Below are 57,671 nucleotides of genomic sequence, written 5' to 3'. Positions count from 1 at the left end.
CGGACGGCGGGGGAGGAGGACCTGATCCGGTTCTGCCGCGAGCTGATGGCGATCAGCAAGCCGATGCTGATTGTCGGGAACAAGGCCGACCAGGCGCCGAAGGAATGCCTGGATCGGCTCGCGAAGCACGACGTCGTCTTTGCAAGCGCCGCAGGCGAACTTGCGCTCCGGATGGCCGCAGAGGGGAAGTTCGTCCGCTACCTTCCCGGCGACCGGAGTTTCGAGATCAGCCCGGAAGCGAGCATCAACGCCGCGCAGCGTGCCGGGCTCGTGAAGGTCGCGGACTTCATGCAGACATTCGGCGGCACCGGGGTTCAGAAGGCACTGGATGCCGCGGTCTTCAGCCTCCTCGACCGGATCGTCGTCTTCCCGGTCGAGGACGAGCACAAACTCACCGACGGTAAGGGCAGGGTTCTCCCCGACGCGTTCCTCATGAAGCGCGGGTCGACGCCCCGCGATCTCGCCTACCAGGTTCACACCGATATCGGCGAGGGATTCCTGTATGCCATCGACGCAAAGACCGGGATGCGGGTCAAGGACACCCACGAACTGAAAAACGGCGACATCATCAAGATCGTCAGCGTCCGGAAATGAATTCCCGGCACGGGGAGAGATCGTCTCTCCTCCGTGTCCCGGGTAGCGAACCGGCACCTCCGGTGCGCCGATATAAACCGGCAGACATTTATATGGATTTGAGAAATATTCGATCATCATGAGCGGCGAGGTCTACCAGGCGCAGGTCCTCCGGAACTTCTTCGACACCATCACCGGAACGGACAGGAACCTGACCCGGATCTACATGTGCGTGATGAGCCTCGCCAAGCTCCGCATGGAATCCCCCGAGAGGATGACGTTCCTCGTGGACCAGCTCCGCAAGTCCAAACAGAAGCGGGAACTCTCGGTCGATATCATCGATTATATGTGCGATGTTGCGCGTGATCTCGAGCTCGTCACCGTCCAGACCGCGTTCGGCGTGAAAGACATCAACGCAGTCTCCGACGAGTTCAGCGGAATCAGCCTCGACTCGCTCTGACTTTTTTCGGCGGGAGAGGGGGCGGGCAGCTTAAGGTTTTTCAGGGAGTTGTGGTTCTCTTTTGTAGATCTCGGGTGCGCGTTGTGCTTTGGGGCGATTGTCTGAATGGACATGAGCGTGGCAAGATCCCGTGTAGTGGACCGTGGGGATGTCGCCATTGGGGGGAGGGGCTGACGGGGAGTGCGAGCGAAGCGAGCTTGAGCACCGTTAGGTGCGAGGGGGGCATGCCCTCCTCCCCTGTCTCCACCTCTAGGGCATATCTGTAAACCCCACTCGAAGACCTTCGGTCTTCTCAAGCTCTGGACGTCCCGTCCGTCGCACCCCACCCGGCCTTCGGCCTCCTCATTCGCACCTTCGGTGCTCAAACTCCTGCTGTTCCGGCAGTCGTTCCCCGCACCTTCGGTGCTCATGCTCCGGCTCTACGACCCGCCGCAACTCACACCTGACGGTGCTCAAACTCCTGCTGTTCCAGCAGTCGTTCCCCTCCCCAGGGGGCGGGGGCAGTGCGTGGCGATATCCCCTCGAAATTCGTGCATCGGGATACGTGATGTTTAGAGGGGTGACGCTCTACGGCAGCTGAAGTCAAGCACCGAAGGTACGACTGACAGGACGTCCGGAGTTTGAGCATCCCTAGGTGCGAGCTACGTAGACATGAAACTCCTCTGCCCTGCAGAGCTCCAGTGGACCCCCGCGCCCCCCTCATATCGCCGTCGATTTCCAGCCCCCGTGCCGGTACATGGTAAAGAGTATGCCCGTCTGCAGGATGACTCCGCAGATCACCGCGAGCCAGACCCCGGCAATCCCGATCCCCAAGAGACCCGGGAGGATGCAGGCGAGCGGCACCTGGAAGAGAACCATGGAGAAGAACGTGGCGTACATGGGTTTCTTTGTGTCCCCCGCTCCGTTGAGCGCGAACCCGAGGATGATCGCGACGGCGAGGAAGACGTAGAACGGTGCGACCGTCTGCAGGTACGAGACGCCGATATCCGTGCTCGCACCGCTCGGGTCGAAGATCTCGACGATCGCGGGCGCGGCAAGGTAGAAGACCGCTCCCATGACCGCCATGAATCCGCCGTTCATGAGCGCGGAGAGCCTTACGCCCGCCTCCGCCCGTTCGGGTTTCTTCGCGCCGAGGTTCTGGCCGACGATCACGGCGGTTGCGGTCGCAATCCCGAACCCCGGCATGAGCGCGACCAGCTCGAGCCTCCCCACGATGCCGTAAGCGGAGAGGGCCGCGGTCCCGAAGACCGCCACGATCGCCATCATCGCAAGGAACGTTACGCTCCGAAGCCCGGACTGAACGGAATTCGGGACGGCAACCCGGATCAGCCTCCACGCGAGCGAGAACTCGAACTTCGTCCGGAACGAGAAGGGGATCGGCGTTTTCCCCGAGAGGAGCAGGGCAAACGCTATGGCGAACGCCACGCTCCGGGATATGATGGTGGCGTATGCCGCCCCGGCGACGCCGCAGGCGGGGACTACCCCGTAGCCGAATATCAGGAGCGGGTCGAGGGCGATGTTCGTGATGTTCGCGAGAACCACGAGGAGCATCGGCGTCGTGGCGTCGCCGCAACTCTGAAACGAGGAGTTGATCACCCAGAGCTCGACCAGCGTCACGCTGCCGGTAAAGAGGACCGTCAGGTAGGAAGCCCCGAGCAATGCAACGTTCGGTTCGGCGCCGAGGAGAAGGAGCATATCCTCGGCGTAGAGGATGCCCACGACACTGAGGAGAATCGAGAATATGAGCCCGAGGATAAGGGTGTGCGAGACGCCCTTCGCCACCATATCGTAATTCTTCGCCCCGTAGTAGCGCGAGACGAAGGCGGTGTTCGCGGTGACGATGCCGATGATGATCGTCATGAGCACCATGACGATAGAGGTGCTCATGGCGACACCCGCGATAGCCTCCGCTCCCAGCCGGCCGACGAAGAAGAGGTCGACCAGCTCGAGGCCGCTCTGCAGCACGTTCCCGGCGACGATCGGCGCCGCTATCGTTATGAGACCCCGGAAGAGGTCGCCCTCGGTCAGTTCGCTCATGCAGTCAGTTTTTCTTTATACGATTCCAGGATCTGGACGATGAACCGCTGGTGTTCCTCCAGCGCCTGCTCGTCCTCGGGGGAGGTCTCGATCCCGACGGCATAGAGCAGGATCAGTGCGTTGTCGAGGTCGAGCACGGTCGGGTCTTCGATCTGGTCCTTTGCGAGACGGATGGCGAGATTGTCGTAGTCCCCCTCCTTGAAGACATGCTCCGGGTTCGTCGTCACCCGGGACTCGGCGAAGCCGCCGGCACGCTCCCGGAGGATCAGGAGCGCGCGCTCCAGGGTTTGGGGGCGCGGGGTGATCGCATCGAGCCGGGCAAGCGCCTCCGTGCTCTTCTCCATTGCGTTCGCATAAAGCCCGAACTTATACGTCAGCAGGGACTGTGCGACCAGATGGCCGGCCTCCTCGTCGATAACGGCGAGGAGCGGCTCAATCCTGCCGATATATTCGTTTAACATCTGCTTCATTGTCTTCTCCTGTAGTTTCGGCGCGTTAAACACTTTTTCTACCCGGATTGCAAGGAAGGTGATCGTTGCCGCGAAGATCGTCTGCACGATTACGCCGCCCGAACTGATCTCATTTGGTATGACCAGGATGAGAAACGCGAAGAGCGGCGTGAAGAGCGAGACGAGATCCCGCCGGGGTTTTTGGTAGGCCTGGTAGCAGAGGATGCACGAGGCGATCACGCATCCTGCGACGCCTGCCCAGATGGCATAGGGAAAGCCGGTTGATGCGAGCAGCAGCTCGATCCCGATTCCCAGAAACGAGACCGCAGGAACCGCTATCCAGAGGCGTGACTCTGTTCCGGGTGTTGTGGTGGTATTCGTCATCGACCGTCCTTGTAACATAATTATCTGCAGAGGGTAAACAGGGTTTCCCTTCGGGCCCTCCGGGTTATGAGGGCGGAGGCACAAGATCGGGTATGTCTACCTCCGCATCCCGGCCGGCGAGAGCAGCCGTGCGCGACCGGAGATCCTCGCTTTCGGCAGCATACGAAACCTGCAGCATCTCCCGCTGGCTCTCCGCCCGGGCCTTCGCGGCGGCCTTTGCCTCGGCCTCCCGGCGCAGCCCCGGGAGCGCGGTCGCAAGACGCTGCTCCTCGACAACCACCGGGAGCGCGGCCAGGGTCTGCTGCTCTGCCGCCCGCTTCACCCGGACGTCCCGCTGCTTCTCCAGCGCCTGCTTCATCGCGGCAGGCAGGGTTTCGGCGTCGGAGAAGAGGCGGACTTCGTCCTGGTTCTTGAGAGGGAGTTCCTCCCGCCGGATCATGGCGAGAACGGCCGGCATCGCCTCTTCAGTAGGGCCGACGGGGTCTTTTCCGTCATCCGTATACGCGTCGAGCGCACGGTCGATTGACGCGGCAGCCGTACTATCCCCCGTCTTTTCGGCCACCTTCCCGGCCTTCCGCAAGACATGGACGGCGGTGGTCCGGAGAGTCGCCATCTCCCGTCCGGCCTCCTCGTCCGTGGCATCGAATGCCCGGATCTTCTCCTCGAGCTCCAGCTTGCGGGCATAGTCCGGGCGCTGTTTGAGGGCGGCAAGTTCCTCTTCCGCCCTGTGGATCGCGCTCTCCGCCTCCGCGAGCGCAGCCCCGTATTCCCGCACCTGACCGTCGGCGGCGGCATACTCCTCGCGGATCCGGGAAAGGGTTGCATGCGACTCCCGCACGTCCTCCACCTGCCGGCGGCCGTCACGCGCCCGGGCGAGGGGCTCGTTCATCGTATTGACCTCCCGCCCCAGATCTTTGACGGCTGCCCGCACCTCCTTCATCTCGTCCGGATAGACGGAGGAGAGGTACTTCCCCTGTCCTTTCAGCGCCTTGAGCGATCCCTTCAGGATCTCGGCGGCGGTCGCGTAGAACGTCTCGGGGTCACCGGTTGGCTCGCGGGAAAGGATCTGCGCTGTAGACTTCGTGAATCCCGGAAGCGCTTTTCTCGAGATGTCGCGGAGCCGGGGGTGAACCTCCCCGTCGCCTTCGGCCGTCTCCATCCGGGCGACCGCCTCGCGGAGGCGCTCGAGGGTGCCGCGGATCGCCTCACGCGATGGAGCCGTCGCACCGGAAAGTTCGTGCCCGATCTCCTCTTCACGGGCGTCGAGCCACGCAGGAAGGCCGTCGAACGAGAATTTCAGGCTCTCTTCCTCCGGTTCGGCTCGCCGGAAGAGGTCTCGCAGTTGCTTGAACATGATTCATCTGATTAGGGCGGGCGTACCCATCAGGGTTCCGCCCGTCAGTCGCTCCCCGCGATCCGCTGCAGCCGTTCCACGCCGTGGATCTCGCGGATGACGTCCACCACGGCAGGAGGAACCAGGTGCTCCCAGGGTTCGCCGTCGAGCATCCGCTCCCGGATGACGGTCCCGGAGTGCGTCAATCGTTCGTACATATCAGGGGACTGGACTTCCATCCCCGCCTCGGCGAAGAGCTGCATGACGAGGGGGTTCGATGAGTAGACCGTATCGAACGGCGGTGTCATCGAACGGACGTGGGCGACCCAGAGGGCATTGCGCTGGACGTCCTCGATCGGGATGACGTAGAACGGACAGTCGAGGTCGGCGAGCGACCGGGTGAGCATCAGCACCCGTTCTCCCGCCGTGAAGGGGTTCTCCACGGTATGCGAGACCTGGGCGCTCCCCACCCCGATGACGATCTCGTCGGCGGAGCAGGCTATCCGCTCCAGCACCGACTGGTGCCCGTTGTGGTAGGGCTGGAACCGCCCGATGTAGAACCCGCGGCTCATTCCCGGCTACCCCCGTGCGCGACCTGCGCGGCAAACGCGCCTGCCGTGAACCCGGCGTCGATGTTCACCACCGCAAGCACCGAGCACGACTGGAGCATGCTCGCAAGCGCCGCCTCGCCGCCGCCCATGTAGCCGTAGCCGGTGCTGACGGGGACGCCGATCACCGGGCGGTCGACGAGCCCCGCGACGATCGCGGGGAGCGTCCCCTCCCGTCCGGCGGCCACCACAAAGACGTCTGCCGGGATCAGGTCCTTGAGCGCCGAGAAAAGGCGGTGGATCCCCGCCACCCCGACGTCGTAGGCCGTCCTGACCTCGCACCCCATCTCCTCGGCGATCAGTCTCGCCTCCTCGGCGACGGGGATGTCGGACGTCCCCGCCGTGAGGATGGCGACGGTTCCCCGCCGGGGAGCGGGATTGTTCCCCGTCGAGAGGATGACCGCCCGTGCCGCCTCCCGGTGCTCCATCCGAACCTCCAGCGGCAGCCGGGCCCGCAGGGCGTCGAGATGCTCCGGCGAGACCCGTGTTCCGACGCACCTTCCGGCAGCCTTCACCTGCGCGAGCATGATCCCGGCAAACGCCTCCGGCTCCTTACCTTCGGCGAGCACCACCTCGGGCATCCCGCAGCGCACGCTCCTCCCGGCATCGATCCGGGCCATGCCGTCGAGAACCTCGATGCGGAGCCCTTCGAGGGCACCGGCAGCCTCGTCCTCAGATACCTCGCCGTTACGATACATCCGGAGGATGTCCCTGATGGTGGCATTCGGCAGCATAGTTCGATAACAAAAATAGGGGTGGAAGTATAATATTACTTCATCTCATGTCCTATCTTGCCTACGTCGCAGGCTTCGGCGTTGCCGTCACCGCTTTCCTCTGGCTCCGGGACCTGCGGATATTCTCCCGTACAGGTCTCTCCGGATACCGGAAGGCGGCGTACCTCGGGGTTCCCTTCACGGCGCTCGCCCTGCTGGGCTTCTTCGTGACCGCATACGCCGAAGCGTGGGAGTACCTCGGCCTCGGGCTGGTTCTCCTGGCTCTCTACCTCCAGGGACGGGTCGAGAGGGAGAACGTCTGGCACGGCGAGGGCGCCCGCGAGCGGTTCTTCGGCAGTGCGGAGCGCACAAAAGATAAGGGTTCGCGCAAGAGACTTTAATTCAGGAGAATACCGAATGCTTCAGAAACCACGGGGAACACGGGACTTTTTACCCGACGAGATGGAACGGCGGCGGCTGATCGAGCGGCGGATGCGGGAGGCGGCCCGCCGGTGGGGATACCGGGAGGTCTGCACCCCCGACTTCGAACACCTCGAACTCTTCACGATGAAGTCCGGCGAAGGGATCATCCAGGAGATGTACGTCTTCGAGGACAAGGGCGGGAGAAAGATGACGCTCCGGCCGGAGGTGACCGCGGCGGTGCTCCGGATGTACGTCAACGAGGGCAAGGTGCTCCCGAAACCCCTCCGCTGGTGCTACTTTGCCGACTGTTTCCGCTACGAACGCCCCCAGAAAGGCCGTTACCGGCAGTTCTGGCAGTTCGGCGTCGAGCTGATCGGCGCGGACACGGCGAGCGCCGACGCCGAGGTGATCATGCTCGCTGACGATACCCTCCGGTCGACCGGCGTCACCTTCGATCTCCACGTCGGCCACCTCGCGCCGATGAAGCATCTCCTCTCCGCCCTCGAGCCCGGCGACCAGCGGGCGATCATGGCGTACCTCGACAAGCACGACCCTAACGGGCTCGAAGCGGCGCTGGTCGAGAAGAACCTCACCCATCTTGCCGAACCCCTCGCGGCGCTCGGTGAGTGCCGCACCGTCTCCGAGGTCTTCGAGGTCGCCGGCGACGTCCCGGAGCGCGCGCGGATCGAGGAGACGTTTGCGCTTCTTGATTCTCTGAATATCGACTACCGGCCCGACTTCGGGATCGCCCGGGGGCTCGACTACTACACCGGGATGGTCTTTGAGGGGTTCGCGAAGAACCTCGGCGCGGAGAACCAGATCCTCGGCGGCGGCACCTACCGGCTCGCCCACCTCTTCGGCGGCGACGACGTCGCATCCTGCGGGTTTGCCATCGGCTTTGATCGAGTCGCGGTCTCGATCGGGGAGTTCGAACTCGCGCACGAACCCGTCGTCGGCGTCGTCAGCACGCCGGAAGGACGGGCGCGGGCGCTCGAGGTCGCCCGGGCGTTCCGGGCGGCGGGGATCCGGGCCGAGGCCGACCTGATGCAGCGGGGGATGGGCGCCCAGCTCTCCCACGCCGCAAAGACCGCTGACTTCGCCGCGGTTCTCGGGAAACGCGAGGTCGAGGCAGGCACGGTGACCCTCAAGAACCTCCACTCCGGCGAGCAGCAGGAGAGGAGCCTCGAGGAGGCCATCGCCGAGGTGGCGCGGCATGGTGCTTGCTGAAGACCTGGCGAAGCAGCAGCGGAGCATCAGCGTCGCGGAGTTCTTCGAGAAGAACAAGCATCTGCTCGGTTTCGATTCTCCGACGCGAGGCATCATCACCACCATCAAGGAAGCGGTGGACAACGCGCTCGACGCCTGCGAGGAAGCGGAGGTGCTCCCCGACATCTTCGTCGGCATCAAAAAGGTCGACGCCGAGGTCTACCGGATAACGGTCGAGGACAACGGCCCCGGCATCGTGCCGGAGAACGTCCCGCTGGTCTTCGGGAAACTCCTCTACGGCTCCCGGTTCCACCAGATCCGGCAGAGCCGCGGGCAGCAGGGTATCGGGATATCGGCGGCGGTGCTGTACGCGCAGCTCACCACCGGCATCCCGACGCAGGTCGTCTCCCGGACGGGGGCGAAGGCGAGAGCCCATCGGTTCGAGCTGCTGATCCGGACCGAGACCAACGAGCCGGAGATCGTCAGCCACGAGGAGATCGACTGGGATCGGACGCACGGGACACGGATCGAGATCCAGTTCAAGAGCAGCCTTGCCGCGAAGAAGCGGCTGGTGGACTACCTCCGCCTGACGGCGATCGTCAACCCGCACGCCCGGATAACGGCCGATATCGACGGCGAGATGACTGTCTTCGAGCGGGTGTCGGGCGAGGTTCCGCCGTGCCCGAAACCCATCCTCCCCCACCCGCACGGGATCGAGTTCGGGGCGTTGAAGAGAATCGCCGCCGCGAACACCGGAACCGTCGAGGAGTTCCTCATCGGCAGTTTCTCCAAGGTCGGGAAGAAGACCGCGGACGAGATGATCGCGCTTGCCAACCTCAAACCTACCCGGAAGGTGAACAAACTCGAGTCGGAAGAACTCAAACGGCTCCTCGACGCCATGCAGGCCGTGAAGGTCCCGGCCCCGCCGGCGCAGCAGTGCCTCTCCCCCATCGGGGAAGACCTGATCTGCAAGGGGCTCGAGAAGGAGATCCAGCTCGACTTCATCAAGGCCCGCACCCGCCCGAGCACCGTCTACGGCGGGCACTCGTTCATCATCGAGGCGGCGATCGGCTACGGCGGCAAGGTCCCCCCCGAGGGCACCGCCCAGCTCTTCCGGTTCGCAAACCGCGTCCCGCTCCTCTACCAGCAGGGGGCCTGCGCGATCACGAGCTGTGCCTCCCAGGTGAACTGGAAGAGTTACGGCCTCTCGCAGCAGGGCCTTCCCATGGGGCCGGTGCTGATCATGGTTCACGTGGCGTCCACGAACGTTCCCTTCACGAGCGAGAGCAAGGACGCGGTCGCGTCCATCCCGGAGATCGAGCGGGAGGTCGTCCTCGTCCTCCAGGAACTCGGCCGGGAGCTCAAGACCTATCTCTACCGGCGGGACAAAAAGAAGCAGCAGGACGATCGTGCCCGGGCGATATGCTCGGTCATCCCCGAGATCGCCGCAAAGGTGAGCGAGATCGTGGAACTCCCCCTCGTCGACACCTCCCCGATCGAGGGGAAGATCATGAGGAAAGTCGTCGCGAAGAAGCGGACGGTCGACGGGAAGGTCCGTATCGACGTGAACAACTACACCGCGAAGGAAGTCACCCTCGTCCTCTACAACCTCTCCCGCGATGCGGCGGAGGACGCGGTGCCCCGGCCGGACTTCGTGGACAACATGGACGGAGAATACAACAAGGTCTGGCGGCGCACGCTCGACGCCGGTGAGGCCTGGCATATCGCCTACACGGGTTCTGGCGACGGTTCGGTCGATCTGCGCGGCGTGGAGGACGGCGTGAAAGTGGTGGTGGATCTCGATGTCTAGGGAAGAGATGGATGCGCTGGCAAAAGAGCGGCTCGTCGGTATCGCCCATGCCTGGTACGACCAGATGCGGGACGGCATCGTGCCGTTCATCCGGCTGCCGACGCGGACGAAGCGGAACATCGCGTACGACGACGAAAGCGAAGTCTGGAAGTACGGCGAGAGGGAGAGCACCCGGGCGGCGTCGACCGAGAAAGGCGCGGTCCATCTCCTGAAGATGGCTTACCTCATCGGGTTTTTGAAGCAGCAGCTTGTGGAGAACCGGTCGTCGACCTTGAGAGAGTTGTATTACATCTCCGAAGGCTGGAAGAAGGCGAAGTTCGCCGCCCAGGACGAGAGCAACCTCCTGATCGAGGACCTCGAGATCATCGCCGAGGTGCAGCGTGAGGCCTTCCACCTCCGGCCGGAGGAGGACGGCGCCTCGATCTTCGGCCCCCTGCGGCTCCGGGAGACCACCCGGCGCGGCGTCAAGGAGATGCACTGCCAGGAGGATGTCGGGGAGGCGGGCTACCCCATCCCGAACAACGTCGACAACCTCGAATTCATCGACCACGACGCGAAGTTCGTCATCGCCATCGAGACCGGCGGTATGTACGCCCGTCTGATGGAAAACGGGTTCGACGAGGAGTACGGGGCGATCCTGGTTCACCTCAAGGGGCAGCCGGCGCGGTCGACACGGCGGGTTCTGCGGAGGCTCAACGACTCGCTCGGCCTCCCGGTGGTCGTCTTCACCGACGGCGACCCCTGGTCGTACCGGATCTTCGCGAGCGTCGCCTACGGCTCGATCAAGAGCGCGCATATGTCGGAACTTCTCGCGACCCCCCAGGCGCAGTTCATCGGGGTGCAGCCCTCCGACATCTCCGACTACAACCTCCCGGCCGACCACCTCACCGAGCAGGACGTCAGTGCTTTAAAGGCGGAGCTGACCGATCCGAGGTTTGCAACCGACTACTGGAGGAACCAGATCAACCTGCAGCTCGAGATGAAGCTGAAGTCGGAACAGCAGGCGTTCGCGAGCCGGGGGCTCGACTTCGTGACGAAGGAGTACCTGCCGACGAGGTTGTCGGAGATGGGGATTATCTGATCCGGGAGTTGGAGATTTACTGCCAGGGGACAAGGGGTTTGGGCCACTGGGGGTAACACACTCATTTCCAGTCGTGTTACAGGCCCTTAACGGGCTCGGGCGCCGGGTAGGACAACCCGGCACCCTGTTCCGATGAATTCGCGAAGAGCGGCGTCACGTCTGGCGTCCGCAATGTTACGATCACGAAAGAGGGATTCACTCCCCATCGGAGTTCGTCACCGTTGTTTCGGGCCAGACCAGCGTCATGAACACGGCCCTGAAACTAGAAGACCTGAACGATGACGCCTGCGGACAGCTTCGAAAACAGGTGCCGTGACAAGGTTCGACCCCCTCGACAGCGCCGATTCCGACCCGCCGGCGCCTGCCGCCAGCGGAGATATCGATTTCGCCAAGATTGGGCGTGCTATCGTTCTCGTTGTAATCTTCGGGGAGACCGGGCTACCTGACGGGTTGTGTTACCGGCTGGTCGGGGAGGAGACCACCTCCGCACCCTACTACATGGTCGGCTCCGAGGTATTCGGTGCCTACTCGCACCATGCCATGTCCTCGGTTACAGAACGAAGAGATCATGGCATTTCTGCAGGAGAGCCTCAAATCCTGGATCGATCAGACAATCTTTAGAGCTTACCGGAGTTTAAGACGGTTTCCGAATGGAAATTAACAATATATATTATCTTTCATCCTGAGATTATGTGAAGAAGGGCGTTCTCGTTATTCCAGGGGCTCATCCATGAGGTGGCAACCAGAGTATAGCCAAATCGCGATTGGATTTGCATTTGAAGGTTATTCGGTAGAACGGCAGACACTCTGTTCAAATCGAGGTAAATCCTTGGCTTTCGAATAATTTTGAAATGATTTCAGCCAAGAGATTCTATATTTCAGAACCAGGGCATGGTTATAATGAACTATGAAGGCAACATACTGACAAAAACGAAAAGCGTCATTGCAAAATCTTGGAATGATTATACGGTGTTTATCGCCGTATGTATCGCCTTATACTTACTTCGTCTTCTCATTGCCGTCGTATCAGGGCATCACGGCAGCGACATTACCGACCACCTGGTTGGTGCTCACGGCCTTATCGAAGGAAAATTGTTGTATGTAGATGCGGACTTTTTTTATCCGCCATTACACGCCTATTTTCAGGCATTTCTCCTGAAGACCCTTGGAGACACAATCCTTGTAGCAAAACTCCCTGCCATTATCGGTGATGCAGCGCTGACGTGGGCGTTATATCACATGGGAAAGCGATCAAGCGAAGTTGTCGGAAGGCAGATGGCCTTAGCATATCTCTTGCTGCCCCTCTCCGTTCTCACGTCTGATGTCCTGGGCCTTTTCGATTCGGTTGCCATCTTCCTCATGATACTCGGAATACATTACTTCCTCTATGACTCACTTGTTGCCTCATCGTTCTTCATCGGCTTTGGAGCGATGTATAAATTCTTCCCCTTTTTGGCGGCAATCCCTATGCTGGCTTTCCTTGGAGTAAGAAAAGCCTGGAAGAATACCTTCGTATATGGTGTCATCCTTCTAGGCACCTGTGCCGCCATCATAGCACCCTACCTGTACTTCGATGTCCAGGCAACACTGCAGGATCTTGTATTGACCGGCTCAAAATATCCGGATTCTTTCTCCATTTATAACGTTCTCCCGCTAGAATCCACTACGTTGCCATTCGCTCTTCAAGCAGTTCTGCTCATAGCAGCATATCTAATCATTAAAAAATACGGTCTTTTCGCAGATTGTACTTTTGAAAGCATCGCATTGTTTGTGGCTTTGTTTGTAATGCTCAATAAAAACATTTATCCTCACTACTTTCTATGGGCCTTTCCATTCTTCGCTTACTGGTTCATCTCTAACGAAGAACTTGGAAAACTTACCCTCCTCATGATCGTCGATACCGCTTTGCTCAGTTTATTCTGGCTTAACTACGGTGAACTGGTAAACTCAAACATACTGCTGCCGCTGACATTCCAGGCACTGAACTGGGCTGCAATCGTGTACATTATTTACAGACAACGACAAAAAGTGCAGTTATCCCTACGATCAGAAAAATCAGAAGTAGCAGATTAGTTTACAAAAATTAATCCTCTTTTCAGATCTTTGCGAAGACAACTCCACTCCAGGCATCAAGAGGGGGTAGAAGGTATCCATGCGCCCAAAGGCCGCGAATGCACTGATGTATGCAGGATCGCTACATATCCCTCAAATGGAGTTACTCTGCAGGCGTCATAGATCATCAGTATCTTTCGGCCGGCCGCTGACTACGTTTATGGGGCCTCACTCACCCTCAATAAGATATCGAGCGCCCGGCTTGAGTATTGTTAAGTTACAGAGTCGTACAGGATTAGCCAAACTCCGCGAGCGCCACCGCCGGCACCCCCTCCAGGTCATCGAAGACCGTCGGATAGACTCGCAACGTCCAGGGCTCCTCAAGCAGCCTGCCGTACGAGAGGTCCACGTCCTCGAGCAGGAAGATGTGCGGGGAACCACAGAGAAACGCGCAGTGGGCCTCCGCACCCTCCTCCGGCTCTGCAGGGACGGCGATGGATATGGTGTCTATCCCGAACAGTCTGAGAGCCGGGTTCTCCATGCGGAGGAAGCCCGGAACCTCGTGGTGTACCCAGGGATGCTCCCTCGCGTAGGCATCCGGGTCGCTCTCCCGGAGCCGGCCGCTCCCGGTCCTGATGAAGAGCGCGCGCGATGTCCGGATCGCATCGAGGTGGGGAAGGAGGTCGTAGATCCGGATCGGTTCCGCCCCCGTCTTCGGGAGCGCGATGCACCGCGCGGGCTCAAAGACCGCCTCCGGGGCGAGAAGAGACCTGACCGAACCTCCGCCCGGGCAGAAATGCCGGGGGAGGTCGATATGCGTCCCGGCGTGGCTGGAAAAAGAGATCCGGCTCTTCTCCTCTGCGTCGCCTCCTTCAAAGGAACTCGTGCGGGTGATCGTGAGCGGTTCCGTTCCGGGGTAGAGCGGCGCGGCCCGGTTCAGGGGGTACGAGATCGGGATGAGCATACACTCCCCCGTAGATACTCCCGGAGTTCATGAAGGTTCTCCACGATCCCTTCCACCCCCGGCCGACCGATAAACCGGTTCGGATCGCCGGGCGGGATCCTCGCCACGAACCGAACGCCGGTCGCGCGGGCTGCATCCCAATCGTTCGGGGCGTCGCCGACGAAGAGGGCCTCATCTGGCGCGGCACCGGTCTCTTCGAGGATCTCCCTGATGCACTCGGCCTTCGTCTTCGGCGAGCCGTAGATCCGGACGAAGTACTTCGTGAGATCCCGGCGGCGGGCGATCTCCTGCATCTCGCCCTCCGGGGTCGCGGAGACGATGTAGAGCGGGAGTCGCCGGGAGCAGTCCCGGAGGAGAACCTCTGCGCCACGGACGCACGGCACGGTGAGCATGGATTCAAAGATCAGTCCGACGTACTCGTCCGCGAGCCGCCCCTCCTGTTCGCGAGTCAGTTCTTCGTGGAGGATGTTTGCGTAGATGTGGCGGAATTTGTCGTACCGGGACATCCCGCCGTTCTCGAGGTGGAAGGCGATGATCTCGTCGAGGTGTTTTGGAGGCGCAAAGGAGAAGATCTTACGGAACGCGGCGGTCTTTAAGGGGAGGGATTCGACGACGACGCCGTCGAAGTCGAGAATGAGGGTGGTGAGGGGACTGCCCGGTATTCTGCTGCATCTTTTCATGGTATCGGTTCCCGTTAGATCTTATGGAGTATGGTTATTTCCCGGAGATCGCGATATGCATTGTGGTAACCCTCGAGGAACTGCGCACCCAAAACCCGTCGGAAAAGGGTACTCATCTTCACGCTGTGGAGTTTGATGTGATAAGCGGTGGCGACCTTCAAGAGGTCCAACCATCCTTGCAATGTTCTGTGCCGGCAATTTATCCTGGATTGTCGGATGCCTGGATATCTGGAATTCCCAGATGAACGACCGCAGACGTCTCTCAGTAAGTCGAGAAATAATGTCGGAGGCTAAACTCAACCAGATATCTGTTTTTCACGGGCTAAACTCCCTGAACGGCAGGAATAGTGTTATGTAGGATCTCCCATAAGTCTGTACTGGAGTTTTACGATGAAGATACTCATGGTGGCCGGCGACAACCCTCATGCAATTAAAATCGGAGGGAAACATATCCATCTGCTACTGCTTGAGAAGGGGCTCACCTCCCTGGGTATCGAGGTGGATACGGTTTATCCCCGATTTCCGGATAGTCGGGTTGCACGATACCTCGAATACATCAAATGGGGACTGTTATCAGGCGATCCAGCTCAATTTATCCCTCCGGACAAACTCCAGGTCACTTCCATTGTAAACCAACTGCAAGCAGCCCTGTCCTCCGTCGATCTCAATGCCTATTCAGCGGTTCATTGTCACGACGTCGTCTCAGCATACGCGTTTCACCAGGCGTTTCCCCACGCGGCATTGCCAAAAATACTAACGCTTCACGGTTATTTTGCACGCGAAGCCGTTGATTACTCCAAAATCCGGACGGAAAAGGCAAGGAGGATGTTCTTCGACTTTTGCGCCGCTGTTGAAGAGGACGGTGTTCACTGGAGCGATCGAATAATCTGCGTGGATACCAGGCTCAGGGACTATGTGAGCGGCGCCTCCTTCGGGTACCCCTCTGTACGCACATCGGTCATCCCGAACGCCACGGACACCGATCGATTCTGTCCTGTTCCGGCGGGCGAGCTGATTCGAATACGCAAGGAGGCCGGTTACCGGGAGGACCAGTTTATCATCATCGTACCCCGGCGCCTCGTCCCAAAGAACGGTGTGCGGTTTGCCATCCAGGCAATGAAGCACATCCCGGACAAAGACGTGAGACTGCTGATCCTCGGGGACGGACCTCAGTATCCTGAACTGGCCGCACTGGCGCAGGGAGATGCAAGGGTGGAGTTCCTTGGCGCTGTGCCTCACGATTCCATCGGCAGGTATTACAGCATTGCGAGCGTCGTCCTGATCCCTTCGATCACGTCGCACGGTGTCCAGGAAGCCACTTCGCTCTCCATGCTGGAGGGAATGGCCTGTGAAAAGATCGTCATATGTTCGCGCATCGGCGGCATGCAGGAGGTCCTCCAGGATGGCGTGACCGGGTTCCTCGTATCCGAGCAGAGCCCGGAAGAGATCGCCGGCAGGATAAACAGCATCCTCAAAGGCGATGTTGATACCGGGTTGATGGGCCGAAGGGCGCGGCAATACGTCGTTGAGCATCACTCCTATGTCCCGCACGCGGTGACGGTCAGGAACGTTTATGAGGCCGCCCGTTCCATCCGGCAGGAGTGAGGAGGATGTCAAATCCCCTTGTTTCCATCCTGATGCCCACGTACAACGATGCTGAGTATATTACAAGCGCCATTGATTCTGTTTTCGCTCAGACCCACAGAGACTGGGAGTTGCTCATCATTAACGATGGTTCATCTGATGACACCGGTGAGAAGATCATCCCGTATCTAAACGATCCCCGAATCCGCTATCACAAGCAGAAGCAGAATTCCGGCCAACTCAATGCTCTCTATACCGGCAGTCAGTCGGTTAAAGGTGATTTTGTCACCCTGCTCCACTCTGACGATGCATTCAAATCGAAAGACTCTCTGGAACGCCTCGTGCAGTATATGGAACGTCATACCTGCGACGGTGTCTTCGCGGATATCGCCGTGATGGACGGTGAAGGCGAGAACCGCAACACCCTGAAGACGATCTCAACCGTAGAGCAGGAGACCGTAGCTACGCTTCTTGCGTTGCGTGGCTCCAACTGTGTGTCAGACGTCTTCTTCGTCAGATCTGATGTTTTCTTCTCAAACGTGGTTGAGAGATACATTCAGTGGAACATGCCCTACTGGCTCCTCAACGGTCAACAGGGGATGGGTGTCTTGGATTTGCACAAGGTTGAGCCATGGTATCTCTATCGGGTATATAAGGGCAACTACATCCATTCCGATGCCGGAAAATTTGAGGCAAGCAATGGTTGTCTGAGATCCGTCCTTGAAATCGCAGAACATTACGACATCACCGGGTACTCGATCTCAAGAGCCCTGGCTTTCCTTTCAATAAGATTATTCCACCGTCCGTTCGTGCTCTATAGCACTCGGCCCTATTCGCGGCCCTATGACGGACTGGTCCGTTCTGTCCTTCAGTGCTACTATGGGGACGACGAGCTGGAGACAGACCCCTATCTCTCATCGGTGCTTGCGTTCTATTCGCACTTCCCTTCAAAGCGGAAGATATACTTGCCCCCGGAGGTGCTCGATAAATGCAAGACCTGGTATACAGGAAAGGACGCGAGATTGTTTCACGCTGCAATGCGCAGAGGTGCTCTGGACCCTCTCTACGATCACCTTCTCAGGGAGGCACGACTTGGGTTCGGCAATATCGTGGTATCCGATGAACACCATCAAGAGTTGCTCCATGCTGCTCTGAAGTTCCTGAATCTCCGGGCAACAATCTCCCTCACGGAATAAATGCCTCGACTTCATCCATTACGGATGAAATCGAGAGTATGCTGCGCAGCACGCCCGTCTCCGAAGGGATTCGTCCAGTTTGCCTCTCCCTCAAGCATGATCTCGACTGCCTGCAGGATCTCCTTAGGAGTTATACCTGTAAGGATATTTGATCCAACCTCGATCGTCTCCGGTCTCTCGGTATTCTCACGCAGGGTGACACAGGGTACCTTTAAGATGCAGGTCTCTTCCTGCACGCCTCCGGAATCGGTCAGGACCAGACGTGCATTCGCTTCTAGGACTAAAAACTCCAGAAAGCCGGTGGGGGGGATGATGGTAACGTTGTGCGGTACTTCGAGTTGGTACTCCTGCATTCTCCTCTTTGTTCTCGGGTGTACGGGGAAAACGATCGGCATCAAGTATTCCTCGTGAAGCGCCTCCAGCGCTTTGAGAAGGTTGCGCAGCCGGAATCTGTCGTCAACATTCTCCTGCCGATGGGCGGTTACCAGAAAATACTTCCCCCGCTCGAGGCAATACCTGTCAAGTATGCCCCGGTTATCTTCTGCAATCTGAAGATTTTGTTGCACGGAGTCGACGATGGTGTTCCCGGTGACGTATACCTTGTCGGCGGGGATCCCTTCCTGGACGGCGTTATCCCTCGACTCCCGGGTCGGCGCGAACAGGTATTCGGACATATGATCGGTGAGGATCCTGTTAATTTCTTCAGGCATCCTCCGGTCATGGCTCCTGAGTCCGGCCTCCACATGCCCGACATCGATATGCAGTTTCACCGCCGCCAGAGCTCCTGCAAGGACTGTATTCGTATCTCCCTGGACCAGCACCGTGTCCGGTTTCTCTTGCAAGAAAACACTCTCCGTTCCGGTGAGGATTTTTGCGGTCTGCTCACCATGGCTCCCCGAACCCACGTCCAGATGAAACTCCGGCACGGGCAACCTCAACTCTTCGAAAAATATTTTGTCCATATCATAGGAATAGTGCTGTCCGGAATGAACGATGAAGTAGTCTGCCCGCCTCTCCCTTAACAGCCGGATTATCGGGCTCATCTTGATAATCTCCGGCCGGGTCCCCAGAACAACGGCAATCATATTCTTATCTCCGGTTATGGATGTCACAGGGTAGCTATGTGCATATCTCAACCTATCAGATACGTTCTCGGACAGCTCGCACCGTCGAGGTTACTCAACAGGGGATTGGGCCCCGTTACCCCGAATAAGTGGCCCAGGGATGAATCCATACCAGGCGGGAATGGATCCATCTACACGATACAAGGATTTTCGTGCCCCTCTTCCTGCATCTGTCCCTGTTGAAAGATATCATCTCCCAGGCATAAAGAGCCCTCTCATCCGGCGCAGTGCATGCGAGTACTACCAACAGGACGCTTGATGCCAATCCACTGACTGGGTAAATAAAGAGATGTCGAGACGGCCCTTCTAAAATAGAGGTCGTCCTAAACATATAAGATCCCCCATATAATAATAGGTACAATGCCTTCCGGGCAATCGGTGATGATATCTCGGAGATCTCCACTACAGCCACCAACAAAGCCGCGCATCGGCCGACCCGGATGCGACCCCTGCAGACAGTTCAACGGCATGCTCCGATCCGGATATGAGACCCGAAAGACACGGAAAAATCAGAGATTTCCCCGATAGGAGCCTGATCTGAAGTTTGCGTGTCGATCTCTTGCATTGTGTGACGAATACGAAGGACGTCCCGGCAGAAAAGGGGATCGACCGGGTATGAGGCTATAAGCAGGCAGAGGGAAATAAACTGAACACTCTGGTCGATCGAAACGGGCTCGCGCTTGCCTGTATGGTTGCACAGGAAAATGTCCGTGATTTCCGGCTCTACGAGCCAACCCTTGAAAAATTTGAGCTCCCACGAGGGATCAAGAGCAATATCCCGGTCAACAGGAGATCGAGGAAATATCCGATGCGGGGGAGGTCAGTCTGGTTCTATCGGGAACTCTCAAGAAGCGCAGTGCCGTCGAACGGTTCTTCAGCTGGATTGCGGCGTTCAAGAAGATTAATCCTCGATACGCATACTATGAACACTCATTCTTGGGATTGATTCACCCGGCATGTAGCGTCATGATCGGGAGAATGTCGGGAGGACCTTTCTCAGCAATCTCCCTGTGAGTTCACGGGAGAGGACATGTGGCGATGGAGAAGTAACGATCGGTAAAAAGGTGGGTGCGATGATCTCCCCTTATATAAGGCTGCTATATATCCAAGAGATCTCTCTTCCTACGCTTTCCCATGAATAGGGCCTGACTTCGTCCGCAATTGCATCGGCATCCCACGGCATGTCGAGTGCTCTGACGATACTCTCCGCGAGGCCCCGCGGATCTGCAGCATCACAGAGCAGGCCTGTCTTACCAGGTATTACGATCTCTTCGCTTCCACCATTTTTTGTGGCAACGACCGGTTTCCCGCAGGCCATTGCCTCTACCTGCACGATTCCGAAACTTTCCCTCAGGCTTGGCAGGACAAAGAGGTCGGAGGCGTTCATCCACAACGGAATCTCGCCATGTGGTTTGCCTCCGATAAATCGCACGTATTGTTCAAGTCCTAATGATGACACCTTTTTTTCTAACCTGTGCTTTAACTCTCCTCTACCGACAATAAGACAAAGGACATCCGTTCTCTCTCGAACAACTTCGGAGATCGCATCAATCAGGTGCGTGTAACCCTTGACTTCCACCAGATTTCCAACGCTAAGAAGAATCTTCCGATTGATGGGGAGGTTAAGAGCTTTTCTGCAGGTCTCCGTTCGCACCGGGTAGAAGAGGTCGTGTCTGAATCCATTCGGCACGACATTTACCGGAGTGGTCACATCCAGTCTCTTCATGCATTCGCGGTTGCTGTTACTAACGGTTATAATTACATCGGCGGCGTTGAGAATGGCCTCAATTCGCCTCTTCCACTCCGCATCTCGGAACGGCAGATCGTAGATATCGTACCCATGCGCAGTGACGACAAACGGGATCCCGTATTCCTTCTTCAATATCGCACCCACGAAACCATTGGGCCAGATAAAATGTGCATGAATAAGATCGGGATATGCTCTGGACCTCTGGAGTCTGTCACCGACAATGTTGTAATAACGCTCTCCAATCCTTTTAAACAGGTAGTCGAAGGGCAGGTAGAAGAGGGATATGGGGTGAATAGATATATTCTCCGGCAGAGCCGTCCGATCGATAAGAGAATCTTTTCGGAAAGCTTTGAGGTGCGGATCCGGAAATACCCTGGAAATTTCAGTTGCCGGGTGGTACCTGACATACACGTCAGTATGTGCAAACGTTTTTGCGAGCAACTCCACCTGGTCCTTGACAAATGTAAGGTAATGGTCAGAGAGAACCATCAGTCTATAGTCTTCCACAGGTACCGCCATCCGGATTGTATCAGTTGCAAAAACTCACGCCGTTTCAAGTGATGGGTTACCTGAGACTGAATAACCATATATTGTGAAGAGTACTCCGCACGTACGACTCTTTTTACCTCCCAGGTGCCGGGATCCACCAGCGCACTCACGTTCCCGATCTCAGCATAGGTGTGCGCATCGCTGCCATACATCCCGGGCTTCTGAAGCCTCCCGGCCAGTTGCAGCGCCCTCTCGTTCTGCTCCACTGTGCTTCTCGCATTCCATACCTCGATAAGATCGACCGCTTTTGCCAGTTCGGAAATATTCTGATGTTCCCGATACGGGTGGGGCAGGACGGCAATGCCTCCCTGTTCCCTGATCTCTTCAATAACCTCATCCCACCTGCGGGAGCGAATCTCCTCATTGACCAGAAGGCCGATGACGTCGCCGGAGTCGGTCAGGATCTCCGCGCCGGGGATAACGGTCACTCCAACTTCCTTCTCCAGTGTTCTGGCATCGAGAGAACCCCGGATGGTGTCATGATCGGTTATTGCAACACCAGTTAAACCGACCTCTTTTGCCCGCTTCAGGATCCGTCCTGGCCTCATCAACGAGTCATGTGAGTAACTCGAGTGGATGTGACAGTCAAAGTAGAGGTCTTCCATGCGGCCTCCAGAATCTCCCCTGTTTGATACGGAGCGCAAACTCCCCAACCGTCATGCCGATCTGTAGAATGTTCGGCACGATATCATGAGAATCAATGTCGTAATGGATAGTCCTATCCGCAAAATCGGAGAAGAAATGCGGCAGGATTCCCGGGTTTGTCACCGCATGGAATATATCCTGGGGAAAGAGCCACCTGAACTTCACGCCGGTTTTATAGGAAAAAACCGGTTCGATATCCCCTTCGCATGCCATCCTGCAGGTCAGGTAGGGGAAGTTCACCCCTGATGCGATGGCGAGTTCAAGGGAGCCCCAGAATTTCGGGTTAATCTCCATCAGAACGTATTCGCCGGTCCGCTCATCCTTCTTGAACTCGACCATGGCCACGCCGTGCCACTTCAGGCTGTCAAGTAGTTTCAGGCCCCGCTCCATCAGTACGGGATCATAGATGCTCTCGGCAAGAGCGCTCGGTCCACCGGTGACCGGGTATTCCCGTAGCCGCCGGTGCATGAAAATAGCCCTTGCCTCCCCATGGTTGTAGAGCGCAAAGAACCCGTATCCCCCTCCGGGGATATACTCCTGAACAATTGGTGAAAATGCCGATATTTTCTCGTACTGCAGCATGAGTTCCTCGGGAGAGTTCGCATATCCAACATTACCGTTCTCTCGAGCTCCTTTCACCACCACTGGATAGGAAAGGGAGTCTGCAATCCGCTCTGCATTCTCACGCGACTGCGGATAGAAGGTCTTTGGAATGGCAATGCCGATGCTCTCCGCAAGTTGCATGGTTTTGTCTTTATTTCCGGCGAGATCGATCGAGGCTTTATCAGGTAGAGGTACCCTGACGTAGGGTTCCAGTCTTTCCTGAATCTGGGAGATCTGAACAACTGCCGCGTAACTGATCGGCAGGATCGCATCGAACTGCTCCCGTTTGACCAGATCGTACACAAATTCCGGAAAAGTCGTGTCATGCTCCGGGTTAGGGGCAAAGATCCCTTTTGAGCAATACTTTGAGTGGAATGATACGCTCAGGCGCAGGTCGGAGAGCACTGTAACATTGACTCCCCTTTTTCCCAGAGACCGGACCGATGCCAGCGTGTGTTTAAAGTTTCCGTCGGTGATAAGGACTCTCATGTAAAAACCACACCCACCTGCTCTCTATCGCACCTGATATCCACATACCCCTCGCCGCAGATGTACTCAGCATCGACATGCTGAACCCGCTCCGGATCGATGTGAACCCGGATACGCAACGGCGGCAACGACCGGGCCGGCTCGAGACCTGCAACCGTGATCTTGAAGCCGTCTTTGGTCTTCGAATATTCTAACCTGGCATTACGGCGCATCCTGAACCAGTCGACAATATCGACTGCGCGGGTTACCCAGGCGTTGTCTGACTTTGCCCTGTTGATGATACCCGTATAAACACCACCCCAGTCGCGGGGGGCAGCCAGGCAGTCACTGTGCCAGAGAACCGTGACGACACCGCCGTATTGCAACGCCTGATCGAGGATCTCGTTGCAGGTCCGGTACGCCTCCCCCTCATCCAGACCCAGACAGTCTGCCCTTTCGCACCCCCTCTCTGTCGTAAGCCAGCAGTGCCTCCCGAACAGGCTGACGTCCTGGATGTGGAGAGGGAGTTCCAGCAGCCTCTCAACCCCCCGGGGCCGGTAAACCTGCAGCGTCCCGGCCCGGAATCCAACGTCCTCGTTGTATCCGAATGTTGAATCATACTCATAGCCCGCATCATCGAGGATCTGCCACGTGCCTTCATCGAAATGCAGCCAGTGTACGCGTGTGCCCACCCTGACTCTTGCATCCCCCGGAAGCGACATGCGTTCAGCAGCGGCGCTGGCTTTATCAATCCAGTTATCTATGCCGTGAACCCCTACTTCCCAGCCGCCGGCAGTCAATTCTTCGATCGGAACATCATCGATTGAGTAGTATCCGGCACGAATCTGCGGGGACCCGATCCCCGCATGACCGTTCTGGGGCAGGAAGTAAAACGTGGATTTCACCTGATCCTTCTCCTCAAGCACTCTCCAGGTCTCGAAGAGGTCCCAGGGGTCCTTTGCAAGGTCGAATTTCGCGAGCGCGATTTTGACTCCCTCGAAAAACCTCCGTTGAAGAAAGCAATTGTAGGTCGCATAGAGGACGGATAAAAGAGATCGTTCCCTGACAGAGGCAATATCAACATCGTGCGTGAGTGCAAGCGAGTAGGTATATCCCCAGGGGATTGGCGGAATTTCTATCAGCGGAGAGAAACGCTTGATCTGCTGGCGCAACGCGTCCAGGTACTCTTCGCAGATCGGTTTACGGTTACGCGGAAGCCCCTCATTGAGCGTATCGGCAATCTTTTTCAGTATATCATTTTCTGTCAGGTCAATTACGTTGCAGGCTTCTGGAATGTGGTTGTTTTTTGATATGACAACATCGTAAACAGATGAAGGGCTATACCACTCCCAGGGAACCTTCAGTAACTGAAAAACTTCTTCAACCGCATACTCATCGTCATAATGTATCCCAATCATGTGTATGTGCCTCTCCTTGGAGGTACGGCCTTTGCATGTCCGCCGGGGTTCCGAAGGTTCCAGAATACGCTGACTCGAACAAATGGATTTGACAGGTATTAACTTATACTTTATCCAATTATAGCATAAAATCAACATTGTTGGAAATAAAAGGTAGACTCAGCCGGTTATGATGCGAGTCATCAAGAATCAAGGAATGGGATCGCTTTTGATCGGGGACTGACGAGGTCGGCGGGGCACCGGTACCAGGCGGCGTGATCGTGATCATCCCAGCAAATTCATGACCTTACGATCATCCCTCGGAAGCATGATCGCGAGCTCCCAAGCGGCATGCAGGCAGCAATCCCGAGGATACCGGTTCTCGAGGTGGAAAGCGCAAGAAATCCGGAGATCTTCCGGTCGTTGTCAGACCCAAACAGTTTCCGCCTGTCTCTCGATCCCCGGTACACCTCGAACAGTCTCCCCCCATCTCCCCCAGTTATACCTCTCAAGAACCGCCCTCCGATCGTTTTCCTCATCCTCCGCGTCCACATCCAGGTGCTCGGGCAGACAACCGCATCCGGAACCGCCGGATCAATCAGCAACCCTCAACCGTTTACTTAAACAATGAGAATGTAGGTATACCCTCCTCGATCCGATGGTCTCTCACGATATTGTCAATGGCATTCGATCGGTGGCCTATGATATTGCTACACTCATTTTTTCGACACTGTCCCGGTTCATACCGAAAGACGAACGTAAAATCCTGTTCTTTTCGGCACCCGACTACTCAGACAACGCAAAATACATCTACGATAGAATGCTCGAATCTGGCTTCGGTAATACTCATCAACTTATCTGGTGCGTTTATTCACCCATTCGCGCAAACCACGTTATCCGCCGATCGCGCGAGTATATCTACCACGCGCTGACGGCAAAGTACATCGTCAGCACCCACGGCACACCCGCCTGGAAGGCCGGAAACCAGGTCAGCATCGAATTATGGCACGGTCTCCCGCTGAAGACGATCGGGTACTTTGCCGATATCGACTACCCGAACGCCGTTGCAAGGCTCTCCGCAGGATACAGACTGCGGCGATTTGCGAGTTCCGTGGACTACCTCATTACAACCTCGGAGTTCGAGCGGCTGGTCTTCTCTTCCGCGTTCCTGATCGATCCCGGGAAAATCCTGATCTTTGGACAACCCCGCTGCGATGCTCTTTACAGTCCCCGGGATTCCGGGGTAGGCGTACTGTGCCGTATTCTTGGTCGGGGCGATATTGCTGAAAAGAAGATCCTGCTGTATCTCCCCACCTTCCGGGAGTACGATGCCGGTGCGAGCCGTAAAATTCTCGAAGAGATCCTTGCAAGCGAGAAGTTTCGCCGGTTCATAGCGGATGAGAGCCTGCTGTTCATCTGCAAACCTCACTCCCACGACGAGGATGCGTTTCAGGCGTACAATGGAGAGCATATCCACATACTCTTGAATGATGGCCTGCGGAAAGCCGGTAATACCATCTACGACTTCCTGAACGCCGTCGATATTCTCGTTACCGACTACTCGTCGGCGTACTTCGACTACCTTCACCTGAACCGACCTATCGTCTTCCACGTACCCGACATTGATGACTACCGGAAGCAGAGAGGTTTCATTCTCGAACCGTTTCACGACTGGGCACCGGGGGAGGTCTCCACCAGTATCGATGAACTGATAGAAGCGCTTACGAACTCCTTCACCGACCAGGACAGATGGAAACCGGAGAGGATCAGGCTGCGAAGGCTGGTTTTCAGGCACGCGGACGGTTTCGCATGCGAAAGAGTCTGTAGATTGATCGAGCAGCGCTAACGTGATCCGGTAAGGCCGTCCCGGGATCATCCGGCGGAGGGAGGAGACCTGCTTGCACATCCGGTGCTCACGCTCATTGCGTTCGCATCCAGGTACTCATGCATCTGTCGAATACAGTTCATCAACAATTCCGTCCGGGAAAAGCCGTGCCGCTTTCCGGCCCGGTATGGCCCGCACGGCAGAACTCGACATAGAATCACTCCGAACGAGACATGCCGGAGGCCTGCAGGCCGTTGAAAGTACCCCAACAACGCAGGGTTGCTACACACAACCATCAGACAAATCTTCTTATAACCGGGAGGTGTGTGTAACCCTCGATAAACCGGATCGGTGTTTCACCTTGATCGGCATAATCCTGGCAGCAGGGAGTGGGCGAAGATTGGGCAGAGACATCGATCTCGAGAAAATCGGCCCGAAATGCCTGCTTACAATCGACAATTGCACTCTACTGGAACGAATGGTCTCGGATCTGGCATCCTTCGATGTAAACGCGATCACCATCGTCGTCGGGTACAAAGCGGATATGGTTCGGAAGACCTGCACGAAACTGGAGAAAACCTATGACGTTCGGCTCAATCCGGTTCGCAATGGCGACTACCTCTCGACAAACACAGCCTATTCCCTCCATATCGGGCTATCCGACATACATGACGATGTCGTCATCTTTAACGGCGACGTGCTGTACGATCGTGCTATCCTGGACAATTTATTGAAGATACATCAGACCGCGATCACGGTCGACGATACCAAGCCGCTCACGGAAGAGTCGTTTAAAGTGAAAATAGTAGACGGCCGGATTGAAGAGATGGGAAAAACCGTCCCGGTAGAAAGAGCAACCGGAGAGTTTATCGGCATCTCGAAGGTCGCCGGCAGGGACATCGGCGAAGTAAAAAGGCTGTTGGATATCCTGGTTTCAGGCAACCCGAATAACTACTACGATTTCATCTACCAGTCCCTGTCAAAGAGCGGGAACCTTGCATACTCGTTCACGAACGGCTTGAAATGGACGGAAATCGACGATATCCGGGACCTCAGGTATGCCGAGAGCATTGCGGGCATAGCCGTCGGTGCACGGGGGCGGTTTTGATGATACCGGCCGTCGGGGTCATCGGCGCCGGAAGCATGGGCACCGCCATTGCGCAGAGCATATCCAGGAGGGCCGGAGAAGTGATCGTGTTCGGGAGGAGACAGGAGGTTGTCGATTCGATAAACACCGACAATTATAACAAACGTTACTTCCCGGGCCTGCGCCTGAACCCAAATATCCGTGCAAGATTGATGAGCGATAGATTGGATATCGCGGACTGTGCGGCCGTAATCATCGCTGTGCCCTCCAGCGAGGTTCGAGCTATCGTTAACGCTACCCACGACGAACTTACCGGCAAGATCCTCATCACGGTAGCCAAAGGGCTGGAGTACCCGTCGCTCAAAACGATGAGCGAAATTATTCGCGAAGAAACCGGCAACCCGGATCTGGCCTGTTTCTCGGGACCGACCTTCGCCGATGAGATCGCCTACGGCCATATCGCCGGCGCTACGATAGGCGTCGACGACGATCCGTTACTGAGAACAACAATGTCGGATATGTTCAGTGAATTCATCCTGGATTTTTCGGATGACCTCAGGGCGGTCGAGTTATGCGGCGTGTTGAAGAACGTATACGCCATCGGCACGGGGATGTGGGATTCAGTTTACGGCAACCATAACGAACACTACACCTTCCTGAACATGTGCTACAAGGAGATGTGCACATTTCTAAAGGCTATTTCTCTTGATGAGGATATATTCACAAAATTCTGCTGCTTTGGGGATTTCAGCCTGACCGCTAACGTAGATAAAAGCCGCAACCGGACACTGGGGCTGATGGTCGGAAAGAAGATCGTAAAAACCCCTTACCTGGAGTCAGGCGTAACGTTCGAAGGCTCGAGATCTGTTAAAGGGATAGTTGAGCTGGCCAAGAACCATAATATCGGTATGCCCATCGCACGATTCGTCTACGACGTCCTGAGCGGGAACAACAACGTGCGGGAATCGGTCGATACGCTCATCAGGAAAGCGCCCTGAAACGGTCCGAAAGAACTCCAAAACTCCCCGTATGGTTAAGACCGTCCCGTTCGCCGTGAAGAACCGCTTCACCGAACATCCCAAAGATCCGGATCATACAGGTTTTTCCTCAATGACGCTCCGGATCTTTTGCACCCTCTCTTGCAGAGAGAACTCCTTCTCAACTCTTGCTCTCGCCGCCTTCCCCCCGCTGGATTGCGACGCCCTTACTATCGCCGCCGCCGCTGCTTCCGCATCCCCGTACGGCACCACGAACCCCACGTCACCCACCACCTCCGGGAGGGCGCCCCTGTCCGTCACCACGGGGACGCATTCGCAGGACATCGCTTCGGCAAGTGCTACGCCGAACGATTCCCGGTAGGAGAGCTGGCAGTAGACCTTTGCCCGGCGGTACCACTGCAGGAGTTCGCCCTGAGAAGAGGATGGAATAATCTCAACGTTCGGTGGGGCGCCCCGTCTCAGATCCTCGATGCTCCCGTCAAGATCGCGGCCGATGACGGCGAAACGGAGGTCCGGGAGGCGTTTCGCAGTCTCAAGGAACGTATCGAGACCCTTGAGCGTAATGTTACTCCGGCTGATCTGGCAGACAGTGATGATGAGATCTTCTTTCTCCTCGTCAGGGCAGAATTGTGTGCAGTCGATGCCGTTGTAGACGACGGCAACGTGGCGGCGTTCGCTCAATTCCAGTATCTCCCGCCTGTTGAACTCCGATACCGCGAGGATGTGATCGGCGTTCCGGATGATGTAATCCACTCGTTTTGCAAGTTTCGGGTCGAGGAGGGCGCCGTACCCGATCTCCGGTTCTCTTGCGACCTCGTATCCGCCGATGACGACGACAGTTCTCTTGCCGAGGAGGTTTGCCAGCATTACGGCAAGGTAGGAGTGGTTGTGGGCGAACCAGGAGTAAGTGAGATCGGCCCAGAGGACCCCCCGAAGGATCTCGAATGCAATCCGAAAAGAGCGCTTCAGGCCGTTTCTCCCCTGGTAGTTGCTGATGACGGCCTCCCGGACCAGGTATTCCCGTCTGATTGCCTCGAGATCGCGTTGTGTGAATGTTGAGGGGGATGGAGATACCAGAAATATCCTTGTTTGCTCCTTCACGTGAGTTCCTCCAGACTTTGCCAAACGAGCTCATGCAACCCTGCGGCAGGCGTGTCCACACGGAGCGATGCTGTTCGTGTGATAACCCGGGAATCTACAGCGAAAGCCGGGTATCTTGCACGCGAGAGATAGGAGCACCAGTCAGGGCCGGAATTATCCTGTTTTGCAGCCACGGAATCGATCGCCCCTTCCCGCCTCCTCAACCTGCCTGTATACCCCGAGCAGCCTCTTCTCCATCTCCCCCCAGTTATACCGCTCTAGAATCGCCTTCCGCCCATTCTCCCCCATCCTCCGCACCTCGTCCGGATGCTCGAGCAGGTAGACGATCGCGGAGGCGATCGCATCCGGGTTTGTCGGATCGACCAGCACCCCGCAATCAGCGTCGCCGACCACTTTGTGGATCTCCGGGAAGTCGCTCGCAACGACAGGAAGGCCGCAGAGCATGTAGTCGAAGAGCTTGTTCGGGAGGCCGATGTACGCGTTGTAGTAGTCGGGCTGGAAGACGAGGAGGCCGATGCTGCCTTCGCGCAGGGTCTCGTACATCTCCCGGTAAGGAAGGTAGCCAGTCATCGTGATCGCCGGTCTCGGATCCGTCTTCGCCGCGATCGCACCGATATCCTCGCGGACATTCCCGACAAGCGTCAGGGAGGCGTCGGGAAACGTTGCCGCCACGATCGACATCGCCTGGATGCACTCCCTGATGCCGTGAAACAACTGCATGTTTCCGGCCATGTAGACCAGGTTGCGGCTGCGTCCTGCCTGCGGCGCCGGCGGCACCGAGCCGGCAACCGAATAATTGGATACAATCACAGGCTCCGCCCCGTTCCGACCGAACCGCTCCGCGACGCTCTCGCTGACGGCAATCTTTGCATCGGCGAATCGTGCCAGCAGGACCTCCCCTCTGGAAAGCAGGGATTCGAGCAACCCTGTGAAGAAGGTCCCATTCCTGACTCCGATATCGTACGGGATCTCGCTCGGCCAGTGCTCGTGGATGTCGTAAACGACTCGCCGCCCTTTGAGAAACTTCGTAAGGACGCCGATGAGGAGGGCATCGGGCTCATGGCAGTGGATGACGTCGCACTCCCGGCTCAGGCATGCCCAAAACGCCCGCCAGAGGGTCAGGGGGTGGAGGAAGTTTGAAGAGGGTTTTCGGACGCAGACAATCTGCACGCCTTCATCCTCCCGAAGGCCCTCTCCGTCCGAAGGGGCGATGATCGTGACATCATGCACCTTTGCAAGGCTCTTTGCCTCTTTCTCGAATATCCGCCCGTCGTGGGGGAGGTGAGTAGTGGTGAGCATGCAGATACGCATAATCCGGAGTTCGTTTGCGCCCCCCTGCCCGGGACCTTCCCCGGTATCACCGGGCACAAATGAGGGGGCTGAACGACTCCAACTGTCCTTCGGGAGACTTATACTTTATCGTGGAGGGGCGGCGCCGGGCAGACGTCGAGCATGCCGACTCATAAGGAAACTCCGGCAAACTGCAACACGGTGAATGCACCGGGCAGGATCAGATGTCGTGCGATAGCCAGGATTTGAGGCGTGAGCGTGTAGGCCTCGATCATCGCTCCATTTACCTCACATACCGCCAACCGTTACCCGGATCGGGTATTCTGGTGGCGGGTAAGGATCTTCCCGATCAGAACACTGGCGTTCCCATCCCCAAAGAGGTTCCTCTGCCGCACGCCTGGCGAAAAATGCCGGATAGCATCTGTAATTCTTCCTTTCTCCGCCCCCACAAGCACGTTCCACCCGGTCTCGACCGTCTCGACCCACTCGGTGTTCTCCCGGAGGGTGATGCAGGGGACGCCGAGCATGTAGGCCTCCTTCTGGACGCCGCCGGAGTCGGTGAGGATCTTTTCCGCGTGCGCCGTCAGGCGGATCATGTCGAGGTAGCCGAGCGGCTCGACGACCCGGATGTTCTCCGGCATCTTCGTAAGAAGGCCGTATCCTGTGAGGCACTTCCATGTCCGGGGATGAACCGGGAAGACGACCGGCTTCCCGGCCTCTCCGAGCGCGCCGAGGATGGCGACCATTTTTTCGCGATCATCCGTGTTCGACGGCCGGTGGACGGTGACGACGAGATACTCCCCCGGCCCGACACCGACTTCCTCAAGGACCCGGGAGCGCTCTTCCGCGATCGAGCGGTTGTAGTTCATCGCATCGACCATCACGTCGCCGACGAGGTGAACCCCCCTCGTGAGCCCCTCGGCGGCGAGGTTCGCAACGGCGGTCTTCGTCGGGCAGAAGAGGAGGTCAGATGCGTGATCGGTCAGCACCCGGTTCAGCTCTTCGGGCATACGGCGATCGAAGCTCCGGAGCCCCGCCTCAACGTGCGCCACCGGCACATGGAGTTTCGCCGCCGCAAGCGCGCCTGCGAAGGTCGAGTTCGTGTCGCCGTAGACCAGAACGACGTCGGGCTTCTCCCTTTCAAGAACATCCTCGATCGCCCCGAGCATTACTCCTGTCTGACGGCCGTGGGTCCCGGAGCCGATGCCGAGGTTGTAGTCGGGCTTCGGTATCGCGAGTTCCTCGAAGAAAACCTCCGACATGCCGTGATCGTAGTGCTGCCCGGTGTGGACGAGGATCTCCTCGTGCTCTTTCCTGAGCTCCCGCGAGACGGGAGCGCACTTGATGAACTGCGGCCGGGCGCCGACAATCGATGCGATTTTCATGGTTATTCCTGGATCGGATGGCTGTTTCTGTCGCCCCGGCCGATGCCTTTGTAAACGAAGCCCGCCCGGATGAAGGCGTCCGGGTCGGCGACGTTCCTGCCGTCGACGATGACCGGGTGCACTTTCCCCGACAACTCCTTCACCCGCACCGGATCGAGAGAGGCATAATGGTGGTGACCGGTGAAGATGGTGACGACGTCTGCTCCCTCAAGGGTCGCGTCCAGGTCGTGCAAGACTTCGATACCCGGAGACCTTTCCACGAACGGGTCGTGAACCCTGACCTTCGCACCCGCCTCCTCCATCGCCGCGAGGTAGGGCTCTGCAGGAGTGTTTCTCGCGTCGTCCGAATTCTGGATGAACGCCCACCCGAGGAGAGCGACCTTCGCACCTTCGGGAGACTCCCCCGCCCGTTTGAGTCCCTCGAGGGTCAGGTGGACCATGTGCCGGGGCATGAACTCGTTGATCATCCGTGCGACGCCGAAGATCGATTCTGGCCCGTGCGGATACCAGAGGTCCCCACCGAGGACCTGCGCTCCCCGTTCGAGGTGCCAGGAGTCCTTCGTGAGGCAGTGCCCGCCGACCCCGGCACCCGGCCAGAGGATCGCCCGGGTGATCCCCTCGCCCTTGAGGGAGTCGACTCCCGCCCGGACGTCGTAGACGTTGACACCCATCGCCTCGCAGTGGAGAGCCAGCTGGTTTGCAGCAGCAATCTGAAGGTCGCGGAAGGCGTTCTCGGCGGTCTTCGTCACTTCGGCCGCGGTCGCGGTCATCGGGATGATCTTGCCGGTCGTGAGCACCGGCCGGTATAATTCCACTGCACGCGCCGTGGAGACCTCGTCGATCCCCCCGACGATCCGGTCGTGCTCCCGGATATTGCGGAGCAATCGTCCGACCATCACCCGTTCGGGGGCGTGGGCGAGGCAGAATTCCTCGCCGGCGGTGAGCCCCGACTCCTCTTCGAGGATCTCCCGGGCCATGCGCTCGGTCGTGCCCGGGGTGACGGTCGACTCGAGCACCACGAGCGTGCCCTCCGAGAGGTGACTTCCCACCTGCCGGAGCCCCTCGATCAGGGCCGAGAAGTCGGGGATCAGGTCTTTCGGATCCTTAAACGGCGTCTGGATGGCGAGTGTCACTGCGTCACACTCCGCGATCTCGGAGAAGTCCGAGGTGCACCGGAACTTCCCCGCGCTGACGACCGTTCCAAGCAGTTCTTCCAGTCCCGGCTCCTCGCCCTTGAGCGGCGACTCGCCGCGGTTCAACATGGCAATCTTGTAACCGGAGGACGGGGAGTTGCGCTGGAACCCCCGGACGAAGTCGAACCCGGGGGCATCCGCAAAGAGCGCCGCGGCGGGAATGCCGACGTAGCCCATGCCGACCACGCCGATATTCCTGATGGGCCCAATTCTATCGATGATCAACTGTAATCTGCTGCTCATTGCAAAAACCACCCCTTAAGCCGCAAAAAACCGTGCGACGTTCTCGCAGATCTCCATATTCAGCAATGCCTGTGCGGGGCTGACCGGGAACTCCCTTTTCCGGGCAACGCAGTCGAGGAACGTCGAAAGCTCGAGTTTGAGCGGCTCCTGCTTGTTCACGAGCACCTTCTCGATGATGTTCTCCTGCACATAGCGCTCGTCTTCGACCGCATACTGCCCGGGTTTTCTGTGAATGTAGATCTCCTGGGCCATGAAATCCCCCTCGACAGTGAATTCCTCTTCCTCGATGTAGATCATGCGGATCTTCTTTGAGGATTTCCTGCTTGCAGAGAGGTAGACCGGGGTCCTTCCGAATGAGAAAAGGGCGCTGCAGACATCCTCGTTGCCGCTGCCGGCGAGTTGATAGGGGCCGGCCGGAAGGAGGACGTTACGCATGATGTCCACGTCGTGGATCATCAGGTCTTCGACGACCGAGGAGCCGCTCACCCGGGAAGAGGCCGGGTTATGCCGTTTCATCTCGATGTAGAGAGGATGGCGGACGATCTTTTTAATCTCGGGAACGATCGGGTTGAACCGCTCGATGTGCCCGACGCCGGCGACGAGACCGTCAGGGATCTTCGCGATGAGCCGTCGGCTCTCTTCCGCCGTCGCGCAGATGGGCTTCTCGATGAGCAGCGGCACCCCGGCATCGATGACCGTCTCCGCAACCCCGAAGTGATAGGGCGTCGGGACGCAGACACTCACGGCATCCACGCGCTCAAGCAGGCTCTCAACGGTCGGGGTGGCCGTTGCCCCGAAGGCGCCGGCAAGGTCCCGGGCCGCCTTCTCGTTGAGATCGAACAGGTGAAGCGAGTCCACCGCTTTCAGTTCCGAGTATACACGGGCGTGGTTCCTGCCCATCATTCCAACACCGATTACCCCTACGTCCAATATCTCACCACCGATAGTATTGTAACGTGCCCTTTACCGGACTACTGAATAGTGATACTATACATTGGCACCGCTCTGCTATGACGTTATCGCGGCTCCCGTATCGAGACAGGAACATCCGCCCTGCCGGATCATAGCCGCCTCCTCTCCGGTTCAAAAGCAATAAGGCTTCTCACGGCGAAACCACTGCTTGTGTTCCGCCCCTCCGGGTATCTTGCCCGTGTCATGCGCATCGACCCCGTCCAGCGCCAGAGTGTCATCAGCCTCGCCTCGACGCTGACCCTCACCGCGGTCGGGTTTCTCTCCACGATGTTCTTCACTCATACCGTCGGTCTATCGATACTGGGCGCGTACTTCATCTTTGTCGCCTACTTCAGCGTCTTCAACCTGATCGGAGACGGCGGGTTCGGGGGCGCTGCTGTAAAGCGGATCAGCGAGGGGGAGGACCAGAACGCATTCTTCACCGCGTTTCTCTTTCTCCGGGTGATGCTGCTGTCTGTCTCGGTCGGCTTCCTCTTCATTGCGCGCCCCTACCTCACCGATCTCACCGCTTCGGGGGTCTTTCCCTGGCTGGTCATCGCGCTGGTCGTCAGCGTCTTCACGAACATCGCATCATACAGCGTCTACGGCACCGGGAAGGTCGGCGTCAACCAGATCGGCGGCCTGATTGATACGCTGATCCGGATAGTCGTTCAGGTCGCCGCGGTCCTCCTCGGCTACGGCGTTGCGGGCCTCGCAGGTGGGTTCGTCGCCGGGCTCCTCGCGTCAGGACTCTTCAACTTCCGTTTCCTCGAACTCTCCCCAGCACGATTTCGCCGATCACACATTCAGAGTCTCTTTGCCTTCTCGTTCTGGACATTTCTCAGTGCGAGCGGCTACCTCGTCTTCTCGTATGCCGACACCATCCTGATCGGTTACTTCCTGACCGATGCCGACGTCGGCATCTACCGCGTGGCGCTCCAGCTCACCTCTATTGCGACGTTCGTCACCGTAGCGTTCCATACCACTCTCTATCCAAAGGTCAGTTTCTGGGGGAAACAGGACGAACTCCCTCTGGTGGAGCGTGCGCTTGCCCGTGCCTTCACCTACTCCCTCCTGCTCGCGGTTCCCGTCCTCGCCGGTGGATGGCTCCTCGGCGAGCGGCTCCTTTACTTCTTCTACACGGCGTCAGCCACCGCCGGGGCGACAACCCTCTCGATACTTTTGCTTGTCCAGGTAGCTCACGTCTTCATGTTCCTCCAGACGATGTGCCTGAACGCCCTCGACCGGCCGCGTGACTCGTTCAGGGTAACGGCAGTCGCGGTTATCATCAACATCGGCCTGAACATCCTCCTCATCCCGGCTTACGGCATCGTCGGGGCGTCGGCGGCCACGCTCGCGACCATGGTGCTGAACGCGACGCTCGCCCATCGCGCCCTCTCCCGGAGCATCCACGTGCGGATTGAGCGCGGAGCAGTGGGGCACATCGTCCTCGCCGCGCTCGTGATGGGTGCCGTTGTTGCGGCCTACTCGTTCGTCGTCCCTCTCACGAACGTCTTCGTCGTCCTCGGAGCGGTCGCGGTCGGCGGGCTGGTCTATATCCTGGTCCTCCTCAAGATCGACCGGGGTATCCACGACGAACTGAAGGAGCTGACCGAAGGTCTCGGCGTCCCCTGGCCCGGCATGCTCTGAATCCGATGATATGCAACCCGTTCACCAATCGCCTTATCCCGAACGCCGGGGATGTCCTGCCCGTCCGGTTGAAATACCAGATGCTGCAATGTGTGTCTACACGTGAGGGAGACGATGAAGAAGGAGGTCCGAGAACTGGAGCATGGCGAGTTTCCGCTTGCAGAGGAGGTCTGGACGCGCTACCGCGGCCAGAAGGCCGACGCGACGCGGGAGAGGATCTTCGCCGTCTTTGTCGACGGTGTCCTTGCGGCGACGGCCCGCTGCACCCTTCACTCGGGCGGCCTCGAGATGGACTGCGTCTTCACCCTGGACGAGTACCGCGGGAGCGGGTATGCAAAGGAGGCCGTGCAGATGCTCCTCGACGAATGCGGCTCCGAAACAATCTACATTCACTCGACCCTCCCCCTGATCGGGTTCTACGAGAGGCTCGGGTTCGAACCTATCCCGGAGTCGAGGCTGCCGACGAGTATTCGGGAGCGGTTTATCTTCTGCTTCGGGGAGATGGCGGGGTGCAACGTCGCCCCCATGATGCGGAACCCCGGGGATCGGGCGCAGTAGCAAAAGAGCGGTTCAGTGCTCGATCTTCTTGATGTGCTCGATGGCGTTCTCCGCCAGTTTCTCCCGCCCCTGCAGTTCGGCGACGTCCCGTATCGCCTCGAGCATGTGGACGGAGTCTTCGAGAAAACTCAGGATGTCGGCGGGGTAGAGATCAATCCCGTATTCGTCGAGGAGGTGGGCGCTGATCTGGCGGTGATCGAGCCCCAGCTCCCGAAACTCGATGATGGTGAGGGTGAACTTCCTCTCCGGGCACCCGCAGAAGGGTGCGTTCTTGCACTTGCAGTCCATGAAGTCGCGGAAGAAGGCCAGGAGCTGCTCGTGCGTCCGGCGATCGAGGTTCTCGAAGTCGATTGCCTTCCCGAGCGACTCAAGAAACGCGCCCGAGAAGACATGGTCCGGGAGCCGGAACCCTGCTGCCCGCTCAAGTTTCCGTGCCGCCCGGAACCGGGCCTTATCCGCAATCACGACGACTCGCCGGGCTCCTCGTCGAACTTCGAAAGCGACTTCATGGCGTTGCTCATGGTCTCGATCTCGATGAGCCACTCGTCGAAGAGGCCCGGGTTCTCCACGTTGTCCTTGATGTACTTCGCGCAGCAGGTGGCGCCGTCGACCACGGCGGCCCCGATATTCGCCGCAACCTCGAGCGCCTCCTCGAGGTTCTCCTCGTCGATGCCCTTGCCCTTCTTCACGAGGGCCTTGATGTCCGTCTCAAACCCGCCCTCGAGGTACTTCCGGCAGGCGGTGAAGAGCACCAGCAGCGAGAGCTGGAGCGACCCGATGATCTCCTCGAGTTCTCCCTCGGGAAGCCCGGTCATGACGATGAGTTCCACGTCGTCGAGTTTCTCGATGGCTTCCTCCTTCGTGAACCGGCCGTTCTGGTAGAGGCGGATGATCTTCAGGACCGAGAGGGTGATATCTTCGGTGAAACTGTAGAGCATCTGCTCGCCTTCCGAGACCTCGTCGCCCTCGGCGGGCTCGAAACTTGCTTCTTCCAGCGTCTTGATCCAGTTGTCCCAGCGCTCCTGATTGTAAAAGATATAGAAGAGCTTCATGGGTTCTGCCTGTTTGGCACTCGCTTTCTTCGCCATATCAGTACACATTCGGAGTGCCTCTGTTAAAAATCATTTGCTCTTCGTGCAGAAATCGGGAATTGGCGCGATTCGCGAACATTCATCTAGGACGAGCGAGCATATGAAGAGCAGATGATGAGAGCTCGCGGGCTAGATGCGCTCCTGAGATCGTACGAACCTGTTGCGGTCGCGCTCTCCGGTGGAACGGACAGTTCGGTTCTGCTGGCATTCGCCCGGCATCACAGGGTTCAGGCGATCGCCATCAGCGTCGATACCGGCCTTACACCGCCGGGGGAGCTCGCGACGGCGCGCAAACTCTCTGAGCGCCTGGGCGTTCAACACATCGTGATACCGCTCGGTATGCTCGAGATCCCCGCTGTCCGGGAGAACCGGCCGGAGCGGTGCTATGTCTGCAAGCAGGCGATGATGGAGGCGGTCGTGGCGGAGGCACGGCGGCAGGGATGCCGGACGGTGGTCGACGGGACCCACGCCGGTGATCGTGCGGATACCCGGCCCGGAATGCGGGCTCTCTCCGAACTCGGCATCAGGAGCCCGTTCGCCGAGTGCGGCATGGGGAAGGCGGATGTCGAGGCCCTTGCGAGGGAACTCGGGGTGCCCGTCCGCCCGCCGTCCGCGTGCCTTGCAACCCGCATCCCCACCGGCGAGCCGGTCACCCGGGAATGCCTCGCGCTCGTCGCGGCGGCGGAAGCCCTCCTCGCGCGCGAGATCCCGGGGACGATACGGGTCCGGTGTACCGGCGGCAACCGTGCTTCCGTCGAGGCCGACCCGGCACACCGGCGGAGGCTTGAGGAACTGCTCGGTGCGGTGAAGGAACTCGGATTCGAGGACGTGGCGATCGCCGCCGGGGGCTACCGGGAAGGAGGTGCGGATTCGTGGAAGCTGTGATGGTCAGGTACGGCGAGATCTTCCTCAAGAGCGAGACGGTGAAACGCCGGTATATATCGATATTGACGGAGAATATCCGGCTCGCGCTGGAGAGCGAGGGACTGACCCACCGTATCGAGACTTACCGGGGGAGGATCATGATTTACGGCGACGAGCCCCGGCGGATTGCCACGGCGGCCGCGAGAACGTTCGGGGTGGTGAGCACCAGCGTCTGCACGGTGACCGCGGCGGATATCGAGGGACTCGCGGCCACGGCCGTCGAGCACGCGGAGAGGTGTCTACGGCCAGGGATGTCGTTTGCGGTCAGGGCGCGCCGGTCGGGCGTCGAGGGGTTCGGCAGCCAGGAGCTCGCGGCGGCGGTCGGTTCGGCCGTCCTCGACCGGATACCGGAGGCGAGGGTCGACCTGACGGCGCCCGACTACGAGATATCCGTTGAAGCCCGGGAGTTCGGCGGCCTGGTCTACGACGAGAAGATTGCGGGGCCGGGCGGGCTCCCTTACGGGACGCAGGGTGAGGTGATGGCCCTGCTCTCGGAAGGAATAGACTCGCCGGTCGCGTCGTGGCTGATGATGCGCCGGGGGTGCCTGATGGTGCACGTCAACATGCACGGCGGTCGGTTCGGGGGTGCCGATGCGGAGAAGAACGTCCTGCAGAACCACGCCCGGCTCTCCACATGGGTACCGGGGCACCCTCTCGACCTCCTGGTCGTGAAGATGGAGCCGTTCTTTGAGGCGATTACGGGGCTGAAAGAGCCGCGCTACCGGTGCGTTCTCTGCAAGCGGTTCATGCTCCGGGTGGCGAGCCTCCTTGCAAACGAGTGGGAAGCCACCGCTCTGGTCAGCGGCGACAACCTTGGGCAGGTGGCATCCCAGACACTGGCGAACATGGCGGTGATTGCTCCTGCGGCGACCGTTCCGGTGCTCCGGCCGCTGATCGGGTTCGACAAGACGGAGGTCGTCGACCGAGCGCGCGCCATCGGGACGTTTCAGGCGCGGCCGGGAGACGTCGGGTGCACGGTCGCCCCCCGCTACCCCTCGACGGCGGCGCCCGCGGAGACGATCGTGAAACTCGAAGAGGAGATCGATGCGGCGGGTCTCGCGGAACGGGCAGCGGCGACGGTGCGGCGGTATCGGGCGAAGAACGGGGTGGTTGAGGAGGTGGGGTGAAGAATTAGGTGCAACTCCACCCGATGATACTTGCATGCCGAATCATACAGACACCATTCGCAAAACTTTGCGGCTCCTTGAGTCTCTGAAACCCTGCACCGGTAGACGTTTGAATCCCCATCCCTTGCCTGTCGCACTTTAAACCCCGGAGGGTTCTCGTACGTTCCGTGTTCACGTGCATTCATGCACGGATTTTGAGGGGATATCGCCACCCCAAGGCGATAATCCCACGGTCCACTGTACCGGGTTTTGCCCACGTTCCTGACAGTTTAACGTGCGCAGTAACACCATTGAAGTGATCACCCTGCATTGTCCACTTTGAAGGATAATTTGTGGACTCTAGGGTCAGGGCCCGACTACCTCGTATATACGCTGTTCTTGGGCGTGAGAACTACGCCCCGGGTTACAGCCACCTGCTCTAAAAAAAAGAATTCCGAGGAGCCCCTCAGACAATATTCAACCCGTTCTCCCGCGCAATCCCGACAAACGACTCCCCCACGTGCCGGATCTGCTTCTCCGTCAGCCCGTAGGTGTTGAACTTCCAGACCTTCGTGGAGCCGGCAATGACGCCGGTGACGCCTCGCTTCTTCAAGTCGCTCGAGAGGAAGAAGCCGCGCTTCTTGTGCTGCTCTGCCACCTTATCGAAGGACTCGCGGGTATCGATCCTTGTCAGGGTGTGCTGCCGCGGGTAGTCGGAGAGGACTTTCGTCCCCTCGATGGAGAGGAGGGCGTCCGTGACCGCCTGCGAATGCGCCACCTCGGTATCCCAGTGCTTCACCCGCTCCCTGACGTGCGGGAACGAGGCCATCATCCCGACGACGGTGACGCCCATCAGGGTGCAGCCCATCATCTCGACCTCCTTTATCCCGAACGTCCGGCCGGTGACGTCGCCCTTCGCCTGCGTCGTCCTGAAGACCCGCTCCGCGTGCTCGTTCGTCGTCGCGAGGACGCCGGAGGGCGCCGGGGCCGCCATGCTCTTGTGGCCCGACCCGACCACGAAGTCGGCGCCGAGAGTTTTCCCGTCAACCGGCATGATCCCGACCGTGTAGGCCCCGTTGACGAGGACGGGGATGTCATACTGGTGGGCGACCTTTATGATACCCGCGACGTCGTGGACGTTCCCGAACTGGTAGTCGACGTGGTCGATGAAGAGCAGGGGCGGCGTCTTCGAGAACTCCCGGATCACCGCCTCGATCTTCTCTGCAGCGGCGTCGGGGGTGATGTGGTTCTTTACGTCCTTTTGGATCTCGAGCGGAATCCCGCCCGCTTCCTCGACCGCCATGAACTCGGTGTAGTGGGCGAGCGCCGTCACGATGACCGGGTCGCCTTTCTCCACGTAGGTGCTCGCGACCGCCTGGAACCCCCGGCGCGCTCCCGGCACCACCCGCACCGCGTCCATATTCAGCCACGCGGCGAGGTCCGCGTGGAACTGCGCGATGGGTGGCTTCTTGATGTAGTCGAGCCTGAAGGGGCTCCGGCAGTTGTCGCAGACAGAGTAGCCGTCAGCAAAGGATATCGCCGCCTTCATCGCATCGGCGGTGAGCCGCCCGCCCGCCTGGATGGGGTCGATGTTGATATACATCTCCTCGACGTCGCGGGACTCGATATCGACCGCGCACTTCACCGTACCAACTCCTCTTCGAGGATTGCAACCTGCCGTTTCACCTTTTCGAGGGTTGTTGCGGCGCGCTCCTTCTGGCCTTCGTCGAGGTCATGCCCGGGAGCGGTCTCCCGGAGCAGGAACCGGACGTCGGAGAGGAGGAATAGTGCCTGAAAAACTGCATCAACGGCTCTTTTTGACACGAGATCACCATACAAATATCAGTGGAGATATATTAGATTACGCGTATTCCGGACGCCGGTCCGGTGCCGGCCACTTTCGCGCCACGCAGATCAGGCATTTATACTCAAGCGACACGGAGACTAATTGGGCATGAAGATCGTTCACCTGGCAGACACGCATCTCGGATTATCGGCTTTTAACCGGGTGGATCCGGAGACCGGGATGAACCTGCGTGAGCAACTCATCTACGAAAACTTCCTTGCCGCCGTCGACCGGATCGTTGCCTTACGGCCCGATGCGCTCGTCCACGCGGGTGACCTCTTCCACCAGGTCAAGCCGAAGACCCGCGCCTACACGACGGCGCTCGACGCCCTCTCCCGCCTGCACGATGCGGGAATCCCGGTGCTCATGGTCGCGGGCAACCACAGCATGGCCAAGACCCGGTACACGGCGTCGCCGTTCGAGGTGCTCGAGCGCGGGGGCTACCGCGCCCGCGACCTCTACGTCGCCCACCACAACCGCTACCGGCGGGTGGAACTCGGGGAGACCGTCTTTCACCTGATACCGAATATGCTCGAGGCGGAAGGCTACCGGAGGGCGTTCGAAGAGGTCGAGTTTTCCGGCGGCACGAACGTGCTCGTCACCCACGGCCTTGCAAGCATCTTAAAGGACAAACGGCTGCATACCGTCGCCGAGCACGAACTGGACGCGACCATCCTCTCCGACCGGTTCGACTACATCGCGCTCGGCCACTTCCACGGCCAGGTGCAGGTCGCGGACAACGCCTGGTATAGCGGCTCGCTCGAACACTGCAACTACGGGGAGATCGCAGAGGAGAAGGGCGGCCTCGCCGTGAACCTTGCATCAGGCGAGGTCGAGCATATCGAACTCCCGCGCACGCCGATGTTCAGCCTCGGCCGGATCAACTGCGACGGGCTCTCGGCGAGAGAGGTCGTGGACGGGATCCTCGACGCTGCCGAGAGCCACGAGAAGATGATCTACCATGCGATCTGCCAGGTCACGCTCGATGGGATACGCCGCGATACGCTCCGCGCGCTCGACCAGAAAGCGCTCCAGGATGTCCGGAACCGTGCACTGGATCTCAAACTGCAGGTGATGGCCGTCGACGACCCGTCCCGGATCTGTTACGAGGACTCGCTCGTCGGCCTCGACTACGCCGCCGAATTCGAGCGGTTCGTGGAGAGGGAGCACCTTGCTCCCGGCGACGAGGAGTTCGTGAAGAAGACCGGGACGGAGGTTCTCCGGTCGGTCATCGCGCGCCATAAAGAGGTGGAGAGTGCTTCTGAATAAACTCCGGATGCGGAACTTCAAGCGCTTCCGCGACCAGGAGATCGTCTTCCAGGACGGCATCACGGGGATCGTCGGGAACAACGGGACCGGCAAGAGCAGCATCGTCTCCGCCGTCCTCTTCGCCCTCTACGGCGTACAGGGCACCGGGCTCGACGGTGATTACATCGTCAGTTCATTTGCGGGGCCGCAGGACATCTGCGAGGTTCGCCTGGACTTTTCGGTCGGCGGCAACGAGTACGCCGTTGTCCGCAGATTCAAACGCCGCGCCTCGTCAAACCTCCACGAGGCAAATCTCTACCTGAACCAGAAACTCCTCGCGAGCAGCGTCCAGAAGGTGGGGCAGGAGGTGCAGCGGGTTGTCGGCATGGGCCCGGGCGATTTCCGCAACACCATCTACGCCGGGCAGAAGGAACTCCTTGCCCTGCTCGAGAGCAGGGCCGGATCCCGGAAGGACTGGTTCATGCAGGTGCTGGGCATCGATTACCTCAAGAAAGACAGCATGGAGCACCTCAAATTGATCGTCGATGCCCGGGAAGGGAGCTGCCGGGAGCTCTCCGGCCGGCTCCAGGAACTGGATGCCGAAGGGGTTCGCGACCGCCTTGCGGCGCTCCGCGCAGATCTCGCCGGGGCGGAGGAGGAGGCGGAGAAAGCCCTGGGGAGAGAGACGGCTGCCGCGGAGGAACTCGATGGTGCGAGGAAGGAGCGCGACCGGCTGCTCTCGGTGCGCGAGCGTTACCTGCACCTTTCGCGGGAAGAGGAGATGCTCGCGGCCGAGATCGAGCGGCTCCAGGGCGAGTGCCGGGAGACGGAAGGGGAGATCGCTGAACGGCAGCGGCTGCAGGCCGAACTCGAAGGACTCGCTCTCCTTGCCGACCGCTATGAGGCCCTGAAGGCCGAAACGGCCGCGATGGCCGGGGAGAAGGAGTTCACCGAACGTCTGACCCTCGAAGCGAATGCTGCGGAGGAGCAGGTTCGGGAGCACGGCGAGCGCCGCACGAAGGCCGAGAAAGAACTCGCCGCGCTTGCAGAGGACGAAAAAGCGGCTGCCGGCCTTACCCGCGAAGTCGCCGGGTGGCAGGCCCTCCGCGAGCGCATCGCTGCGATGAAGGAACTCCAGCCGGAGTACGACGCCCTCCGCGAAGAACTCGCGCGCATGGAAGAGCGGTTCGCCCAGATCGAGCGGCGAGTCGGGGAGAACCGGACGGAGATCGAAGGGATCGAGGAGAAGGCCGGGCGTCTCCGCGCTCTCGAAGAGGAGATCGGGGAGTACGACGCCCTCCTGGCCCGCGAGGAGGTGTTTCTCCGCGCCCAGGAACTCGCCCGGCAGGAGGAGCGGTGCCTGCGGGAGGTCGACGCGGCTTCCGAAGAGATGAGTCTCCTCGAGAGCGAGATTGCCGGGCTCGCCCGACAGCTTGCCGGGATGGACTCCATCGAAGAACAGATCGAATCAACGGAGAGCCGGAAAGAGTACCTGACCTCGCGGATCAGCGCGTGCTCCGAACGGCAGGAGACGATCCGTGAGGAGATCCGAAGGCTGGCCGAACACCGGGCGGAGATCCTTGCCGCCGGCCCGGAGGGGTCGTGCCCGACGTGCCACCAGGGCCTCGGCGACCACTACGAGGAACTGGTCGGCGATCTTGCAAATGCTGCAGCGGCGATGCAGAAGGCGCTCGCCGACCTCGAGGGCGGGCATACGAGGGCGACCGCCGAGCACGCGAGCCTCGTCGCCGCACTGAAGGACCTTTACGGGCAGCGCACCGCCTTGCAACGCTTAAAAGAGCAGCACGCGCTGTATTCGTCCCGGTACGAGCAGAGCGCGAGCGTCGGAGAGCGGTGGCGGGCCGAGGCGGAGGGGCACCGTGCGGCGATGCGGGCGCTCGGGGTGGAAGAGTACGACCCGGCGGCGCACGCCGCTCTCAAGGAGCGGATCCGCGCACTCTCGGAGAAGCGGGCGGCGGCCGATACCCTCCGGGGCGAATGCAGCCGTCTCCACCCCCTCCAGGAGGAGCGGCAGCGGCTCATCGGCGACGTCGAGGACCACCTCGCCCGAAAGGAGGAACTTGAGACGAAGATCTCCCGGCTCGGGTTCGACCCGGCGGCCCTGCAGCGGCTGGAGGCCGAGGCGCAGGCGCTCGAGCCGTCTTACCGGGCTTACGCGGAAGCACAGGCCCGGCTCGCGCGGCGGCCGGCGCTGGCAGAGGAACTGCAGGGCATCTCCGCACGAATCGACGAGTTCGGGGAGAAGTTGCAGGCTATCCGGGATGAACTCGCCCGGCTCTCGTTCGACCCCGACCGGTACGCACGCCTCAACGAGGAATGCGGCCGTGCCGAAGCGGCGCACCGGAGAGCGTTCGAACTCCGCGTCCGCCTCGAAGAGGTCCCGAGGCTGGTCGAGGCGCTGGAGGCGAAGCGGACGCTCCTCGCAGAGAGAGAGGGCGCGCTGCTCCGGGCCAGGGAGGCCGTCGAAGAATTCGGGTTCACCGAGGAGGCTGTCGCGGCGGCGGAGGAGCGGGTCGCGGGCTGCGAACGGGATCTTGCGGCGGCACGCGAGCAGCGATCCGCCGTTGCTTTCCGGATAAACAGTCTCAAGATGGATCTCGAGAAAGAGACCGGGCGACTCTCGCGTGCGGACGACCTCATCCGGCAGCAGGAGGCGCTCACCGAGGAGATCGTGCGGCTGAAACTGACCCGGTCGCTGATCAAAGAGTATGCCGACTACCTCCTCCAGGTGGTCAGGGACCGGATCGAGGAGGAGGCGGGGAGGGTGCTCGCGGAGATCACCGACGGGCGCTACGGCACGGTGATGCTCGACGACGACTTCACCGTCCTCGTCCACGATATGGGCGACGACTACCCGGCCGACCGGTTCAGCGGCGGCGAGCAGGACGATATCGCCATCGCACTCCGGGTGGCGCTCTCCCGGTTCCTCGCCGAGGTGAACGAGGTGCACGACTCCACGTTCCTGATCTTCGACGAGATCTTCGGGAGCCAGGATGAGGGACGGCGCAACAACCTTCTCCGGGCGCTCCGGACCCAGGAGGCTCACTTCCCCCAGATCCTCCTGATATCCCATATCACCGAGGTTCAGGACGAGTTCTCGACGACGCTGATGGTCGAGATGGGTGGAGATCAGGCGAGCCGGGTCAGGGAGTTCGAATGACCGACCCGAATATCGTTTACCGGGACGCGATCCGTCGGATCGCAGGGCGGATCCGCGAGTGCGCCCCGCCCGACCTTGCCGGGCGGTTCGCGGCCGCCGGGGGGTTCGACACTTCGTCGTATCGCCGCTGCCCATCCCGGTTCGACGGGGCGGTCTGTGCGGTGGACGGGAGCAACACCGTCATCCTCGATGCAGGCAGTTTTGCCGTTGCCGCCGTCCGGGCATCGGTCAGCTCGTACGCGGACGGTTCGCGCCTCCACCACCGGACGACGCCTCTCCAGATCGTCACGGTCAACCCGGGGAAGGGGAACGTGGACTTCGACGAGATCTATCATGACTGCTTCCACTGCACCCCGAAGGTGCACCTCGACCACGACGACCCGGTTCGGAATACCGCCGTCATCCGGGATACCCTTGAGTTCTGGGCGGCGATGGAGATGGCCGCGGAGCTCGATGCCGGTGACCTCATCGTCCTCGACGGCACGCTCCAGGTCCGCCACGCGAGCCACGACGAGGTCGTCGAGCGCCTCCTGAACCTCTGCAACCTCCGGGGGGTGCTGATCGCCGCGGTGACGAAACGGACGTCGCTCACCTGGGGCGGCGGACACCCGATCGTCCCGGCGGCGGAAGGGCTCGCCCGCGATCTCGGCATCCCGGGACCGTGGTACCTCTGCGTCTCCGCCGCCGAAGGCCTGATCGACCGCCTGGAGACACACTCCTGGAAGCAGCGGGGCGAGCAGTACGTCGCCCGGCTGCACCCGCGGGCGGAGCGGGCGTTCAAGGTGGAGATCCCCGCGTTCTACAGCGCGGAGATGGTCGAGCGGGTCTTCTCGGCGCTCGCGGCCTACGCCGACGACGGGAGGGTCACGGGCTACCCCTACCCGCTCCTCGACGCCCACCTCACCACCAAGATCGGGAAGGATGCGGTCGAGCAGGTCCGCCAGGACATCATCCGCGACATGGATCGGCTCGGCATGACCCTTTCCGATTACACCGGCCTCTTTGGTGACTATCATGATGAGTTTGACCGATATTGACGGCGACGACGCCTCGAAATACCGCCTGATCGGTGACCGGGTGCTCGGTTACCGGTTTGCCGTCCCCCACGACGCGGAACTCTATCTCGGGGACGTGTTGAAGATCACCGACGACATCAAAGGGCTGACGTTCTTTGCGAAGGTGAACGATCTCCTCCACGACTGCAACTTCTCCGACCCGAAGTGGGATACCCGACCCCATACCGAGCACTTCTACGGGATCGGGGAGGACGTCTTCATCCTCGTGGAGGCGACGCCGCTCGGATACGTCGGGGGCGACGGCACGTTCCGCAAACCCCGGACGATCCCTGCGAAGTTCTCCCGCGTCGAGCGCCCGGACTCGCGCGACTTCGCGTTCCTCGCGCAGGTGATGGGCGAGATCGAGGTCGGGGTGATGAAGACCGGTCAGGGCGTCTTAAAAGACGTCAGGGTGGCGCTCCATGCACAGGTGATGCGCCAGCACATGGGCGTCTTCGCGACGACCGGCATGGGCAAGAGCAACTTCATGAAGGTCTTCTGCGCCTCCTGCATGAGGGCACGCGAGTTCGGGCTCCTCATCGTCGACCCGCACGGCGAGTACGTGGCGGGAGGCCGGTCGTCGAGCGGAGAGGCCACCATGGGGCTCCTGCATTACCAGGCCGGCCGGGACGGGCTCGAGGTCTTCTCCACCCGGCCGGAGGATTACAGGCGGAAGTATCACCTGAACCAGCTCTACCTGGACCACGACGACTTCAGGGCGCCCGACCTCCTCCTCCTCTACGAGCACTCGCCGCCCCAGCGCGAGGTCGTGGAGATGCTCGAGAGCACGCCCGGCTCCGACGTGATCGACTTCTTCCAGAGCACCGATTTCGCGACCTTCGACGCCGGGACCTACACCGGCCGGCACCCCCGGATAGCGAACGACCTGAAGAACTTCTCGCCGAGCACCCTCTCGGTGATGCAGCGGCGCATCGCGGGGATGATGAACCGGAATCGGGGCTTCTTCCGGAGGCAGGGCTCCTCGATCCCGGATATCCTGAAGGCGCTCCACGAGAACAAGGTCGTCCTGATCGACATCCCCGGGATGAGCGAGCAGAGCGAGCTCTTCGTCCTCTCGATCATAACCCGCAAGATCATGCGCAGCCACCAGGGCGAGGAGGCCGGGGGCGAGGGGGAGCCCAAGCAGGTGCTGATCACCATCGAGGAGGCGCAGCGGGTGCTCGGCTCGGGGCTCGGGAACACCAGGACGTTCCGCGAGGCGGCGATGGAGGGGCGGAAGTTCGGCGTGGGGCTCTGCGTGGTCACCCAGCAGCCCAAGAACATCGACGCCCGGGTTCTTGCGCAGCTGAACACCTTCGTGGTGATGGGGCTCTCCGATCGCGGCGACCGCGACACCATCGCAAGCAGCGCAAAACAGGATCTCTCGGCTCTGGACTCCGAGATCCAGACGCTCGAACGCGGAGAGGCGGTCATCAGCACCATCGGGATACCCTTCCCGGTGAGCACCCGGATCCATCTCTTCGAGGACTATATCCTGGATCTCAACAGAAAGCCGGCGGCAAAGCCGATAGACGACGGGCTTGAAAAGACGTTTTAACAACGCACGAAGGTGATTCTGGCAGGAAACCGTACCGTTTCCGCCGTCCCTTCACTGAATTGCTTGACGCCCTGCGGGCGTCAGGATTGCTGAACGCTCTCGACTTTCCGTATGGAGACGCAGTTGATGACCGCATCCCCGGTCATGATGTAGCGTTTGACGACGACTCCGAGCACCTCGACCAGGTCCCCTTTCTGCACGTCTTCTGCCGGTGAGGTGAACATCTTGACCGATATCTCACCTGTCCGGTCGGCGACGAGGTACTGCGGCCGGTTGAGGAACTGGAAGTGAACCCGCTCGACGACACCCTTTATGCGCACCGGTTCGCCGAGCTTGTTCAAGTTGATCTCCCGTATCCGGGCGTTCTTTGCTTCCGCTTCATATATCGGCACCAGCGACGCGTACTGCTTCTGGCTCATGTAGTTGAGTGCCATGGGTATGAGAAGCAGCATGACCGCCGAGGGTACCGCCCAATACAGCGTGCGTACATCCCCGGTTGTGAAGACATACGCGGCGATCAGGATGATAAAAAAGAGGAAGACGGCCACGGTAACGGCCGTCACCCTCACTTTGACATCTCCGATTTGCATCGTCAATCAGGGTTACTTAAGGGCTGCAATTTCCTTTCTGAACGCGACCCAGTAGAGAACACCGACGAAGAAGAGACCGCCGACGATGTTGCCGAGCGTGGCCACAATGATGTTGTTGGTCCACATGGTCACCCAGTTCAGCGTCTCGACTGCCTTCGTGGGGTCGATGCCCGTGCAGAAGATGCCTGCGGGGATGAAGTACATGTTCGCAACACACTGCTCGAACCCGCTGGCGACGAAAGCGAAGATCGGGAACCAGATACCGACGATCTTACCGATCGCGTCGTCGGCGCAGATACCGAGCAAGACAGCAAGGTTGACGAGCCAGTTACAGCCGATTGCCTTGAGGAAGAGCGACCAGAGGCCCATGGCACCGACGTAACTCGTCTTTGCGGTTGCTATGGCAACCGCTCTCGTGCCGAACGCGGTGAGCGTCGCGGCTCCGGCGGCATCGAAGCTGGCGAACGGGCCGTATGCCATGATATACGCGAAGATAAGCGACCCGATGAGGTTGCCGATATATACCCAGACCCAGAGGTTGAGCACACTAGCCCAGCTGACCTTGTGGATGAACGCCGCCATAGGGGCGAGCATCGCGTCGCCGGTGAAGAGTTCGGCACCGGTCATGATTGTGATGATAAGCCCCACAGGGAAGACAGCACCCAGAATGAGCTGGGAGACACCGGGACTCGCGGCACCGAACCGCATCGCAACGTCGGTTGCCTGGATACCGGTCGAACAGACCGTCGCCAGGGCAGCACCCATCGCGATGAATGCTCCGGACAGGACACCACGCAGGACCATGTTCCAGGCCGGCAGTCCGACCTTGTACTTCCCGGCATCACCTGCTTTTGCTACGATAGCAACTGGAGGATGGAATACCATTTTTCATACACCTCTCTAAACGTCCTACCTATACCATCAAGTAATTCGAATGGATAGGTCTAGTTAATCAGTAATTTAAGAGTGCTATTAATAGGTTTCGAAATGATCGCTGTGCGCGGCGAAGATAACCAAAATTCAGGCGTTTATCCCCGCTTTAAGTTAATTCCTGTCGTTAAACACCAAATATCAATAAACGATGCTTTTGCTATTACATACGCAGCCACGCAGAATATATGGGGTTTGAAGCGAGTTTGCGGACAGGTGTACGGAGGCGGGCGCGCAGATCCTGCCCTTTCCACGCGTGCCTGGGCCGGGGTACCGGGCGTGCGGTAAAATCGTCATAGATGTATGCGCGTCGGGATATGCTTCAAGAATGGGTGTGGAAAGGGATTTTAAAGCGTTTTTTTGAGAAAATAGTTTATTTATCCGGTTTAACAGGCCACCCCTCTCCGGATCGCGCCTCCTTTTGAACAGCTCTGAAGATGCCGCGGCACCCATCCCCACCCGTGTGTGCGCTCCGTCTCTCCGGGGTCTGTCCCGATAGCCGCCACCGGGGATGACGGACGCGGGATCTTGTACTGACAGCCCTCAAGAACGGGACGAACATCTGCCTCTCCCGGAGATGGGTACCTCCGATAATCCATCCGATGTCACGCTCCTCCCGGCGATACGGATATACCGGGCCTCCGCCGATTGTGGGTGCAGTCTGGGAACCCCTCGCCCCGGACATCGCGTCTTATAGGGTCACTGTCGGGCTTCTGGTGGCAACCGGTACCCGGGCACCCTCGCGGGAGGCCATCGGGCTGTCCGGGAGCGATGCCGATGAAGCAGGCGCACCGGGAAATCCGGCGGACGCACATAACTTTTTCCCATATACTATCGCACGAAGTCAATCAAATCACATAAATGTTGGGCTAACGTATTCACTGTATTCCATGCAGGTCGAGGAAACCGTCACTCCCTACAGGAGAGTTATACTTATCGCCGTCATCGTCGGGCTCATTGCCGGCCTCGGCGCTCTGTTCTTTTTCGAAGGGTTGAAACTGGGAACTGCATTCTTCATGGAAGGGATCGTAGGGTTTCAAATCCCTAAGGAAGGGCAGAACCTCCAGGATATTGCTCAGTGGGCTCCTCCCGATAACCTCTGGATGATCCTCCCCGTCATCTGTTTCGGAGGGCTTCTCTCCGGTCTCCTGGTCTACACCTTCGCCCCGGAGGCGGAGGGGCACGGGACGGATGCGGCGATAAAGGCGTTTCACGGAGGGAAAAAAGTGCGCTGGCGCGTTCCCCTCGTCAAAGCAGTCACCGCCGTCCTGACCATCTCGACGGGAGGAAGCGCGGGGCGTGAAGGGCCGACCGCACAGATGTCGGCCGGCTTCGGCTCGATCGCCGCCGATCTTCTGGGCCTCTCCGCACGTGAGCGGAGGCTTGCTATCGCCACCGGTGTCGGCGCCGGAATCGGCACGATCTTTATGGCGCCTCTCGGGGGGGCGATCCTCGCTGCGGAGATCCTCTACAGGCAGGATTTCGAGACCGAAGCGATCGTTCCTGCGTTTCTGGCTTCTGTCATCGGTTACGCCATCTTCGGCCTGGTTGAAGGCTTTGAACCGGTCTTCGGCCCCGGGGTGACTTCCTGGAACGTTTCCCAGATCCCGTTCTTCATCCTCCTCGGCGTGGTCTCGACTGCAGTCGGTCTGATCTACATAAACACATTCTATGGGACAAACAGGATTTTCAAAAAGGTATTCAGCCGCCTGAAGATCCCGAATCATTTCAAACCCCTCGCCGGGGCATTCCTCACCGGCACGTTCGTCCTCGCTCTTGCCGCCCTCTCTCCCGAAGCGGCAATCGTCGGGCTCGGGAGCCTCGGTACCGGATACGGCTTTGCGCAACTCGCGCTCTATAACATGCTCCCTGTCGGGGTGCTGCTCTTCCTCCCGTTTGCAAAGATCCTGACTACGTCGCTCACCATCGGTTCCGGGGGGAGCGGCGGCGTCTTCGCACCGGGGCTGGTGATCGGGGGGGCGACGGGAGGCGCCTTCGGTTCCCTGCTGCACCTCGCCCTTCCCGGGATCATACCCGCCGAATCAGTGCCGGTCTTCTTCATCGTCGGGATGATCGCTCTCTTCGGTGCGATCTCCCATGCACCCATCGCGGTCATGATCATGGTCGTGGAGATGACCGGCGACTTCTCCCTGCTCGTGCCGGCGATGGGCGCCGTATCTGTGGCGGTCATTCTCATCGGCCAGTCCACCATCTTCCGCGAACAGGTGTTGAACCGTTCACAGTCGCCCGCTCACCGCGACGAGTATATGATTGAGATCCTTCAGGATATTCACGTGGGCGATGTTATGGTGCCCCGTGACCGGATTGTGGCCGTTTCGCCCGATGATACCGCCGGACGGGTGCTTCACCTGATTGACAGGACGCTGCACACCGGATTTCCGGTGCTCGATAAGAAAGGGAGCCTCGTCGGCATGATCGCTCTCGACGATGTCAGAGACAACCGGATAAACGGCGAACATGACGAACTGGTGGAGGATGCCATGAGTTCACGTGTATTCACCGTGCATCACGCCTGTACGCTCCGCGAGGCCCTGGATCTGATGACCGAGCGCGACATTCATCACCTGCCCGTCGTCCCGGCAGACGACCCAAGAGAACTCTCCGGGTTCATCACCCGGACGGATATTATGAAGGCCTATACCCAGAAGGCATCGCGGTCGGCAGGGAGGCGCCACCGTACCGGTTCCGTTACCCTGATCGAATCGGATACGGCAGCAGAAAAGAGTTCCGGCGGCAAAAAAAGGGCGGAGGGTTGAGATTTCAGCCCGGGTCATCTGAAGATGTCGAAGATCTGATCGCTCCCCGTCGCCTCGAGGCGTTTTCTCTCCGCCGTCTCCTCGACGAGCGCGAGCACCGGCGGGGTCATGTCCTCGCCCGGGTGGAACCCGAAGAGTTTCTCGAGGTCGGTCTGGATGGCGTGAAGGAAGACCGAGTTCGAGATCTCCACGGGGCAGAGCTCCTCGCACTGGCCGCAGTTGACGCATGAGTCGGAGATGTGCGCGAACCGGATCAGGTGGAACATGAACGGCGGCGGGATCACGCCGGGCTCGACCAGGTAGTCCTTCTTCGTGCTGCAGTCGACGCAGTAGCAGATCGGGCAGTTCTCGATGCAGGAGTAGCACTTGATGCACCGGCTCGTCTGCTCCCGGATCCTGTTCAGGCGCTCCGTTCCCTCGCCGAGCGCCCCGAAGTAGCGTTCCCGCCACTTATCGCCGAGTTTCAGCATCGCGTTCTCGACTTTGCCGCGGATCTCGATGCCCTTGGGGTTTGCGGGCTCGGTGGAGACCGCTCCGGCTTTTGCGGCGGCGTTGAGGAGGTTTGCACCCTTCTCGGAGCAGACTTCGACGAAGGTGGCGTTGCCGGCTTTTTCACCAATAACGCCCCAGTTGCCGCAGGCAAGGTCTGCCTGGCGCGGGATCTTGATCTTGCACCGGCGGCAGTTGCTGCGGCGGCCGAGGCCCGGGTCCCCGAGGAGATCCTCCGACCCCTCCTCGAGTTCGTCGATTGAGACGGAGGCGTGCTCGCCGTCCTTTGTCACGACGATGAACTTTCCTTTGTCGATCTCCTCCTTGACGACCGAATCGGGGTCAAGGCCGAGCTTCTCCCGGACGATGATCCGGGCCGTCTCCGGCCGGATGGTGCCGCCGCAGTTGAGGCCGATGATGATGATGTTGTCCAGGTTGACCTGGTTGCGCTTCGCCATCTCGTAGATTGCCTTGACGTCGCAGCCTTTAAGTACGGTCGCGATCCTCATGTTCGGCTCGGTGGCAAGAAGACATCGCCGCATCTGCTTGGGGAGCAGCAGGGTGCCGCAGTGAAGCGATCCCGCAATCCCCCCGATCTCGGCGGGATCGGTGATCATGGCCGGCAGCGCGTCGTAGACGTCCGCGCCCTTCCTGACCGCGAAGACCGCGTCGACCATGCCGCTCTCGAGGGCGTGGCGCAGCAGCGCGGTGACCGCCCCGCCGGTCTCGGCCTTCGCGCGGAGTTCGTCGTCCGTCGTCCATGCATAGAGTAAATCGCCTTTGCCAGCCATTTTCAGGCCTCCTCGGTGATCTTTTCGACTCTCACGGCACACGCCTTGAACTCGGGGATCTTCGCTACGGGGTCAAGCGCATTGTGGGTCAGCCTGTTCGCCGGGTGCTCCTTGTAGTGGAACGGTATGAACATGACACCCTTGATGATCTCTGGGGTGACCCGTGCGGGGATCTCGACCGAGCCCCGCCGGGTGCTTGCCCGGACGACCTCTTCGTCTTTGATCCCGAGTGCCTTTGCGTCCTCGGGGTTGATCTCGATCCAGCCGATGGGCGCCTCTTTCTCGAGGCTCCACGACCGGCGGGTCATGGTGCCGGTGTGCCACTGCCAGATCGTGCGGCCGGTCGTGAGGACGAACGGATACTCGGCGTCGGGGACTTCCGCCGGCGGCTTCCACTCGATCGGTGAGAAGACGCCGAGCCCATCGGGCATGGCGAACGTCTCCCGATGAAGGATCGGCGTTCCCGGGTGCTCCTCGGTCGGACAGGGCCAGTGCAGGCCGTCGGGGTCGAGGCGCCCATAGGACATGCCGTGGTAGGACGGCGTGACGGCGGCGACCTCGTCGAAGACCGCTTCGGGGCTCTCGAACGCAAACTGCTCCGGATAGCCCATCCTGCTTCCGAGTTCGCAGAGGATCTTCCAGTCTTCCTTCGCCTCGCCCGGCGGATCCTGGGCCTTCTTCCAGCGCTGGACCCGCCGCTCGGTGTTCGTCTGGGTGCCGTCCTTCTCGGCGTAGCATGCAGCGGGGAGCACCACGTCCGCGAGTTCGGCGGTCTCGGTCAGGAAGATGTCCTGCACGACCAGGAACTCGAGGTTCCTGAGCCCCTCCTCGACATGGCCGAGGTCGGGGTCGGAGAGCATCGGGTTCTCGCCCATGATGTACATCGCTTTGAGTTTGCCGGGACTCTCGGCGAGGACGTTGACCATCTCGGTGACGGTGTAGCCGACCTTGCCCTCGGCAATCTCCTCGACGCCCCACATCTCCTTCATCTTCTTCTGCGCCGCCTCGTCGGTGACCTTCTGGTAGCCCGAGTAGACGTTCGGCAGGGCTCCCATATCGCAGGCGCCCTGGACGTTGTTCTGGCCGCGGAGCGGATTGACGCCGCTGCCGGGCTTGCCCAGGTTGCCGGTGAGCATCATCAGGTTGGCGGTCGATTTGACGTTGTCGACGCCGACGGTGTGCTGGGTGATGCCCATCGAGTAGATGAGCGTGGCGACGTCGGCGGTCGCGATCCACTCGGCCGCGGTCCGGAGGCCCTCGACAGGGGTACCGGAGACTTTCGAGACGTTCTCGAGGCTGTAGTCATCCTTCATGACGACTTCCTTGAGTTTCTCGAAGTCTTTGGTGCGCTTCTCGATGAACTCCTTATCCTCCCGACCGTTTTTGATGATCTCCTGCATCAGGCCGTTTAAGATCGCGACGTCGGTGCCCGATATGAACGGCATGTAGAGATCGGCCTGCTTCGCGGTGGGGGTGTAGCGCGGGTCGGCCACGATCACCTTGCCACCGGCCTCTTTCGCACGGATGATGCTTCGCCCGATCAGCGGGTGCTGCTCGAAGGTGTTACTCCCAAGGACGAAGACGCATTTCGACTCGGCTATGTCCTTGATCGAGTTGGTCATCGCCCCCGACCCGAAGACCGCTGCGAGGCCCGCGACGGTGGAGGCATGGCAGAGCCGGGCGCAGTGGTCGACGTGCGGGGTCTTGAGGACTACCCGGGCGAACTTCTGCATCAGGTAGTTCTCCTCGTTCGATGTCCGGGCGGATGAGAGACAGGCTATCTCGTCGGGGTTGTAGGACCCGAACTTCTCCGCGATCAGGTCGTAGGCTTCGTCCCAGGTCGCCTCGACAAACCCGCCGTCCTTCTTGATCAGCGGTTTCGTGAGGCGGTCCGGGCTGTTGATGAATTCATGGGCATAGCGTCCTTTGGGGCAGAGTTTGCCCCCGTTGACGGGTGCGCGCTGCCAGTGCGCAACGTCAAAGACCTTGCCGTCCCGGACGACAAGGTTGAACCCGCACCCGGTGCCACAGTACGGGCATGTCGTCGATACGTACTTGATTTCCATCATTCTCCCTCTGGCAGGGACAACATACCGCCCGGATTATATAATGGTCATGGTCGTGACCAATTTTTTGGTGAATATCGGTGGCACAGGGTAAGAGATGCAGTCATTGAACGGCCTGGGCGACCAGCGCCGCCGCGAGCGTGACGAGCCCCGCCGCCGAGAGCGGCAGGGTGTAGTTCCGCACGATCGCGGAGAAGTCGTCGCCGGTCGTCCGTTTGAGCAGCCAGAAGAAGGGGTCGCTGACGTAGGAGAACATGAACGCCCCCGCGGAGACCATGAGCACCAGGGCGAGGGGGTTAATCGCTGTGACGGCCGGGGTCGTGGCGAGAATGCTGCCGGTGACGGCCGCGGTCACGACCCTCGATCCCTGTGCCGCCTGCACCAGGGCGGCGATGACGAACGGGAGGATGATCAGGGGAAGATTGCCCGTGACCAGCGCGGTCACGTCCGCGGGGAAGGTGCTTGCGGCGATGACGCCGCCGAGCGCCCCGGCACCGGCGAGGTCGAAGATGATGATCCCGGCGTTCTTCGTCCCCTTATGGAGCGCCCGCTCCCGGACGTCGCCCGGAACGGTGGCGAGGGCGGCGAAGAGCCCGGCAAGGAGCGCCAGGTTGATGTTCGCGAGGGCGTGGAGCGGGGGCACCAACGACCCGACCGCGAGCATCCCGACGATGACGATGAACGGCAGCCAGGCACGGAGATCCCGCCCGGCCGCCGGTTCCTCCGGCGGTTCGGCCGGGGGCGTGCGTCTCCGCGTGGCGAGGAGGAGCCCGGCGAGGAGAAGGAGGGAGAGGGGGAGGGCGGCGAGGTCGATATTCCAGGGCCGGCCGGAGAAGAGGCCGAGGGTCGTAATGGTCGAGTAGACGACGGGAGCGGGGTAGAGGAGCACGTAGGAGATCATCCCGGCGGCGCCGGCGCAGTAGAGGAGGGTCTTCGAGGCCTGCCGATCGGGAGAGAGGTGCGTGAGGATGGGGGCGAGGATGACGAACGAGGTGATGCCGCACATCAGCGGGACGGAGAGGAGGTAGCCGGCCGCTCCCGCCGTGGCGAGGGGGCGGCGCACCAGTCCCCGGATGTCGGCGACGATATCAGCAATCCGGCCGCTCTCGCGGAGAACCTGGGCGATGCCGACCCCGCAGAAGATGACCACGGCGAGGATGGAGAAGATCCTGCCGGCACCGCCGGTGACTGCCGCAATTACCGTCTCCTCAGGCATGCCGGCAATGAAGCCGAAGAGGACGGATGCCCCCACCAGGGTGAGGAACGGGGGGAGGCGGTACCTGAGCGAGGCGACGGTGATCGCTATGAGGATGACGGCGAATGCGATGAGGGTCTCCATCGGTCTCTCGTTGGGGTTTAGGGGATATAAGATCCGCCAGTTTTAGTTTCGTTCTTTCTCGCTGCGCGCTTCGACGATCCGGCTCTCCGCAATCTCCCGGTATTCCGGGTCGATCTCAAAGCCGATGTAGTCCGCACCGAGGGCGATCGCCGCAAGCGCCGTGCTCCCGATGCCCATGAAGGGGTCGAGAACAAGCATTCCGGGCCGGCAGCCGTGGAGCCGGATGCACATCTCGGGAAGTTTCTCCGGGAAACTGGTCGGGTGCGGCCGGGAGGAGCGGATCGTCCGGTAGGGGATGAACCAGGTGTTC

Annotated in this window: 49 protein-coding genes (2 of these 49 running past the window's edge); 22 read left to right on the top strand and 27 right to left on the bottom strand. The window is 59.9% G+C overall.

The window, feature by feature from the left end; translation table 11 throughout:
* Nucleotides 1–594, top strand: the 3' portion of a protein-coding gene (locus SZ63_RS09070; protein ID WP_048184446.1) for a redox-regulated ATPase YchF. Its footprint begins 576 nt before the window's first position; the window shows 594 of its 1,170 coding nt (coding positions 577–1,170); the start codon falls outside the window, past its left edge; it ends in the stop codon at nucleotides 592–594.
* A 118-nt stretch (nucleotides 595–712) separates the two neighbouring features.
* Nucleotides 713–1,033: a hypothetical protein gene (locus SZ63_RS09065; RefSeq protein WP_048184444.1), complete on the top strand. Its 321-nt coding sequence runs from the start codon at nucleotides 713–715 to the stop codon at nucleotides 1,031–1,033.
* 699 nt (nucleotides 1,034–1,732) lie between these two features.
* Here the strand turns inward: SZ63_RS09065 and SZ63_RS09060 are convergent.
* From SZ63_RS09060 to larB, 5 genes are all read right to left on the bottom strand, one after another.
* Nucleotides 1,733–3,070, bottom strand: a complete 1,338-nt coding sequence (locus SZ63_RS09060; protein ID WP_048184442.1) for an MATE family efflux transporter — start codon at nucleotides 3,068–3,070, stop codon at nucleotides 1,733–1,735.
* Nucleotides 3,067–3,903: a hypothetical protein gene (locus SZ63_RS09055; protein WP_048184440.1), complete on the bottom strand. Its 837-nt coding sequence runs from the start codon at nucleotides 3,901–3,903 to the stop codon at nucleotides 3,067–3,069. The genes SZ63_RS09060 and SZ63_RS09055 overlap by 4 nt, the downstream gene beginning before the upstream one ends.
* Nucleotides 3,904–3,967: 64 nt before the next feature.
* Nucleotides 3,968–5,257, bottom strand: coding sequence for a hypothetical protein (locus SZ63_RS09050; protein ID WP_048184438.1), 1,290 nt, complete (start codon nucleotides 5,255–5,257; stop codon nucleotides 3,968–3,970).
* 44 nt (nucleotides 5,258–5,301) lie between these two features.
* Nucleotides 5,302–5,808, bottom strand: a complete 507-nt coding sequence (locus tag SZ63_RS09045; RefSeq protein WP_048184436.1) for a nicotinamide-nucleotide adenylyltransferase — start codon at nucleotides 5,806–5,808, stop codon at nucleotides 5,302–5,304.
* Entirely contained in the window at nucleotides 5,805–6,578 is a 774-nt protein-coding gene (gene larB, locus SZ63_RS09040) for a nickel pincer cofactor biosynthesis protein LarB (RefSeq protein ID WP_048184434.1), read from the bottom strand. The genes SZ63_RS09045 and larB overlap by 4 nt, the downstream gene beginning before the upstream one ends.
* 47 nt (nucleotides 6,579–6,625) lie before the next feature.
* Here larB and SZ63_RS09035 point away from each other — a divergent pair, with 47 nt between their 5' ends.
* From SZ63_RS09035 to SZ63_RS09010, 6 genes are all read left to right on the top strand, one after another.
* On the top strand, nucleotides 6,626–6,958 hold the full coding sequence (locus SZ63_RS09035; protein WP_048184432.1) for a hypothetical protein: 333 nt from the start codon (nucleotides 6,626–6,628) through the stop codon (nucleotides 6,956–6,958).
* 16 nt (nucleotides 6,959–6,974) lie between these two features.
* Nucleotides 6,975–8,207 carry a histidine--tRNA ligase gene (gene hisS, locus SZ63_RS09030; protein WP_048184430.1) on the top strand — a complete coding sequence of 411 codons (1,233 nt, stop codon included), beginning with the start codon at nucleotides 6,975–6,977 and terminating at the stop codon, nucleotides 8,205–8,207.
* Nucleotides 8,194–9,996 carry a DNA topoisomerase VI subunit B gene (locus SZ63_RS09025; RefSeq protein ID WP_048184429.1) on the top strand — a complete coding sequence of 601 codons (1,803 nt, stop codon included), beginning with the start codon at nucleotides 8,194–8,196 and terminating at the stop codon, nucleotides 9,994–9,996. Before hisS ends, SZ63_RS09025 begins: the two co-directional genes overlap by 14 nt.
* Entirely contained in the window at nucleotides 9,989–11,077 is a 1,089-nt protein-coding gene (locus tag SZ63_RS09020; protein ID WP_048184427.1) for a DNA topoisomerase IV subunit A, read from the top strand. Before SZ63_RS09025 ends, SZ63_RS09020 begins: the two co-directional genes overlap by 8 nt.
* Before the next feature lie 312 nt (nucleotides 11,078–11,389).
* Nucleotides 11,390–11,698: a hypothetical protein gene (locus SZ63_RS09015; protein ID WP_048112070.1), complete on the top strand. Its 309-nt coding sequence runs from the start codon at nucleotides 11,390–11,392 to the stop codon at nucleotides 11,696–11,698.
* A gap of 270 nt (nucleotides 11,699–11,968) precedes the next feature.
* Entirely contained in the window at nucleotides 11,969–13,150 is a 1,182-nt protein-coding gene (locus SZ63_RS09010) for a glycosyltransferase family 39 protein (protein WP_048184425.1), read from the top strand.
* Between the two features lie 274 nt (nucleotides 13,151–13,424).
* Here the strand turns inward: SZ63_RS09010 and SZ63_RS09005 are convergent, their stop codons facing one another.
* Together SZ63_RS09005 and SZ63_RS09000 are read right to left on the bottom strand one after the other, a co-directional pair.
* Nucleotides 13,425–14,093 (bottom strand): cyclase family protein, encoded by a 669-nt coding sequence (locus SZ63_RS09005; RefSeq protein WP_048184423.1) that lies wholly within the window; start codon nucleotides 14,091–14,093, stop codon nucleotides 13,425–13,427.
* Nucleotides 14,066–14,773: an HAD family hydrolase gene (locus SZ63_RS09000; protein WP_048184422.1), complete on the bottom strand. Its 708-nt coding sequence runs from the start codon at nucleotides 14,771–14,773 to the stop codon at nucleotides 14,066–14,068. The genes SZ63_RS09005 and SZ63_RS09000 overlap by 28 nt, the downstream gene beginning before the upstream one ends.
* 390 nt (nucleotides 14,774–15,163) lie before the next feature.
* Between SZ63_RS09000 and SZ63_RS08995 the strand changes: the two genes are divergently transcribed.
* Nucleotides 15,164–16,378, top strand: coding sequence for a glycosyltransferase family 4 protein (locus SZ63_RS08995; protein ID WP_048184418.1), 1,215 nt, complete (start codon nucleotides 15,164–15,166; stop codon nucleotides 16,376–16,378).
* A 5-nt stretch (nucleotides 16,379–16,383) separates the two neighbouring features.
* The gene (locus tag SZ63_RS12465; protein WP_241481313.1) at nucleotides 16,384–17,553 is read left to right on the top strand and encodes a glycosyltransferase family 2 protein; all 1,170 of its coding nucleotides are present in this window, start codon (nucleotides 16,384–16,386) and stop codon (nucleotides 17,551–17,553) included.
* Nucleotides 17,554–17,564: 11 nt separating this feature from the next.
* On the opposite strand, the gene wecB (SZ63_RS08985) is transcribed toward SZ63_RS12465, so the two are convergent.
* The 5 genes from wecB (SZ63_RS08985) to SZ63_RS08965 form a co-directional block, all read right to left on the bottom strand.
* On the bottom strand, nucleotides 17,565–18,638 hold the full coding sequence (gene wecB, locus SZ63_RS08985; RefSeq protein ID WP_048184416.1) for a non-hydrolyzing UDP-N-acetylglucosamine 2-epimerase: 1,074 nt from the start codon (nucleotides 18,636–18,638) through the stop codon (nucleotides 17,565–17,567).
* A gap of 1,123 nt (nucleotides 18,639–19,761) precedes the next feature.
* Nucleotides 19,762–20,916: a glycosyltransferase family 4 protein gene (locus SZ63_RS08980; protein ID WP_048184414.1), complete on the bottom strand. Its 1,155-nt coding sequence runs from the start codon at nucleotides 20,914–20,916 to the stop codon at nucleotides 19,762–19,764.
* Nucleotides 20,916–21,581 (bottom strand): PHP domain-containing protein, encoded by a 666-nt coding sequence (locus SZ63_RS08975; RefSeq protein WP_048184412.1) that lies wholly within the window; start codon nucleotides 21,579–21,581, stop codon nucleotides 20,916–20,918. Before SZ63_RS08975 ends, SZ63_RS08980 begins: the two co-directional genes overlap by 1 nt.
* Nucleotides 21,562–22,713 (bottom strand): carboxylate--amine ligase, encoded by a 1,152-nt coding sequence (locus tag SZ63_RS08970; RefSeq protein ID WP_048184410.1) that lies wholly within the window; start codon nucleotides 22,711–22,713, stop codon nucleotides 21,562–21,564. The genes SZ63_RS08975 and SZ63_RS08970 overlap by 20 nt, the downstream gene beginning before the upstream one ends.
* The gene (locus tag SZ63_RS08965) at nucleotides 22,710–24,110 is read right to left on the bottom strand and encodes a polysaccharide deacetylase family protein (RefSeq protein ID WP_048184408.1); all 1,401 of its coding nucleotides are present in this window, start codon (nucleotides 24,108–24,110) and stop codon (nucleotides 22,710–22,712) included. The genes SZ63_RS08970 and SZ63_RS08965 overlap by 4 nt, the downstream gene beginning before the upstream one ends.
* A gap of 637 nt (nucleotides 24,111–24,747) precedes the next feature.
* Here SZ63_RS08965 and SZ63_RS08960 point away from each other — a divergent pair.
* The 3 genes from SZ63_RS08960 (at nucleotide 24,748) to SZ63_RS08950 (ending at nucleotide 27,999) form a co-directional block, all read left to right on the top strand.
* Nucleotides 24,748–25,935: a CDP-glycerol glycerophosphotransferase family protein gene (locus SZ63_RS08960; protein WP_048184406.1), complete on the top strand. Its 1,188-nt coding sequence runs from the start codon at nucleotides 24,748–24,750 to the stop codon at nucleotides 25,933–25,935.
* Between the two features lie 340 nt (nucleotides 25,936–26,275).
* The gene (locus SZ63_RS08955) at nucleotides 26,276–27,022 is read left to right on the top strand and encodes a phosphocholine cytidylyltransferase family protein (protein ID WP_048184405.1); all 747 of its coding nucleotides are present in this window, start codon (nucleotides 26,276–26,278) and stop codon (nucleotides 27,020–27,022) included.
* Nucleotides 27,022–27,999 carry an NAD(P)H-dependent glycerol-3-phosphate dehydrogenase gene (locus SZ63_RS08950; protein WP_048184402.1) on the top strand — a complete coding sequence of 326 codons (978 nt, stop codon included), beginning with the start codon at nucleotides 27,022–27,024 and terminating at the stop codon, nucleotides 27,997–27,999. The genes SZ63_RS08955 and SZ63_RS08950 overlap by 1 nt, the downstream gene beginning before the upstream one ends.
* 93 nt (nucleotides 28,000–28,092) lie before the next feature.
* On the opposite strand, the gene SZ63_RS08945 is transcribed toward SZ63_RS08950, so the two are convergent.
* The 5 genes from SZ63_RS08945 to SZ63_RS08925 form a co-directional block, all read right to left on the bottom strand.
* Entirely contained in the window at nucleotides 28,093–29,100 is a 1,008-nt protein-coding gene (locus SZ63_RS08945; RefSeq protein WP_048184400.1) for a glycosyltransferase family 4 protein, read from the bottom strand.
* A 153-nt stretch (nucleotides 29,101–29,253) separates the two neighbouring features.
* Complete coding sequence (locus tag SZ63_RS08940; RefSeq protein ID WP_241481298.1) at nucleotides 29,254–30,399, bottom strand: glycosyltransferase family 4 protein; 1,146 nt, start codon at nucleotides 30,397–30,399, stop codon at nucleotides 29,254–29,256.
* Between the two features lie 296 nt (nucleotides 30,400–30,695).
* Nucleotides 30,696–31,775 carry a non-hydrolyzing UDP-N-acetylglucosamine 2-epimerase gene (gene wecB, locus SZ63_RS08935; protein ID WP_048184397.1) on the bottom strand — a complete coding sequence of 360 codons (1,080 nt, stop codon included), beginning with the start codon at nucleotides 31,773–31,775 and terminating at the stop codon, nucleotides 30,696–30,698.
* 2 nt (nucleotides 31,776–31,777) lie between these two features.
* The gene (locus SZ63_RS08930) at nucleotides 31,778–33,211 is read right to left on the bottom strand and encodes a nucleotide sugar dehydrogenase (protein ID WP_048184395.1); all 1,434 of its coding nucleotides are present in this window, start codon (nucleotides 33,209–33,211) and stop codon (nucleotides 31,778–31,780) included.
* 15 nt (nucleotides 33,212–33,226) lie between these two features.
* On the bottom strand, nucleotides 33,227–34,141 hold the full coding sequence (locus tag SZ63_RS08925) for a Gfo/Idh/MocA family protein (protein WP_048184393.1): 915 nt from the start codon (nucleotides 34,139–34,141) through the stop codon (nucleotides 33,227–33,229).
* A 192-nt stretch (nucleotides 34,142–34,333) separates the two neighbouring features.
* Here SZ63_RS08925 and SZ63_RS08920 point away from each other — a divergent pair, with 192 nt between their 5' ends.
* Together SZ63_RS08920 and SZ63_RS08915 are read left to right on the top strand one after the other, a co-directional pair.
* Nucleotides 34,334–35,812, top strand: a complete 1,479-nt coding sequence (locus SZ63_RS08920; RefSeq protein ID WP_048184391.1) for a flippase — start codon at nucleotides 34,334–34,336, stop codon at nucleotides 35,810–35,812.
* Between the two features lie 114 nt (nucleotides 35,813–35,926).
* Nucleotides 35,927–36,370, top strand: coding sequence for a GNAT family N-acetyltransferase (locus tag SZ63_RS08915; RefSeq protein ID WP_048184687.1), 444 nt, complete (start codon nucleotides 35,927–35,929; stop codon nucleotides 36,368–36,370).
* Nucleotides 36,371–36,382: 12 nt separating this feature from the next.
* On the opposite strand, the gene SZ63_RS08910 is transcribed toward SZ63_RS08915, so the two are convergent.
* Together SZ63_RS08910 and SZ63_RS08905 are read right to left on the bottom strand one after the other, a co-directional pair.
* Nucleotides 36,383–36,835 carry a DUF5814 domain-containing protein gene (locus SZ63_RS08910; RefSeq protein ID WP_048184388.1) on the bottom strand — a complete coding sequence of 151 codons (453 nt, stop codon included), beginning with the start codon at nucleotides 36,833–36,835 and terminating at the stop codon, nucleotides 36,383–36,385.
* Complete coding sequence (locus SZ63_RS08905; protein WP_048184386.1) at nucleotides 36,832–37,458, bottom strand: DUF2150 family protein; 627 nt, start codon at nucleotides 37,456–37,458, stop codon at nucleotides 36,832–36,834. The genes SZ63_RS08910 and SZ63_RS08905 overlap by 4 nt, the downstream gene beginning before the upstream one ends.
* 114 nt (nucleotides 37,459–37,572) lie before the next feature.
* Here SZ63_RS08905 and larE point away from each other — a divergent pair, with 114 nt between their 5' ends.
* Both larE and thiI read left to right on the top strand, forming a co-directional pair.
* The gene (gene larE / locus SZ63_RS08900; RefSeq protein ID WP_048184384.1) at nucleotides 37,573–38,346 is read left to right on the top strand and encodes an ATP-dependent sacrificial sulfur transferase LarE; all 774 of its coding nucleotides are present in this window, start codon (nucleotides 37,573–37,575) and stop codon (nucleotides 38,344–38,346) included.
* Nucleotides 38,334–39,512 carry a tRNA uracil 4-sulfurtransferase ThiI gene (gene thiI, locus SZ63_RS08895; protein ID WP_052959118.1) on the top strand — a complete coding sequence of 393 codons (1,179 nt, stop codon included), beginning with the start codon at nucleotides 38,334–38,336 and terminating at the stop codon, nucleotides 39,510–39,512. The genes larE and thiI overlap by 13 nt, the downstream gene beginning before the upstream one ends.
* 445 nt (nucleotides 39,513–39,957) lie before the next feature.
* Here the strand turns inward: thiI and pscS are convergent, their stop codons facing one another.
* Together pscS and SZ63_RS08885 are read right to left on the bottom strand one after the other, a co-directional pair.
* On the bottom strand, nucleotides 39,958–41,136 hold the full coding sequence (gene pscS, locus SZ63_RS08890; RefSeq protein ID WP_048184380.1) for an O-phospho-L-seryl-tRNA:Cys-tRNA synthase: 1,179 nt from the start codon (nucleotides 41,134–41,136) through the stop codon (nucleotides 39,958–39,960).
* Nucleotides 41,133–41,315 carry a hypothetical protein gene (locus SZ63_RS08885; protein WP_048184685.1) on the bottom strand — a complete coding sequence of 61 codons (183 nt, stop codon included), beginning with the start codon at nucleotides 41,313–41,315 and terminating at the stop codon, nucleotides 41,133–41,135. The genes pscS and SZ63_RS08885 overlap by 4 nt, the downstream gene beginning before the upstream one ends.
* A 130-nt stretch (nucleotides 41,316–41,445) precedes the next feature.
* Between SZ63_RS08885 and SZ63_RS08880 the strand changes: the two genes are divergently transcribed.
* The 4 genes from SZ63_RS08880 to SZ63_RS08865 are packed head-to-tail and all read left to right on the top strand — an operon-like array spanning nucleotide 41,446 to nucleotide 48,379.
* Entirely contained in the window at nucleotides 41,446–42,606 is a 1,161-nt protein-coding gene (locus SZ63_RS08880; protein WP_048184378.1) for a metallophosphoesterase family protein, read from the top strand.
* The gene (locus SZ63_RS08875) at nucleotides 42,593–45,766 is read left to right on the top strand and encodes an AAA family ATPase (protein WP_048184376.1); all 3,174 of its coding nucleotides are present in this window, start codon (nucleotides 42,593–42,595) and stop codon (nucleotides 45,764–45,766) included. The genes SZ63_RS08880 and SZ63_RS08875 overlap by 14 nt, the downstream gene beginning before the upstream one ends.
* The gene (locus tag SZ63_RS08870) at nucleotides 45,763–46,803 is read left to right on the top strand and encodes a DNA double-strand break repair nuclease NurA (RefSeq protein ID WP_048184374.1); all 1,041 of its coding nucleotides are present in this window, start codon (nucleotides 45,763–45,765) and stop codon (nucleotides 46,801–46,803) included. The genes SZ63_RS08875 and SZ63_RS08870 overlap by 4 nt, the downstream gene beginning before the upstream one ends.
* Nucleotides 46,781–48,379, top strand: a complete 1,599-nt coding sequence (locus SZ63_RS08865) for an ATP-binding protein (RefSeq protein WP_048184371.1) — start codon at nucleotides 46,781–46,783, stop codon at nucleotides 48,377–48,379. Before SZ63_RS08870 ends, SZ63_RS08865 begins: the two co-directional genes overlap by 23 nt.
* Nucleotides 48,380–48,459: 80 nt before the next feature.
* Here the strand turns inward: SZ63_RS08865 and SZ63_RS08860 are convergent, their stop codons facing one another.
* Together SZ63_RS08860 and SZ63_RS08855 are read right to left on the bottom strand one after the other, a co-directional pair.
* Nucleotides 48,460–48,969, bottom strand: a complete 510-nt coding sequence (locus SZ63_RS08860) for a nucleotide-binding protein (protein WP_048184369.1) — start codon at nucleotides 48,967–48,969, stop codon at nucleotides 48,460–48,462.
* A gap of 12 nt (nucleotides 48,970–48,981) precedes the next feature.
* Entirely contained in the window at nucleotides 48,982–49,854 is an 873-nt protein-coding gene (locus SZ63_RS08855) for a formate/nitrite transporter family protein (RefSeq protein ID WP_048184368.1), read from the bottom strand.
* A gap of 935 nt (nucleotides 49,855–50,789) precedes the next feature.
* Here SZ63_RS08855 and SZ63_RS08850 point away from each other — a divergent pair.
* The gene (locus SZ63_RS08850; RefSeq protein ID WP_082122727.1) at nucleotides 50,790–52,676 is read left to right on the top strand and encodes a chloride channel protein; all 1,887 of its coding nucleotides are present in this window, start codon (nucleotides 50,790–50,792) and stop codon (nucleotides 52,674–52,676) included.
* 14 nt (nucleotides 52,677–52,690) lie between these two features.
* Here SZ63_RS08850 and SZ63_RS08845 read toward each other — a convergent pair whose 3' ends face one another.
* The 4 genes from SZ63_RS08845 to SZ63_RS08830 form a co-directional block, all read right to left on the bottom strand.
* On the bottom strand, nucleotides 52,691–53,956 hold the full coding sequence (locus tag SZ63_RS08845; protein WP_048184366.1) for a Coenzyme F420 hydrogenase/dehydrogenase, beta subunit C-terminal domain: 1,266 nt from the start codon (nucleotides 53,954–53,956) through the stop codon (nucleotides 52,691–52,693).
* Nucleotides 53,957–53,958: 2 nt separating this feature from the next.
* Entirely contained in the window at nucleotides 53,959–56,022 is a 2,064-nt protein-coding gene (fdhF, locus tag SZ63_RS08840) for a formate dehydrogenase subunit alpha (protein ID WP_048184680.1), read from the bottom strand.
* A 103-nt stretch (nucleotides 56,023–56,125) separates the two neighbouring features.
* Nucleotides 56,126–57,361, bottom strand: a complete 1,236-nt coding sequence (locus SZ63_RS08835) for a GntP family permease (RefSeq protein WP_048184364.1) — start codon at nucleotides 57,359–57,361, stop codon at nucleotides 56,126–56,128.
* A gap of 42 nt (nucleotides 57,362–57,403) precedes the next feature.
* Nucleotides 57,404–57,671 carry the final stretch of a DNA-methyltransferase gene (locus SZ63_RS08830; protein WP_082122740.1) on the bottom strand. Its footprint extends 587 nt past the window's final position, so 268 of the gene's 855 nt are visible here — the last part of the coding sequence; its start codon lies off the right edge, out of view — the gene reads right to left on this strand; its stop codon occupies nucleotides 57,404–57,406.

The sequence above is a fragment of the Methanoculleus sediminis genome, from assembly GCF_001017125.1.
Classification (GTDB): Archaea; Halobacteriota; Methanomicrobia; order Methanomicrobiales; family Methanoculleaceae; genus Methanoculleus; species Methanoculleus sediminis.
The sequence above is the reverse complement of the archived record's forward strand: the minus strand, read 5'-3'. Positions and strand labels throughout refer to the sequence as shown.

Bases quoted from the DNA above. Each gene is read 5' to 3' on its own strand.
- SZ63_RS09055 (WP_048184440.1), bottom strand. From the start codon at position 3,903: ATGACGAATACCACCACAACACCCGGAACAGAGTCACGCCTCTGGATA.
- wecB (WP_048184397.1), bottom strand. From the start codon at position 31,775: ATGAAAATCGCATCGATTGTCGGCGCCCGGCCGCAGTTCATCAAGTGC.
- SZ63_RS09065 (WP_048184444.1), top strand. From the start codon at position 713: ATGAGCGGCGAGGTCTACCAGGCGCAGGTCCTCCGGAACTTCTTCGAC.
- SZ63_RS08870 (WP_048184374.1), top strand. From the start codon at position 45,763: ATGACCGACCCGAATATCGTTTACCGGGACGCGATCCGTCGGATCGCA.
- SZ63_RS09045 (WP_048184436.1), bottom strand. From the start codon at position 5,808: ATGAGCCGCGGGTTCTACATCGGGCGGTTCCAGCCCTACCACAACGGG.
- SZ63_RS08915 (WP_048184687.1), top strand. From the start codon at position 35,927: ATGAAGAAGGAGGTCCGAGAACTGGAGCATGGCGAGTTTCCGCTTGCA.
- SZ63_RS08980 (WP_048184414.1), bottom strand. From the start codon at position 20,916: ATGGTTCTCTCTGACCATTACCTTACATTTGTCAAGGACCAGGTGGAG.
- SZ63_RS08845 (WP_048184366.1), bottom strand. From the start codon at position 53,956: ATGGCTGGCAAAGGCGATTTACTCTATGCATGGACGACGGACGACGAA.
- SZ63_RS08880 (WP_048184378.1), top strand. From the start codon at position 41,446: ATGAAGATCGTTCACCTGGCAGACACGCATCTCGGATTATCGGCTTTT.
- SZ63_RS09020 (WP_048184427.1), top strand. From the start codon at position 9,989: ATGTCTAGGGAAGAGATGGATGCGCTGGCAAAAGAGCGGCTCGTCGGT.
- SZ63_RS08960 (WP_048184406.1), top strand. From the start codon at position 24,748: ATGGTCTCTCACGATATTGTCAATGGCATTCGATCGGTGGCCTATGAT.
- SZ63_RS09060 (WP_048184442.1), bottom strand. From the start codon at position 3,070: ATGAGCGAACTGACCGAGGGCGACCTCTTCCGGGGTCTCATAACGATA.
- SZ63_RS09025 (WP_048184429.1), top strand. From the start codon at position 8,194: ATGGTGCTTGCTGAAGACCTGGCGAAGCAGCAGCGGAGCATCAGCGTC.
- SZ63_RS08860 (WP_048184369.1), bottom strand. From the start codon at position 48,969: ATGCAAATCGGAGATGTCAAAGTGAGGGTGACGGCCGTTACCGTGGCC.
- SZ63_RS08835 (WP_048184364.1), bottom strand. From the start codon at position 57,361: ATGGAGACCCTCATCGCATTCGCCGTCATCCTCATAGCGATCACCGTC.
- fdhF (WP_048184680.1), bottom strand. From the start codon at position 56,022: ATGGAAATCAAGTACGTATCGACGACATGCCCGTACTGTGGCACCGGG.
- SZ63_RS08865 (WP_048184371.1), top strand. From the start codon at position 46,781: ATGATGAGTTTGACCGATATTGACGGCGACGACGCCTCGAAATACCGC.
- SZ63_RS08855 (WP_048184368.1), bottom strand. From the start codon at position 49,854: ATGGTATTCCATCCTCCAGTTGCTATCGTAGCAAAAGCAGGTGATGCC.
- SZ63_RS08950 (WP_048184402.1), top strand. From the start codon at position 27,022: ATGATACCGGCCGTCGGGGTCATCGGCGCCGGAAGCATGGGCACCGCC.
- SZ63_RS12465 (WP_241481313.1), top strand. From the start codon at position 16,384: ATGTCAAATCCCCTTGTTTCCATCCTGATGCCCACGTACAACGATGCT.
- SZ63_RS09000 (WP_048184422.1), bottom strand. From the start codon at position 14,773: ATGAAAAGATGCAGCAGAATACCGGGCAGTCCCCTCACCACCCTCATT.
- SZ63_RS08930 (WP_048184395.1), bottom strand. From the start codon at position 33,211: ATGAGCAGCAGATTACAGTTGATCATCGATAGAATTGGGCCCATCAGG.
- larB (WP_048184434.1), bottom strand. From the start codon at position 6,578: ATGCTGCCGAATGCCACCATCAGGGACATCCTCCGGATGTATCGTAAC.
- SZ63_RS08940 (WP_241481298.1), bottom strand. From the start codon at position 30,399: ATGCTCACCACTACTCACCTCCCCCACGACGGGCGGATATTCGAGAAA.
- SZ63_RS08850 (WP_082122727.1), top strand. From the start codon at position 50,790: ATGCAGGTCGAGGAAACCGTCACTCCCTACAGGAGAGTTATACTTATC.
- SZ63_RS08965 (WP_048184408.1), bottom strand. From the start codon at position 24,110: ATGATTGGGATACATTATGACGATGAGTATGCGGTTGAAGAAGTTTTT.
- hisS (WP_048184430.1), top strand. From the start codon at position 6,975: ATGCTTCAGAAACCACGGGGAACACGGGACTTTTTACCCGACGAGATG.
- SZ63_RS09050 (WP_048184438.1), bottom strand. From the start codon at position 5,257: ATGTTCAAGCAACTGCGAGACCTCTTCCGGCGAGCCGAACCGGAGGAA.
- SZ63_RS09010 (WP_048184425.1), top strand. From the start codon at position 11,969: ATGGTTATAATGAACTATGAAGGCAACATACTGACAAAAACGAAAAGC.
- SZ63_RS08970 (WP_048184410.1), bottom strand. From the start codon at position 22,713: ATGAGAGTCCTTATCACCGACGGAAACTTTAAACACACGCTGGCATCG.
- SZ63_RS09005 (WP_048184423.1), bottom strand. From the start codon at position 14,093: ATGCTCATCCCGATCTCGTACCCCCTGAACCGGGCCGCGCCGCTCTAC.
- SZ63_RS08905 (WP_048184386.1), bottom strand. From the start codon at position 37,458: ATGGCGAAGAAAGCGAGTGCCAAACAGGCAGAACCCATGAAGCTCTTC.
- wecB (WP_048184416.1), bottom strand. From the start codon at position 18,638: ATGATTGCCGTTGTTCTGGGGACCCGGCCGGAGATTATCAAGATGAGC.
- SZ63_RS09035 (WP_048184432.1), top strand. From the start codon at position 6,626: ATGTCCTATCTTGCCTACGTCGCAGGCTTCGGCGTTGCCGTCACCGCT.
- SZ63_RS08995 (WP_048184418.1), top strand. From the start codon at position 15,164: ATGAAGATACTCATGGTGGCCGGCGACAACCCTCATGCAATTAAAATC.
- larE (WP_048184384.1), top strand. From the start codon at position 37,573: ATGATGAGAGCTCGCGGGCTAGATGCGCTCCTGAGATCGTACGAACCT.
- SZ63_RS08975 (WP_048184412.1), bottom strand. From the start codon at position 21,581: ATGGAAGACCTCTACTTTGACTGTCACATCCACTCGAGTTACTCACAT.